Source organism: Corynebacterium sp. MSK032 (assembly GCF_030232065.1).
GTDB classification, from domain to species: Bacteria; Actinomycetota; Actinomycetes; order Mycobacteriales; family Mycobacteriaceae; genus Corynebacterium; species Corynebacterium jeikeium_D.
Genome location: NZ_JASPJR010000004.1, coordinates 1 through 57,671, shown reverse-complemented (window position 1 = coordinate 57,671; position 57,671 = coordinate 1). Strand labels below are relative to the sequence as shown.

General features: G+C 58.4%; 48 protein-coding genes and 1 tRNA gene (1 of these 49 running past the window's edge). 22 read left to right on the top strand and 27 right to left on the bottom strand.

Annotated features, from left to right (window positions below):
- The 4 genes in view from metH to QP995_RS03465 are tightly spaced (at most 49 nt apart) and all read right to left on the bottom strand, a layout consistent with a single transcriptional unit that may run on beyond the window.
- On the bottom strand, nt 1-381 hold the start of the coding sequence (gene metH, locus QP995_RS03480; protein ID WP_070607768.1) for a methionine synthase. 3,279 nt of this gene lie to the left of the window's left edge; the window shows 381 of its 3,660 coding nt (coding positions 1-381); the start codon lies at nt 379-381; its stop codon lies off the left edge, out of view.
- A 49-nt stretch (nt 382-430) separates the two neighbouring features.
- On the bottom strand, nt 431-838 hold the full coding sequence (locus QP995_RS03475) for a hypothetical protein (RefSeq protein ID WP_150961253.1): 408 nt from the start codon (nt 836-838) through the stop codon (nt 431-433).
- Between the two features lie 2 nt (nt 839-840).
- Complete coding sequence (mshC, locus tag QP995_RS03470; RefSeq protein ID WP_070604591.1) at nt 841-2,196, bottom strand: cysteine--1-D-myo-inosityl 2-amino-2-deoxy-alpha-D-glucopyranoside ligase; 1,356 nt, start codon at nt 2,194-2,196, stop codon at nt 841-843.
- A gap of 18 nt (nt 2,197-2,214) precedes the next feature.
- Complete coding sequence (locus QP995_RS03465) at nt 2,215-3,096, bottom strand: undecaprenyl-diphosphate phosphatase (RefSeq protein ID WP_150961268.1); 882 nt, start codon at nt 3,094-3,096, stop codon at nt 2,215-2,217.
- Nucleotides 3,097-3,228: 132 nt separating this feature from the next.
- Here QP995_RS03465 and QP995_RS03460 point away from each other — a divergent pair, with 132 nt between their 5' ends.
- From QP995_RS03460 to QP995_RS03450, 3 genes are all read left to right on the top strand, one after another.
- The gene (locus QP995_RS03460; RefSeq protein WP_016422785.1) at nt 3,229-4,164 is read left to right on the top strand and encodes an aldo/keto reductase; all 936 of its coding nucleotides are present in this window, start codon (nt 3,229-3,231) and stop codon (nt 4,162-4,164) included.
- A 108-nt stretch (nt 4,165-4,272) separates the two neighbouring features.
- On the top strand, nt 4,273-5,436 hold the full coding sequence (locus QP995_RS03455; protein ID WP_187403982.1) for a hypothetical protein: 1,164 nt from the start codon (nt 4,273-4,275) through the stop codon (nt 5,434-5,436).
- Nucleotides 5,437-6,537, top strand: a complete 1,101-nt coding sequence (locus QP995_RS03450; protein WP_150961251.1) for a quinone-dependent dihydroorotate dehydrogenase — start codon at nt 5,437-5,439, stop codon at nt 6,535-6,537.
- 138 nt (nt 6,538-6,675) lie between these two features.
- On the opposite strand, the gene QP995_RS03445 is transcribed toward QP995_RS03450, so the two are convergent.
- Complete coding sequence (locus QP995_RS03445) at nt 6,676-7,248, bottom strand: YbhB/YbcL family Raf kinase inhibitor-like protein (protein WP_049170574.1); 573 nt, start codon at nt 7,246-7,248, stop codon at nt 6,676-6,678.
- 226 nt (nt 7,249-7,474) lie between these two features.
- Between QP995_RS03445 and QP995_RS03440 the strand changes: the two genes are divergently transcribed.
- A tRNA-Leu gene (locus QP995_RS03440) sits at nt 7,475-7,560 on the top strand.
- A gap of 77 nt (nt 7,561-7,637) precedes the next feature.
- On the opposite strand, the gene cls is transcribed toward QP995_RS03440, so the two are convergent.
- Nucleotides 7,638-9,131 (bottom strand): cardiolipin synthase, encoded by a 1,494-nt coding sequence (cls, locus tag QP995_RS03435; RefSeq protein WP_070547124.1) that lies wholly within the window; start codon nt 9,129-9,131, stop codon nt 7,638-7,640.
- A gap of 186 nt (nt 9,132-9,317) precedes the next feature.
- Here cls and QP995_RS03430 point away from each other — a divergent pair, with 186 nt between their 5' ends.
- On the top strand, nt 9,318-9,650 hold the full coding sequence (locus QP995_RS03430) for an ArsR/SmtB family transcription factor (protein WP_150961404.1): 333 nt from the start codon (nt 9,318-9,320) through the stop codon (nt 9,648-9,650).
- A 60-nt stretch (nt 9,651-9,710) separates the two neighbouring features.
- Here the strand turns inward: QP995_RS03430 and meaB are convergent, their stop codons facing one another.
- The 3 genes from meaB to QP995_RS03415 all read right to left on the bottom strand — a co-directional run bounded on the left by meaB (nt 9,711) and on the right by QP995_RS03415 (nt 15,010).
- Nucleotides 9,711-10,823, bottom strand: a complete 1,113-nt coding sequence (gene meaB, locus QP995_RS03425; RefSeq protein WP_048734122.1) for a methylmalonyl Co-A mutase-associated GTPase MeaB — start codon at nt 10,821-10,823, stop codon at nt 9,711-9,713.
- Nucleotides 10,824-10,889: 66 nt separating this feature from the next.
- Nucleotides 10,890-13,109 (bottom strand): methylmalonyl-CoA mutase, encoded by a 2,220-nt coding sequence (scpA, locus tag QP995_RS03420; protein WP_005510731.1) that lies wholly within the window; start codon nt 13,107-13,109, stop codon nt 10,890-10,892.
- A gap of 8 nt (nt 13,110-13,117) precedes the next feature.
- A complete protein-coding gene (locus tag QP995_RS03415; protein ID WP_048734125.1) occupies nt 13,118-15,010 on the bottom strand; it encodes a methylmalonyl-CoA mutase family protein in 1,893 nt (630 codons plus the stop codon).
- Between the two features lie 386 nt (nt 15,011-15,396).
- Between QP995_RS03415 and QP995_RS03410 the strand changes: the two genes are divergently transcribed.
- Both QP995_RS03410 and QP995_RS03405 read left to right on the top strand, forming a co-directional pair.
- Nucleotides 15,397-16,068 (top strand): TVP38/TMEM64 family protein, encoded by a 672-nt coding sequence (locus QP995_RS03410; RefSeq protein ID WP_052317814.1) that lies wholly within the window; start codon nt 15,397-15,399, stop codon nt 16,066-16,068.
- Between the two features lie 127 nt (nt 16,069-16,195).
- Entirely contained in the window at nt 16,196-16,768 is a 573-nt protein-coding gene (locus tag QP995_RS03405; RefSeq protein WP_284852913.1) for a DNA-binding protein, read from the top strand.
- A 4-nt stretch (nt 16,769-16,772) separates the two neighbouring features.
- Here the strand turns inward: QP995_RS03405 and QP995_RS03400 are convergent, their stop codons facing one another.
- The 3 genes from QP995_RS03400 to QP995_RS03390 form a co-directional block, all read right to left on the bottom strand.
- Nucleotides 16,773-18,173, bottom strand: coding sequence for an SPFH domain-containing protein (locus QP995_RS03400; protein ID WP_048734130.1), 1,401 nt, complete (start codon nt 18,171-18,173; stop codon nt 16,773-16,775).
- Nucleotides 18,174-18,264: 91 nt separating this feature from the next.
- Nucleotides 18,265-18,702 (bottom strand): NfeD family protein, encoded by a 438-nt coding sequence (locus tag QP995_RS03395; RefSeq protein WP_042388696.1) that lies wholly within the window; start codon nt 18,700-18,702, stop codon nt 18,265-18,267.
- 60 nt (nt 18,703-18,762) lie between these two features.
- Entirely contained in the window at nt 18,763-19,617 is an 855-nt protein-coding gene (locus QP995_RS03390; protein ID WP_049170585.1) for a DUF3097 domain-containing protein, read from the bottom strand.
- 65 nt (nt 19,618-19,682) lie between these two features.
- Here QP995_RS03390 and QP995_RS03385 point away from each other — a divergent pair, with 65 nt between their 5' ends.
- Nucleotides 19,683-20,540, top strand: coding sequence for an Rv1486c family protein (locus tag QP995_RS03385; RefSeq protein ID WP_016422771.1), 858 nt, complete (start codon nt 19,683-19,685; stop codon nt 20,538-20,540).
- Nucleotides 20,541-20,580: 40 nt separating this feature from the next.
- Here the strand turns inward: QP995_RS03385 and QP995_RS03380 are convergent, their stop codons facing one another.
- The 6 genes from QP995_RS03380 to QP995_RS03355 all read right to left on the bottom strand — a co-directional run bounded on the left by QP995_RS03380 (nt 20,581) and on the right by QP995_RS03355 (nt 27,533).
- Entirely contained in the window at nt 20,581-21,639 is a 1,059-nt protein-coding gene (locus QP995_RS03380) for a ferrochelatase (RefSeq protein ID WP_150961402.1), read from the bottom strand.
- A gap of 119 nt (nt 21,640-21,758) precedes the next feature.
- Nucleotides 21,759-22,751 carry a VWA domain-containing protein gene (locus tag QP995_RS03375; protein WP_284852912.1) on the bottom strand — a complete coding sequence of 331 codons (993 nt, stop codon included), beginning with the start codon at nt 22,749-22,751 and terminating at the stop codon, nt 21,759-21,761.
- Between the two features lie 115 nt (nt 22,752-22,866).
- On the bottom strand, nt 22,867-23,715 hold the full coding sequence (locus QP995_RS03370; protein WP_150961398.1) for a DUF58 domain-containing protein: 849 nt from the start codon (nt 23,713-23,715) through the stop codon (nt 22,867-22,869).
- The gene (locus QP995_RS03365; protein WP_016422767.1) at nt 23,715-24,719 is read right to left on the bottom strand and encodes an AAA family ATPase; all 1,005 of its coding nucleotides are present in this window, start codon (nt 24,717-24,719) and stop codon (nt 23,715-23,717) included. The genes QP995_RS03370 and QP995_RS03365 overlap by 1 nt, the downstream gene beginning before the upstream one ends.
- A gap of 54 nt (nt 24,720-24,773) precedes the next feature.
- Nucleotides 24,774-26,393, bottom strand: a complete 1,620-nt coding sequence (locus QP995_RS03360; RefSeq protein ID WP_284852911.1) for a DIP1281 family NlpC/P60 protein — start codon at nt 26,391-26,393, stop codon at nt 24,774-24,776.
- Nucleotides 26,394-27,023: 630 nt separating this feature from the next.
- Entirely contained in the window at nt 27,024-27,533 is a 510-nt protein-coding gene (locus tag QP995_RS03355) for an Rv1476 family membrane protein (protein WP_284852910.1), read from the bottom strand.
- Between the two features lie 367 nt (nt 27,534-27,900).
- Here QP995_RS03355 and acnA point away from each other — a divergent pair, with 367 nt between their 5' ends.
- From acnA to QP995_RS03325, 6 genes are all read left to right on the top strand, one after another.
- Nucleotides 27,901-30,687: an aconitate hydratase AcnA gene (acnA, locus tag QP995_RS03350; protein ID WP_080971469.1), complete on the top strand. Its 2,787-nt coding sequence runs from the start codon at nt 27,901-27,903 to the stop codon at nt 30,685-30,687.
- A 222-nt stretch (nt 30,688-30,909) separates the two neighbouring features.
- On the top strand, nt 30,910-31,476 hold the full coding sequence (locus tag QP995_RS03345) for a TetR/AcrR family transcriptional regulator (RefSeq protein WP_016422763.1): 567 nt from the start codon (nt 30,910-30,912) through the stop codon (nt 31,474-31,476).
- Between the two features lie 142 nt (nt 31,477-31,618).
- Nucleotides 31,619-32,368, top strand: coding sequence for a glutamine amidotransferase-related protein (locus QP995_RS03340; RefSeq protein ID WP_070438429.1), 750 nt, complete (start codon nt 31,619-31,621; stop codon nt 32,366-32,368).
- A 47-nt stretch (nt 32,369-32,415) separates the two neighbouring features.
- Nucleotides 32,416-33,162, top strand: a complete 747-nt coding sequence (locus QP995_RS03335) for a glutamine amidotransferase (RefSeq protein ID WP_083229260.1) — start codon at nt 32,416-32,418, stop codon at nt 33,160-33,162.
- A 45-nt stretch (nt 33,163-33,207) separates the two neighbouring features.
- Complete coding sequence (locus QP995_RS03330; protein ID WP_284852909.1) at nt 33,208-35,484, top strand: sensor histidine kinase; 2,277 nt, start codon at nt 33,208-33,210, stop codon at nt 35,482-35,484.
- A complete protein-coding gene (locus QP995_RS03325) occupies nt 35,477-36,235 on the top strand; it encodes a response regulator transcription factor (RefSeq protein WP_224433497.1) in 759 nt (252 codons plus the stop codon). Before QP995_RS03330 ends, QP995_RS03325 begins: the two co-directional genes overlap by 8 nt.
- On the opposite strand, the gene QP995_RS03320 is transcribed toward QP995_RS03325, so the two are convergent.
- Nucleotides 36,232-37,863, bottom strand: coding sequence for an ABC-F family ATP-binding cassette domain-containing protein (locus QP995_RS03320; protein WP_038625400.1), 1,632 nt, complete (start codon nt 37,861-37,863; stop codon nt 36,232-36,234). The genes QP995_RS03325 and QP995_RS03320 overlap by 4 nt on opposite strands.
- Before the next feature lie 20 nt (nt 37,864-37,883).
- Here QP995_RS03320 and QP995_RS03315 point away from each other — a divergent pair, with 20 nt between their 5' ends.
- Nucleotides 37,884-39,092 (top strand): lycopene cyclase family protein, encoded by a 1,209-nt coding sequence (locus tag QP995_RS03315; protein ID WP_187403986.1) that lies wholly within the window; start codon nt 37,884-37,886, stop codon nt 39,090-39,092.
- Between the two features lie 98 nt (nt 39,093-39,190).
- The gene (locus tag QP995_RS03310; protein WP_049190722.1) at nt 39,191-40,654 is read left to right on the top strand and encodes an amino acid permease; all 1,464 of its coding nucleotides are present in this window, start codon (nt 39,191-39,193) and stop codon (nt 40,652-40,654) included.
- Nucleotides 40,655-41,059: 405 nt separating this feature from the next.
- Here QP995_RS03310 and QP995_RS03305 read toward each other — a convergent pair whose 3' ends face one another.
- From QP995_RS03305 to QP995_RS03275, 7 genes are all read right to left on the bottom strand, one after another.
- Nucleotides 41,060-41,524, bottom strand: a complete 465-nt coding sequence (locus tag QP995_RS03305) for a metal-sulfur cluster assembly factor (RefSeq protein ID WP_016422755.1) — start codon at nt 41,522-41,524, stop codon at nt 41,060-41,062.
- A complete protein-coding gene (sufU, locus tag QP995_RS03300) occupies nt 41,517-42,032 on the bottom strand; it encodes a Fe-S cluster assembly sulfur transfer protein SufU (protein WP_070567113.1) in 516 nt (171 codons plus the stop codon). The genes QP995_RS03305 and sufU overlap by 8 nt, the downstream gene beginning before the upstream one ends.
- 20 nt (nt 42,033-42,052) lie before the next feature.
- On the bottom strand, nt 42,053-43,306 hold the full coding sequence (locus QP995_RS03295) for a cysteine desulfurase (RefSeq protein WP_284852908.1): 1,254 nt from the start codon (nt 43,304-43,306) through the stop codon (nt 42,053-42,055).
- Nucleotides 43,299-44,060 carry a Fe-S cluster assembly ATPase SufC gene (gene sufC, locus QP995_RS03290; protein WP_049190726.1) on the bottom strand — a complete coding sequence of 254 codons (762 nt, stop codon included), beginning with the start codon at nt 44,058-44,060 and terminating at the stop codon, nt 43,299-43,301. Before sufC ends, QP995_RS03295 begins: the two co-directional genes overlap by 8 nt.
- 92 nt (nt 44,061-44,152) lie before the next feature.
- The gene (gene sufD, locus QP995_RS03285) at nt 44,153-45,343 is read right to left on the bottom strand and encodes a Fe-S cluster assembly protein SufD (RefSeq protein WP_016422751.1); all 1,191 of its coding nucleotides are present in this window, start codon (nt 45,341-45,343) and stop codon (nt 44,153-44,155) included.
- A 5-nt stretch (nt 45,344-45,348) separates the two neighbouring features.
- On the bottom strand, nt 45,349-46,815 hold the full coding sequence (gene sufB / locus QP995_RS03280) for a Fe-S cluster assembly protein SufB (protein ID WP_016422750.1): 1,467 nt from the start codon (nt 46,813-46,815) through the stop codon (nt 45,349-45,351).
- The gene (locus QP995_RS03275; protein WP_048734176.1) at nt 46,812-47,510 is read right to left on the bottom strand and encodes a helix-turn-helix transcriptional regulator; all 699 of its coding nucleotides are present in this window, start codon (nt 47,508-47,510) and stop codon (nt 46,812-46,814) included. The genes sufB and QP995_RS03275 overlap by 4 nt, the downstream gene beginning before the upstream one ends.
- Nucleotides 47,511-47,695: 185 nt before the next feature.
- Here QP995_RS03275 and mptB point away from each other — a divergent pair, with 185 nt between their 5' ends.
- The 4 genes from mptB to QP995_RS03255 all read left to right on the top strand — a co-directional run bounded on the left by mptB (nt 47,696) and on the right by QP995_RS03255 (nt 52,339).
- A complete protein-coding gene (gene mptB / locus QP995_RS03270) occupies nt 47,696-49,435 on the top strand; it encodes a polyprenol phosphomannose-dependent alpha 1,6 mannosyltransferase MptB (RefSeq protein ID WP_048734179.1) in 1,740 nt (579 codons plus the stop codon).
- Between the two features lie 25 nt (nt 49,436-49,460).
- Nucleotides 49,461-50,429 carry an ABC transporter ATP-binding protein gene (locus QP995_RS03265; RefSeq protein WP_070438414.1) on the top strand — a complete coding sequence of 323 codons (969 nt, stop codon included), beginning with the start codon at nt 49,461-49,463 and terminating at the stop codon, nt 50,427-50,429.
- On the top strand, nt 50,429-51,232 hold the full coding sequence (locus QP995_RS03260) for an ABC transporter permease (protein WP_070438410.1): 804 nt from the start codon (nt 50,429-50,431) through the stop codon (nt 51,230-51,232). Before QP995_RS03265 ends, QP995_RS03260 begins: the two co-directional genes overlap by 1 nt.
- 93 nt (nt 51,233-51,325) lie before the next feature.
- Nucleotides 51,326-52,339: a COX15/CtaA family protein gene (locus tag QP995_RS03255; RefSeq protein ID WP_284852907.1), complete on the top strand. Its 1,014-nt coding sequence runs from the start codon at nt 51,326-51,328 to the stop codon at nt 52,337-52,339.
- A 382-nt stretch (nt 52,340-52,721) separates the two neighbouring features.
- Here QP995_RS03255 and QP995_RS03250 read toward each other — a convergent pair whose 3' ends face one another.
- Nucleotides 52,722-53,636, bottom strand: a complete 915-nt coding sequence (locus QP995_RS03250; protein WP_284852935.1) for a heme o synthase — start codon at nt 53,634-53,636, stop codon at nt 52,722-52,724.
- Nucleotides 53,637-53,925: 289 nt separating this feature from the next.
- Here QP995_RS03250 and tkt point away from each other — a divergent pair, with 289 nt between their 5' ends.
- Nucleotides 53,926-56,025 (top strand): transketolase, encoded by a 2,100-nt coding sequence (gene tkt, locus QP995_RS03245; RefSeq protein WP_284852906.1) that lies wholly within the window; start codon nt 53,926-53,928, stop codon nt 56,023-56,025.
- Nucleotides 56,026-56,195: 170 nt separating this feature from the next.
- A complete protein-coding gene (gene tal, locus QP995_RS03240) occupies nt 56,196-57,311 on the top strand; it encodes a transaldolase (protein WP_070866375.1) in 1,116 nt (371 codons plus the stop codon).
- Nucleotides 57,312-57,671 lie beyond the last annotated feature (360 nt).

Here is a 57,671-nt window from a genome sequence, read left to right as displayed (position 1 = left end):
GCCCAGCGAACCGAGGACAAAGCGTCGCATACCCTCGCGCCCCGGCCCCATTTCGTCAGCGACCTTGCGGGCGATTGCGGTGCCCTTGTGCGCTAGCTCCTGGATACGGTCTTCAATGTCGTAATCCGCGAGGTTCGGGAAGTTGCAGCCGAAGGTATTGGTTTCCACCAGGTCGGCGCCGGCCTCGAAATAACGCCGGTGAATCGTCTCGATGATGTCGGGACGAGTGTCATTGAGAATCTCATTACAGCCCTCGTAGCCGAGGAAGTCCGCGTCAACGTCGAGGTCAAAAGACTGCAGCTGGGTACCCATGGCGCCATCGCCAATGAGTACACGGCTGTGCAGTGCGGTGAGGAACTCGGAAGAGTGGCGATCAGTCATGAATAGACACCTTAGTCTACTTTCATAACCGCGCCGTTAATCGGGCTGGTTATTCCATCTCAAAGTAGCTTTCCGCCTTCACCGCAGGCAGGTCCAAACCGACAGCCTTCGTTGCGGAATTGATAATCGCGAGAATCTCGTCGAGCTCCTCATCAAAAATCGAGCCACCGTGCTCATGCTCAATCGCAGCCACGCGCTGTAGGCAGTTCTCTACCGCCTGCGTTGCGGCTTCTTCTCGCTTATCGACGGCCAGTTCCGCCGCCTGATCAATACCAGCGGCGGCCTCACGGAGGGCTTCCCCGACCTGGTCGGCTACCGATTCGTCAAAAAGTGGCTCCCAGAACTCGCGTTCCTCGGGCTGCAGGTAGCTGCCGGTGGCAAACATGCGCAAATCGGCAACTAGCTTATCGATGTTCTCTTGCGTTACTTCGACAACAGACAGATCTGAGTTGCTCATGCTCAAATTTTAACGCCAAGCAGCGCGTCCAGCGCGGCGGCAACGAATTCTCCGGCACCCGCTGCGCCGGTTACTGTGCCAGCATCTGCCTTGTTGCTGGTATCCGAGGACCACTCCGCAGCCCAGGCATCGATAGCGGCCAGAGCAGCCGGCGTATCCAGGTCATTGGCCAGGCTTGCGCGCACATCGGCAACCAGTGCCGCTGCTGCGCTCACAGCCTTCTCATCGGTGGCAGTCTTTGTAGTTGCGCAAGCCGCACGCCAGGCCTCGTGACGTGCCTTGGCCGCCTCCAGCACCTCGTCCGACCAATCGCGATCAGAGCGGTAATGGCTGGCGAAGACGCCAATGCGAATAGCACTCGGGTCGACGCCGGCGGCCACCAGCTTGGAGACAAACACCAGGTTGCCCAGCGACTTGGACATCTTCACGCCATCGAGCGCAATCATGCCAGCGTGAACATAATGGCGCGCCATACGTGCACAGCCAGTAGCGGCTTCAGCGTGAGCCGCCGAGAACTCGTGGTGCGGGAACGCGAGATCCGAGCCACCGCCCTGAATGTCGAAGCTCTTACCCAGGCGGTTGGTGGCAATCGCCGAGCACTCAATGTGCCAACCCGGCCGGCCCGCACCGAAAGGAGCCTCCCAGCTTGGCTCCCCGGGGCGAGCGGCACGCCACACCAGCGCGTCCAGTGGGTCCTCCTTGCCCGGGCGATCCGGGTCGCCACCGCGCTCCGCAAAGAACTCCGCCATCTGCTCTGCCGAGTAATTGGACTCGTAACCAAAGTTCTCAGTGGCACTCTTGCGGAAGTACACATCCGGGTACTCGTCATCGGTGAGCTGGTAGGCCGAGCCATTCTCCAGCAGCTTCTCGACCATTTCCACGACCTCGCCCACGGACTCAATGGCGCCGATGTAGTCGCGCGGTGGAATCACCGACAGGTTTTCCATATCCGAGCGAAACAAATCAATCTGCGAGGTGCCCAGCTCGCGCCAGTCCACCCCATCGCGCTCCGCACGTTCGAACAACGGGTCATCGACATCGGTGATGTTCTGCACGTAATGCACCGAGTGTCCATTATCCAGCAGCTGACGGTAAATCAGATCAAAGGTGAGGTAGGTTGCTGCGTGCCCCAGGTGCGTGGCGTCATAGGGTGTGATGCCACACACGTACATGGTCGCCTCCGGTCCCGCTTCCACCTGGGAGACCTTCTGATCCGCGGTGTCGTAGAGGCGTAGGGGTACCGATGTTGAGCTTTCGTCGTCAAGCGAATGCGCCTTACCTGTATTGCTGGCGCGGTTGAACACATCGAAACGCGCATCGCCGAGACTGGGAACCTGTGGTTGGGGCCACGAATGCATTAAATACTCACTACCTCACTAAACAGCGTTGATCGTGCCGAAGCCGAGCAACACCATAACAATCAAACCGACCGGGATGCGGTACGCGGCGAACCAAGCGAAGGAGTGGTTCGACACGAACTTCAGCAGCCATGCAATAGACGCATAGCCGACGACGAAGGCAATCAGCGTACCGATGGCCAATTGCGCTCCACTAGCGGCCTGTCCCGCCGCAGGGTCAAACGCGTCTGGAAGCGAAAAAATTCCAGCAGCGAAAACAGCGGGGATAGCCAGCAGGAAGGAAAAGCGCGTTGCAACCTCTCGGTCCAAGTGCAAGAACAGGCCGGCAGACACCGTACCGCCCGAGCGCGACACACCCGGAATGAGCGCCAGGCACTGCGCGAAACCCATGACGATGGCATCTCGCATGGTCAGCTCTTCATAGTTGCGCTCACGACGGCCGAACTCCTCTGCGGCGATAAAGACAAAGGAGAAAAGCACCAACACAGCGGCTGTAATCCAGAGATTGCGCAGGTTATCGCGGATGAGGTCCTTCCCCAGCACACCGATGATGGCAATCGGCAGCGTACCGACAATCACCATCCAACCCATGCGGTAGTTGAAACCGCGGGCTTCCTTATTGAACAGACCGGCAAACCAGCCAGTGAGGATCTGCCAGATGTCCTTGGCGAAGAACACCAACACAGCCAATTCGGTGCCAAGCTGCACCACAGCGGTGAAGGATGCACCGGCGTCCTGGCCCCACAGCAGCTCGGAGACAATCCGAAGGTGCCCCGAGGAACTCACCGGGAGAAATTCCGTCAGACCTTGCACTACGGACAGGATGATTGTCTGCGCCCAGGTCATACCGGTGCCGGCGGTATCGGCAGCGGTATCTGCTGAGGCGCTTAGTGTCGTCATGATAGTCACGGGTGTATAGGCTACTCGTCCGGTTTGTGTTGTGGCTATAGCGAGGTTTCGGTGCGGCGATAGCGAGACCTCTCCCGCGGAACTTTTCCCGCGACCGCACACGGGTGTCCTAAAGTAAAAATCGTGCAACAACGAATTCTGGGCAACAGCGGTTTACGCGTCTCCGCCTTGGGGCTGGGTACGGCCACCTGGGGTGCGGGTACCAGGCAAGACGAAGCCGGACGCATCCTGACGGACTTCCTCGACGCCGGAGGCAACCTTGTCGACGCTTCCCCACTCCACGGCGGCGACACTGTTGCCGACATGCTGGGTGCAGTCATCGCAAAGCGCGGTGTCGCCGACGAATTGGTGCTCTCGGTCGCATCTGGCATACACCCCGAGCGGCCCGTCGGCAGGCGCGTGGACTGCTCGCGTAAGACACTGCAAAAGGACCTCGACGATACGCTCGCACGCCTCGGCGTCGAACACATTGATCTGTGGTCGCCCGGCTACTGGGATGGGCTGACCCCACCGGAAGAGGTCGCCGATACCCTGGAATGGGCTGTGCTCACGGGGAAAGTACGTTACGCCGGAGTGCGTGGATACAGCGGTTGGCAGGCGGCGGTGACGCATGCCGCCGCGGATCGAATCGCTCCGGTGTTCGCACAGCATGAGTACTCGCTGCTCCAGCGAAGCCCTGAGGCTGAACTACTGCCCGCCTGTGAGCATTTGGGGCTCGGCTTTATCGGTGGCGCCCCACTGGCCCAAGGCGTTTTGACCGCCAAATACCAGCACATCATTCCCGAGGACTCCCGCGCTGCTTCCGAACACGCCGACGCAGAGGTACAGGACTATCTCGACACGCGCGGCGTCACGGTTGCAGGCGCGCTGACCACCGCAGCCAAGGGGCTCGGCGTCAGTGCTGCCGTCGCAGCGATTTCCTGGGCACGCGATCGGCCGGGCGTCACCTCGATCCTCGTTGGCGCTCGAGACCGCGCTCAGCTACGCGAAAACCTCACCGCCGAACAACTCACGCTGCCACCGCAGATTTGCAACGCGCTTGACGACGTCACGCTGTAATCAGTAACCGCATTCTTATAAAGACTTATAAGGCACAACGAATGCGAGAGCCTCCCACGGCTGGAGGCGTCCACAAAGTAATCAGGCCGGGGTGGTAGTTTCTATAGCGTGAGTGAAAACAGTCGTCGACGTGTCATAACCTCCCTTCTAGCGGGGCTTTCCGCTAGCGCAGTGGTCCTGGCAGGGTGCTCCTCCGATGTGGAAGGAGACATCGATGCCGGAATGGGCAACGCCACGCCAGTGCCGGCCGCTTCACCCGCTGCTCCCGATACTGCTATCGGGAGGGCCAAGAAGATTGATGAGGGCGTTACCGATGCCGTGCTGGTCGGCGACCGAGTTGTCCTGAAGGCCGGGGACAAAATCTTTGCCGGTCCGCTGAATAACCCAATTGAGCGATCAATGAAGCTGGGCGCGAAGTGTGGTGAGCTCGCGCCGGGCGGCCCTAACGCTTTGCTGCCGTGTGAAGATGGCATCCACGTCATTACTGACCAGGCTACGGAAACGGCCGTTGTCGGCCGTGGCACCAACTACTCCGCCGCAGTTGGCCTGGAAGGCGGCCGCATCATCGGTGCCCATGCGGATAGCAATGTCGTCGATGTGTTCGGCGCTGATGGTGAGTTGGCCAGTGACTTCAAGGCTGCCAATAACGGGTCGCAGCTCGTTGAGATTCCCAAAGCGGACAATGACGCGGACGTCAAGCTGTTAGAGGTCAACCGTCCGGAGACTTCGGTGCATGAGCTCAAGCTCGATGAGTCCCGCGCTGGCTCTGCGCTGCGTGCGGGTATCGGCGTCGGCAAGGTAGCTTCCGGTGATCATGTCATTGCTGCCGCAGACACCAAGGGCAACCAGCTTCTTATTTACACTGCCACTGACGTCATTCGCCTCCACCAGGCAGCTCCGGCCCCGGAGGCTCCGTGGGCGGTAGCGGTCGATGAATCGCGCGGAATTGTCTGGGTGACTTCGACGAAGGTGAACAAGCTGACTGGCTACGACATCAGCTCGGGTACCCCAGTCAAGGTCGCGGACATCAACACGGTTGCAGATCCACAGTCGATTGTTGCCACCGAGGATGGCCAGATTGGCGTCTTCTCGGCTACCGGTGACGGGGCCCAGATTTTTGACTCCGCGGACGTCGATAAGGCAATTGCTGATTTCAAGCAGGATGCAGAGAAGATTCGTGAGGAGATGTCGGTTCGGGAACCAGCCGATAAACTACCGACCGGTGCAGGTGACACCAAGGGAGCAGACGACTCCGAGGGAGAGACTAAGTAGATGCCTTCGAAACTTCGCGCCAAGTCCTATCAACTCGCGCTAAAGGCAATGTTCCAGGTCCCACCGGAGCAGATTCACGAGGCCATCTCGAAGACCCTGAAGGGGCTGCAGAAGTCGGAGAGTCTACAGCGGGCGGTGAGCAAGTTACTCGTTGTTGACGATGCTGTGCTGCGTCAAACCGTGTTCGGCGTGGACTTCCCGCGTCCGCTGGGGCTCGCCGCGGGCTTCGACAAGGCTGCTATTGCTCCGGATTGCTGGGGGCCAATTGGTTTTGGCTACGCGGAACTGGGAACCGTGACTGCCAAGCCGCAGCCGGGCAACGATCGCCCGCGTCTGTTCCGTCTGAAGGAAGATCGCGCCATTTTGAACCGCATGGGTTTCAACAACCCCGGCGCCGCTGCTGTAGCGGAGAACTTGCGGGCGCGTCGCAGTGACGACGTGATTGGTATCAACATTGGTAAGACCAAGGTGACTCCGCTGGAAGAGGCCGTCGATGACTATCGAGAATCGGCTAGCCAGCTCGGCGGCTTGGCGGACTACGTTGTTGTCAACGTCTCCTCACCGAATACGCCGGGTCTGCGCGACCTTCAGGCAGTGGAGTCACTGCGCCCGATTCTGGCAGCGGTGACTGAGGAGACCGACTCGCCGGTGCTGGTCAAGATTGCTCCTGATCTCTCCGACGATGATGTCATCGCAGTTGCTGACTTGGCGGTTGACCTGGGGCTGGCGGGCATTGTGGCTACCAACACCACCATTTCTCGCGAGGGCCTGCGTACGCCCGCGGATGAGGTCGCGGAGATGGGGGCCGGTGGAGTCTCGGGTGCTCCTGTGGCAGCTCGGTCACTAGAGGCGCTGAAGCTGCTGCACGAGCGCGTCGGAGACAAACTAGTTCTCATCAGCGTCGGCGGCATAGAAACGGCTGAGCAAGCGTGGGAGCGGATTGCCAACGGCGCTTCCCTACTGCAGGGCTACACACCGTTGATTTATGGCGGTCCGGACTGGATTCGTGACATTCACCAAGGGTTGGCTCGCCAGATTCGAGCTCAGGGATTCTACTCCATTTCGGAGGCAGTCGGCTGTGGTCTGCCGTGGCGTGGTTAATTGCTGAAAGCCGTTGAGGCTTCCTAACCCAATAAACACGTGACCCCGGGGCCAGCGGCCATGAAGGCGCTGGCCCCGGGGTTTTCTGTATGAGTAGCGTGCCCGGTCGGTTGAGTTGCCCGTGTGGGCGTCGTATCCCTACTCCCCGACGTTCTCCCACCACGGCGTGATGATGGCACGCGCAATCGAGTGGAAGTACAGATTGAAGCCAAGCACGGTCGGCGTCGCATCTTCCGGAACTTCAAGCTTCTCCACGTCGACCGCGTGCACCGCATACATGTAACGGTGTGGGGCATGCTGCGCCGGTGGGTTAGCTCCGTAGTGACCACGCATGCCCGAGTCGCCGACAAGCTGGATAGCGCCTTCTGGCAGCTTAGAGCCGTCTTCGGAGCCAGCTCCCTGTGGCAGACCCTTTTCGGTCGCTGGAATGTTGAAGACAGCCCAGTGCCAGAAGCCCGAAGCGGTCGGAGCATCCGGATCGAAGCAGGTCACGGCAATGGACTTAGTGCCCTCCGGCAGATTTGCCCAATCCAGTTGTGGGGAAACATTCGACGGAGCGCGGAATTCATCCGCAATCTTCTCGCCGTCCTTGATATCTGGCGAGGACAGCTCGAAGGTTGGCAAATCCTTCAGCGGTGCGTACGGATCTGGTCCCGGGAAAACCGGAGCATTTGCAGTGTCGTTTGCGGTGTCGTTGGAATTCGTAGTCATAACTACCAGTGTGCCTACTTTATGAGCGCGCTGCAGGGACTTTACAAGACTCCCTATCTGCAGGGCCTGATTCTCAGTGCGAATCCAAGGCGGATGCGGGGCTAACACCGCTGATGTAATTACACCCAGGTTTGGCGCGCTAATGCCCCTCTGACCTGCCAATTTGTGTTTCATTATGTAGTCGGGATACAGTATCACAGGTCAGCACGGAAGTGCTTCCTACCCGGTCCGGGTGGCGGAATGGCAGACGCGCTAGCTTGAGGTGCTAGTGCCCTATTAACGGGCGTGGGGGTTCAAGTCCCCCTCCGGACACAAGATAAATCCCGAGAAACTGCAATTAGTGCAGCTCTCGGGATTTTTGCTTTGTCTGTCGGACCAATGGGACTGCCCTATTGCAGCGCCGAGGTCAAGCGGAAAACAGAGTCCAGGTAGCGCTGACGAAGGGGCCGGTCATTCCATTCCTCCTGGGTGAGCAGGAAAGATTTGTCGCGGTACTCGTCGGCAAGCATGATCAGTTTGTCCACGATGGAACCGGCGGCGGAAAGAAGCGTGATCTCGTAGTTGAGGCCGAACGAGCGCATATCCAGATTGGAGGAGCCGAACATGGCCATGCGGTCGTCGATAACCATGAACTTGGAGTGCAGGACCGCAGGCGCCGGATAGCGGTAGATCTTCACGCCAGCGGTTAGCAGTGCCTGGTAGTAGGACTGCTGCGCGTGGCCGACCATGAACTGATCGGACTCTTCGTTGACGTAGAGCTGGACGTCGATGCCTCCATATGCGGCAGAGGTCAGCGCCATGAGCATGGATTCGTCGGGGACGAAGTACGGGCTGACGGCGATAATCCGCTCGTGTGCCTGGTAGATCATGTTATTGAAGACGCGCAGGTTCGGCTCCGTGCTGAAGCCCGGACCCGACGGCAGCACCTGGACAACGTTGTAGTTGTCGTTGACTTCGGTGTTGTGGAGTGAATAGTCCCTGGTGGCGTCTGGGGTCTTGTATAGCTCGCTGGTCCAATCAACCGCGAAAATTGCGTCGAAGGCCAGCGCAATATCGCCCTCGAGCTCAATCCACGTGTCCACCCAGCGACGGCCGATCTTATGGTTCTTTTTCTTCTGATATTCGGGCTCAATCAAATTCTGCGAGCCCATGAATACAATGTCGCCGTCAACAACTACGAGCTTGCGGTGATTACGCAGATCCAGGCGGCGCCAGGTGAGCTTCAGCAAGCTCACGGGCAGCATCGGGTGCCAGGAGATTTTAGCCTGGTCCAGGCGCTTTTTCAGCTTGTAGTAGCCGGGGTACTTCCACGAACCAATTGGATCGACCAGTACCTTGACCTCTAGTCCCCTGTCGTGCGCGCGTTCAAGAGCCTGTATGAAAGGCTCCGTGCTGGAATCCAGTGCAAAGATGTAGGACTGCACGTGGATTGATTTCTGGGCCGCATCGATGGTCTCAATCATGCGGTCAATGGAGGCGTCGAATTCGGTGAAAAGTCCCTTTTCCGCGCTGGCAATTGCCGGCATTCCCGTGAGCTGGCGCGAGAGCTTGAATACGTTGACAACGTCATCTTCTATCTCGGCATCGTCCGGTACGTCGGGCAGATGCTCGGTACGTTCCGCAATGAGCTCCTGTGCCAGTGCCTGTACCTCATGCCGACGGCCCGTAATCTGCTGCGAGCCCAGGAAGAGGAACAGAGGTAGGCCGATAAATGGAATCAGCAGAATCAGCAGCAGCCACGCCGTCGAAGCCGATGGGCTTCGGTTTTCCGGCACCCATCCAATCGCGATGAACTTAATCGTGTAGTCGAGTGCGAAAAATAGTACTTGCCACCACGTTAAGTCCTCCACCAGCCACGGGAAGGTACCCATCAACCAATCCATGCAGATGATATTACTGAAGGAATTTTCAGTACCTTTGGTCGCGGCCCCTTAGGTGCACTCTCCCCTTTTCGTGACAGCCTATTGTGACATCTGAAATTGAATACTGGTATCAATACGTAGTAAGGTTCAACTCATTGAACATCGCAAGCGTTTGGTATGTCGACTTCGAAAGGACTACCCCTCCAAATGACTGAGAAGGCTCCTACGAGCACCGAGTTCGACGTTGCCACTAACGTACTGAAGTTGATGGCCGACAAGACGCGTCTCTCCATCCTGTCACTCCTTCGTGACGGGGAGATGACCGTCACCGCCATCGCTAGCGCGCTCGATCGCCCCGTCCCCGCGATTTCTCAACACCTGGCGAAGTTGCGCATGGCCAATATGGTGCAGACCCGCAAGGAGGGCACGTCTAGCTTCTACTCTCAGCCCGACGAGCACCTCACCAACCTGGTGATCAACGCTCTCCACTTCGCCGAACACACGCTCTACAGCGATCCGCCCCATCACCGCGGTCAGTAGGCGCACACGGATACGCCCGCTTTACTCGCTTTACGACGAAAACCCCGCGCCTTTCTGAACCTAGTTGGCGAGCCCGGCGTTCGATGCCCTTCCCTGGTCAAATGCCTCCATGATGCGCTGGGCGGCGAGCGTCGGTGTGAGCAGCCCCGAGCGGAGTTGTTTTTCCACCAGGGTGCTCTCTGTCTGCACAGCCTCGTTGGTGTTGAGCCGCTGCAAGAGCGTCTCGTGAACCATGGACCACATCCACTTAATCTGCTGGTTAGCGCGGTTTTCATCAAAGAGATGATTCTCGTGCATAGCCTCGACATGGTCTTCGATGGCTTGCCAGAACTTGTCGATGCCGTCGTCCTCCAATGCCGACATAGTCAGTACCGGTGGCGTCCAGACTTGGTCTGAGGAACGAACCATCTTCATGGCCGTCATCAGATCACGCGCAGCGCGCTTTGCCGGGCGCAAGTTCTTACCATCCGCCTTGTTGATAGAAATCACGTCGGCCATCTCCAGCACACCCTTCTTGATGCCCTGGAGCTGGTCACCAGCGCCGGCGAGTGCCAGAAACGCAAACGTATCCACCATCTGGGCCACCGCGACCTCGGACTGACCGACGCCGACAGTTTCGACGATGACAATGTCGTAGCCTGCGGCCTCGAGCACCACCATGGCCTCACGCGTTGCCTTGGCGACACCACCGAGTGTGCCCGCAGAGGGCGACGGACGAATGAAGGCTTCATCCGCGGCCGAGAGTCGGGACATACGGGTCTTGTCGCCCAGAATCGAACCACCGGACTTCGTCGACGACGGGTCGATGGCCAGCACTGCAACGCGGTGGCCCTCCTCGATCAGCTTCAGTCCGAGGGTTTCAATCGTGGTTGATTTACCGACGCCGGGGACGCCGGTAAGGCCGACACGCATGGCCTTGCCGGAAAATGGCAGCAACTTCACCAGTAGTTCCTGAGCCAGCACCTTATGCGCCGGAGCAGTCGACTCCAGCAGCGTGATTGCCCGGGCCAACTTAGTGCGGTTTCCAGCCCGCACGCCCTCAAAGAGGTCGTCGACATCGATCCGTCGTCGCGCACGGCGGACGACTTCGGGGGCTACAGCGGTCTTTCCCTCAACGACCGTGCCAGCGGTAGTGACGAGGGTGCCCAGGTTTTCTTCAAGATACTCGTTCATCGCTACTTCTCAATTCCGACAACGCGCTGAGCTGAACAGTCAGCCCAGCGCGGATGCGGTAGTTATTTAGGACTCTTCGTCAACGGCAAGGTCGAGGCCCAGCTCGTTAGAGAGCTTGGTCATCATGTCGATTGCCGAATCAGCGATGACAGTGCCCGGCGGGTAAATAGCCGCGGCGCCGGCATCGTAGAGTTCCTGGAAGTCGCCCGGTGGGATAACACCACCGACAACAATCATGATGTCCTCACGACCCAGTTTTGCCAGCTCATCGCGCAGGGCAGGAACGAGCGTCAGGTGTCCGGCGGCCAGCGAAGAAACACCGACGACGTGGACATCCGAGTCGACTGCCGACTTGGCGGCCTCCTCCGGAGTTTGGAACAGCGGTCCCACGTCAACGTCCATGCCGAGGTCCGCGTAGGCGGACGCGATGACCTTCTGGCCACGGTCGTGACCATCCTGGCCCATCTTGGCCAGGAAGATACGGGGACGGCGACCTTCCTGCTCTTCGAACTTATCGGCCATGGCGATGGCCTTGGAGACGTTGGACACGGCTCCCTCCTTGCCAACTTCGTCCTTGTAGACGCCGGAGAGAGTACGGATCTCGGCCTGATGGCGGCCAAAGACCTCTTCCATGGCGTCGGAGATTTCACCGATGGAGGCCATGGCGCGAGCACAGTCGACAGCGAGCTTCAAAAGGTTCTTGTCCAGGTCCCCCGGTTCACCCGGGTTACGGCAAGCGTCGGTCAGAGCGGCCAGTGCCTTCTGAACCTCTTCCTCGTCGCGCTCGGCGCGCAGGCGAGCCAGCTTGTCAATCTGCTCCTGGCGCACGCGGGAGTTCTCAACCTTGAGAACCTCGATGGCCTCGTCCTCTTCGACCTGGTACTTATTCACGCCGATGAGAGCCTGACGACCCGAGTCAATACGGGCCTGCGTACGAGCTGCAGCCTCTTCAATACGCAGCTTCGGAATGCCCTCGATGGTGGCCTGTGCCATACCGCCGGCCTCTTCGACCTCGTCGATGTGCTGGCGTGCACGCTTGACCAGCTCATTAGTCAGCCACTCGATGTAGTAGGAACCAGCCCACGGATCAACCGGACGCGTGGTGTTGGACTCCTGCTGAAGCAGCAGCTGAGTGTTACGAGCAATACGGGCTGAGAAGTCAGTCGGCAGTGCCAGAGCCTCGTCCAGTGCGTTGGTGTGCAGCGACTGGGTGTGGCCCTGTGTTGCGGCCATAGCCTCAACAGCAGTACGCGCGACGTTGTTGTAGACATCCTGAGCGGTCAGCGACCAACCAGAGGTCTGCGAGTGAGTACGCAGGGACTGGGACTTCGGGTTCTTCGGGCCAAACTTGCCAACCAGCTCGGACCAGAGGATGCGGCCTGCACGCAGCTTGGCGATCTCGGTGAAGGTGTTCATCGAGATGCCCCAGAAGAAGGACAGACGCGGAGCGAACTTATCAACTTCCAGGCCAGCGTCAATACCGGCCCGCAGGTACTCGATGCCGTCGGCAAGCGTGTAAGCGAGCTCAAGGTCGGCCGTCGCGCCCGCTTCCTGAATGTGGTAGCCGGAAATCGAAATCGAGTTGAACTTCGGCATCTTTGCCGAGGTGTACTCGAAGATCGAGGAGATGATTCGCATCGAAGGCTTCGGCGGGTAGATGTACGTGTTACGAACCATGAACTCCTTGAGAATGTCGTTCTGGATCGTACCGCGCAGCTGCTCGGTCGAAACGCCCTGCTCTTCAGCGGTGACAATGTAGAAGGCCAGAATCGGCAGCACAGCGCCGTTCATGGTCATAGACACCGAGACGCCGCCCAGGTCAATGCCCTGGAAGAGCTCACGCATGTCGTAAATCGAGTCAATTGCCACGCCGGCCATACCGACGTCGCCGGACACACGCGGGTTGTCCGAGTCGTAGCCACGGTGGGTAGCCAGGTCGAAAGCGACCGAAAGGCCCTTCTGGCCGGCCGCGAGGTTGCGGCGGTAGAAGGCATTGGACTCAGCTGCGGTGGAGAAGCCAGCGTACTGGCGAATAGTCCACGGTTGGTTGGTGTACATGGTCGGGTACGGCCCGCGCATGAATGGGGCGATACCCGGGAAAGAATCTACCGGGTGGCCCTCGGCAGCAGCGGCGTCGCGGTCAGCGCGATCGTAGACGCGCTTGACATCGATGCCCTCTGGAATGGTCCACACTTCACCAGCTTCCGCGGCAGCTGCCTTGTTGGTGGCAGCGGCTGCGTCGTCGGTGTTGCGGGAGATGTCAGCGAAATTTGGGATGGTGGTCATTACTTCCTTCACGCTCCCAGTTCGTTCAGCAGTCGGGACAGCTCCGCGACAGCATCGATGGTCATGTTCAGGTATCCGTCGGGGCGAGCGTCCTCAGCGGCATTGGCGAAGCTCTTCTCGGAGCCGGCCACCAAGACCTCCTTAGCGCCGGCGGCGCGGGCGGCCTTGACAGCGTCCTGGCCCGAGGCCTCGTACTCGCTGTCGGCTGCGCACAGCACGACAATCGGAGAGGCCTTCACTGCCTCTTCGAAACCTGCCTCGCCCGGCACAACCTGGCCGGGGTTGGCGACGGCGATACCGCCGGAAGCCAGCAGGTTGGAGGTAAAACCAGTGCGGATGTTGTGCTTGGCCAGCGGACCCAGCGGCAGCATGGCAATCAGCGGACGGTTGCCCTTTTCAGCCAGGAAGTCATCGGAGCGGTTGCGCAGCGCCTCGAAGTCGCTGGCCCAACGGCGAATCGGGTCGCCCTCCGGGCGGGCCTCAGGAGCCAGTGGGGCCTCAGCCAGGTTCGGGAACTCGTTGATGGCGGTGACCTTGGTGCGGCGGTGTGCGATGTCGGCGCGGCGCTTTTCCCAGGTAGCGTCCAGGGCGGCGCGAATATCGGCCTCCGCGGAGGCGAAACCGCCGCCGGCCTCAGTGCCGGTAAAGATCTCCCATGCCTTGTCGGCCATTTCTTCGGTCAGGTCTTCGACGAAGTAGGAGCCACCTGCTGGGTCGGCGACGTAACCAAGGTGAGACTCTTCCAGCAGCAACAGATTGGTGTTGCGAGCGATGCGAGCCTTGAAAGTCTTGGAGACGTTCGGCATGCCGCCGACAACTGCGTAATCAAACGGCAGAACCTCAACTGAGGAGGCACCGCCGACACCTGCGGCGAAGGAGGCGACAGTCACACGCAGCATGTTGACCCACGGATCGCGCTGGCTGAACATGACCGGGGCTGTCACGGCGTGCATCGGAGCGCGGCCAGCTTCAGGGGCGCCGATAACCTCAGCAACGCGGGCCCAGAGAACGCGAGCGGCGCGGAACTTCGCAATGGTGTCGAACTGGTCGTCGGTAGCGGCAAAGCGGAAAGCGATCTGGCCGAGGGCTTCTTCAGCGCTCAAGCCCGCGTCGGTCAGCGCACGCAAGTAGGCGACACCAACGGCGAGACTGTAGCCAATCTCCTGGATGTTGTTTGCACCCAGGTTGGAGAAAACAACGCCGTCGACAAGCAGGGCACGGACGTCGCCCGGCTGCTTAGCCGCCTTGACGGCCAGCTGCGTGGCCTCGTCGAGAGAAATATCGTCAATACCGGCAAAAGCGGAGGTCAGCGGAGCCGCGGAAAGCTCGACTGCGACGGCGTCCGGATTAGTCGGGTTTGCCTGCTCGATGTAGGACGTCAGTGCTTCCGCAACCTGCGCAGTCTTCTTACCGGCATGCACGGCAATCGGAGCAAGGTCGACGTAGACGTTGTTGAGCAGAGCCGGCACATCAGCGGCTTCGAGGGAGCCGGTGAAGTCCAGGCGGATGTCCGTGGTGCCGTTTTCCAGTGCAGTCAGCAGAGTCTCGTTGACGGCCTTTGGGTCAAGTGCATCCTCACCTGGGTACTGGCGACCGAAGGTTTCCCGAACGCCCCAACCGTTGGTGTTGTCCGAAGTGACCTTTGCGCCACGGACGAATGGGAACTGGCCCGGAGCTGGGCTTTCCGCGAGCTCGTCCGCGCGGGTGTAGAGCGGGCGAACATCGACACCGTCATAGGTGGTCTGAATCAGTCGTTTCCAAATATCGAGCGGTACATCTGCAACGTCTTGCTTGTGCACCCGCGCGAATACCTTGGCCACGCCCTGATACCAGGAATTCTGCAATTCCTCGAAGTTTGGTGGCAGCGTGGAAGGTGATTCGGGGGTCGTTCGGTCAGTCACGACAGACCTTCTCCCTTACATGTTCTAAGCAACGCCTCTATCAATCCATAACCGAGGAAATTCGGCTGCGACAATTTCCGAATTCTCCGCGACGGAAAGGGATTTAAAGGCGTTGGCTTCCTCCAATAGTCAATAAGAGCCACTAGTCAGACGCTAAGACTCACCCGAGTGTCCATGCACTGAACTTTTCAGCTATTTGTGCAATACCCTTACGTTCGGTTTTGTGCTGACGGGCACGTCAAGTGCTCGAGCCAAGGCATAGTGACCTTGATTCCCATCCTAGTGAAATAATGGGCAAACGCCTTTAGCCGCTGACTAGCCCTCCTCGCAGAGCCTCCAACGCGCAGGTCACACGCTTCCCCGCAATCCCCGGTAACCTCAAATGGGTGAACGTATCCGATGTGCGAATTACCCCTACACTCAAAAAGGTTCTGCTGGTGCTAGCCGTAGGTGTGGGGGTCGTCGTCACGCTGTACGTCGATGTTCCCACCGTCGCTACCATCCGGCAGTGGTCCATCGATGCCGGTGACTGGTTCCCGCTCCTCTACTTTCTCGCATACGTTGCACTGACTCAGTTCCCAATCCCCCGCACCGTATTCACTTTGGCTTCCGGAATTCTCTTCGGGCCAGTGCTCGGTTTCCTGCTGGCAATTACTGCGACGACGGTTTCTGCCCTTCTCTCCCTCTGTATTGTGCGGTTTTTGGGACGCGATTGGTTTCGCACGCACCTGACCAACCGCCGTCTTCTCAGTCTCGACCATCGGTTGGAGCAACGCGGCTGGCTCACAGTGCTCAGCTTGCGCATGATTGCTGGCGTGCCATTTTCGTTTCTCAACTACGCCTGTGGACTGTCGTCGATACGCATCGTGCCGTATATCATCGCCACTGCCCTAGGTTCGGCGCCGAACACACTCGCCGTCGTTCTGCTTGGCGACGCGCTGTTGGTCGGCTTCGACGTGCGCTTTGCGGTGGCCACGGGAATTCTGCTCGTGCTTGGCTTGCTGGGACTTCTTGCGGACGCCAAGTTCCCTGTCGTAACCGGTTCTTCGAAACGTTAAAACACCGCTTGGCGCTCTTGAGCTAGACGTGAGTTTTCGGCGAGTTGGTGTGGGGCGCCCGTGAGTGTGCGGAGGGAAGGAAAGTGTCTTAGCCCAACTGTCAAGGGGTGGGGCTAGACTAGAGCGTATGTATTCAGTCTTTGCCAGGTATCGCGGTCGATCTACTCGCAGGGCAGATCACGTTCAGGCCTCTGCGCAGGCACTTTCCGGCCTGGAAGGCGTAGGAACTGTTGAGGTTGCAGGTATCGAAGCGCTTCGCGCAGCTCCTGAAAATGCTGTGGGAGTCACCACGCTTGTGCTGGCGCTATTGGCCGCAGGTGACTGGGCGATAGGTATCGGTGTTTGTCCTCAGGACGACATTGAGCAAGCGCATCTGGCATCGAGCTCAGTCATCGGTAAGGGAGGCAGGGCCGGCACGGTAAAAACCCGCATTCGGACTAACAATCCGCGTGGTAAGGATTACTCGGAGGATATTGGTGCAGCATTCACATTGCTGCACCACGTTATCTCTCGCAGGTCCCCCGAAGGCCGCGAGGCAACTGGTTTGGTTCGCGCTGGTTATTCACAGGTAGAGGCCGCGGAAGAATTGGGAGTTTCAAAGCAGGCCGTCAATCAGCGCCTCGCAGCAGCTGGCTGGCAGGCGGAGCTGGCCGGATGGAACCTGGCCGTCCACCTGCTTCAGCGAGCTGATGAGTTATAAAAGCTTACTGCCCATTTTCTGGGGCGTAAGGGTCACGTGACCATCCTGAAAAATCTGGACGCTCGGCGGAGTGTGTACCGCCGCCTGCATTGGTATTGCCGGTGCCAGGAGCCGAGGGCAGGTCACGTTTGCCGGAAGGAACTGACGGCGCAGCCGGTGTGGCCGGCGCAGCGGGCGCAGCCGGTGTCGCAGGTTCAACCGCTGCCGGGCCGTTCTGGCCACCCAACTGTTCAGGCTGAGCGGGCTGAGCCGAATCAGCGCGGCGATTCTTCTTCCTCTCAGGGGTATTACCAGCTGCTGCAGCTACCGGATCATCAACCGGGCGGTTAGCGACCTCGTTCGCCGCGGCAACTGCACGAGCCAACTCCGGATTAGTCGACATGTCGAACCAGTTCTCGTCGCGGCCCTGCTCAGCCTCTTCCTTGGTCTCTCGGCTCACGGCCGGAGGCTCATAGCGGAAGACACCGTCGGCATCCTTCTTGCCGAAAGCCCTAGCGAAGCTCTCGAGACTGTCGCCAAACTGCGACGGAATCATCCAAACAGTATTGCCGTCCTTATTTGCCAGCTCAGGCAGCTTCTCCAGGTACTGCCAGGCAAGAATCTCAGGTGTCAACTGTGAAGCCTTAACAGCTGCGTTGACCTTCTGGATAGCGCGAGCATTACCCTGTGCCTCAAGGTAGGTAGCGGCGCGAGTACCCTCAGCGCGCAGAATGGTTGCCTGACGCTCAGCTTCAGCAGCCAGAATTGCTGCGTGCTTGTTACCTTCGGCGGCGAGAATCTGTGCCTGCTTACGGCCCTCAGCAGTTTTAATGTCGGCTTCGCGGGTACCTTCCGCAGTCAGAATCATGGCGCGCTTCTCGCGATCGGCCTTCATCTGCTTTTCCATCGACTGCTGAATCGACGGTGGCGGCTCAATGGCCTTCAGCTCCACACGAGCGATACGAAGACCCCACTTGGCAGTGGCCTCGTCCAGCTCGCCGCGCAGACGGCGGTTGATGTAGTCACGGGAAGTCAGTGTCTCTTCCAGTGTCAGGCCACCCACGACGTCGCGAAGCGTTGCGGTGGTGATCTGTTCGACGCCGAAGATGTAGTCGTCGATACCGTAAATTGCCCGATCCGGTTCGTTGACCTGGAAGGTCACGACGGTATCGATAGCCACAGTCAGGTTGTCTTCGGTGATCACTGCCTGTGGCGGGAAGGTAACCATACGCTCACGGGTATCAACCTTCTCGCGCACTCGGTCAATGATCGGGATGATGAAGTTCAGGCCGCTGTTCAGTGTCTGCGTGTATCGTCCCAGTCGCTCTACGATTGCCGCTTCACCCTGAGGAACCAGGACAATCGCTTTGAGAACCAAGGTAACAACCACGAGAATGAAAACGACGAGGATGATAAAGCCTTCCATGAGATTCCCCCGTAGCTAGAAACTGTGTGGTCAGTTATTTAATGGTCAGTAACTAAGAGTGCTCCGAGCGCCCTTTAAGTGAGTTGACTGCTCAGAGCAGCTTGTCCACTACTGCGGTATTGCCCGAAATCTCTACAATCGTGACTCTTTCCTTCGCATCGAAGGTCTGCGCAGTCAGAAGACTGCGCGCGCTCCACAACTCGCCGTTGACCTTAATCAGACCCGCTGACGAAGAAACTGGCTCGATGACCTCAGCATGACGGCCCGCTAGCAGTTCCGGACGCGACTCCAGTTCGGCGGACTTGTCCGGTTTTGCCATCTTTTTGCGCAACACAGGGCGAACTGTCAGCACAAGTGCGGCGGACACAACGGCGAAGATAACCACTGATAGCCAAAGCGGCGCTCCAAGCTGGCTCGCACCGGACGCTGCCAGTGCACCACCTCCGAGCATTAACAGTGCTAAATCTCCGACTGCGAGTTCACCGAGAACCAGTAGGAGGCTTGCTCCGAGCCAAAGGAGAGGAATCACGCCCTCACCCTACCTACTTTGCAGAACAAATGTGGGGCGAGTGGAGCCAGTATTCCGGGGTCAGTACTGCATATGTGGCTCAGTTACGAAGTCGACCAGGCGCTCAACTGCGCCAATCAAATCTGACTCCAGATCACGGTAGGTGTGTACACCTGCGTAGACACGTCGCCAGCCCTCCTTGGGGTCGTCTCCCCAGCCCAAGCGACGGCAGATTCCTGTCTTCCAGTCCTCCCCGTAGGGAACTTCCGGCCATGCCTCGATGCCTACCGACGAGGGTTTGACCGCTTGCCAGACATCGATAAACGGGTGGCCTGTGACCATCACGTGCGGGCCGAGCTGCTGAGTCATGCGGCTTTCCTTACTGCCCTCCACCAAGTGGTCTGCCAGGACTCCGACGCGGCGCTTCGGACCCGGACCAAATTCGGCCAAGCGTTCTGGAAGGTTGTCCAAGCCCTCCAGATACTCCACGACTACGCCCTCAACACGCAGATCGTGGCCCCACACCTTCTCGACGATTGCCGCGTCATGAATACCCTCGACCCAGATACGGCTGGGGAGAGCAACCTTGGCCTTGACGTTGTGGACCTTGCGCGAGCCCGATGCCGACAGATCCTGCGAGGGCTTTTTGGGTTGTGCTTTCGGACGCACCAGAGTCACAGGTTTGCCGTCGATGAGAAAACCGCGCTCGTGCATGGGAAACAGCCGAGACTTGCCGTGGCGGCCCTCCAGCCGGACGCACCAGCCGTCGAAAGTTTTCTCCAACCCGATAATTGCACCGACGAATCCGTCATAGGACGCCTCGACGACAACACCATTTTCTGCTGTCACCTCGCGTGCCGGCTGTGGGATACGACGGCGGTGGCCACGTGCGCCAGCGAACACGTCCTGATTGCGGTACGGGTCTTGAAAGCTCATGGGTACTGAGATTAACAGCATCGGTTACGGGACCAACGACACGCTGCACTAGGATGAGCTGCACTATGCAGCGCAGTGTTCTCGACCAGGTCTGGAGTCCAACTCAGCACATCGCCCTTTGGCTGGGCGCGTGGTTGTCGGGTTTGGAAAACTACGATCATCTCCTCGACGCGCTAGACTCGCTCGGCGGACCCACGTCAGTTCCGGGGACGTTCGTGCTTGCCGACGCCACGGTTCCGAATGTCATCGATTGCGACGCTGATCTCGATCGAAGCGACATGCTCCGCCTTCTTCGAGCGGTTACTGAAGCGGGAGATTGGCACAGTGACCACCGTCCCCTCGTCCGCCTCATTCTCTCCGGGCCCGGTGATGCACCTGCACTGCCTGCGGGAACCGACGCCGCTGAAGCTGCACGCGCAGCAGGCTCGGCCATTGTGATTGCGGATGCGGAGCCGGGCTGGAACCATGTGCTCATACCAGTGACAACGCCGGTGCCAGGCCTACCGCAGTGGCATTGGTACACACTGGAAGGCCACATTCCCGAGCCGGCCTATCTCTCCCCTGGCGAGGCGGATTTACAGCTGGCAGATGCGGCGCGGGTTGCGGCTGCCACGATTGCGGCGATGCCGCGTTCACCGCTGACGTCGTCAAGCAGTGGTGCCCCGAAAGTGGATCCCCGGCTGATGGTCGGCATGCTCGATGACCACCTGGACATGGCCTTTGTGCCGGATGATGTGCCGCGCCGTGCACTGGGAGTGCTCGCCAGAGCTGATCGGGTGTCGTCGATTCTGGCGGTGGCACAGGGCAGCGAGTCCGGGCACGGCAGCGCCGCGTTTGACGCGCAGCTCATCCCGCTGTGGCGAAAGATCCGGCAGGCGCGGATGAGCGCGGTGGAATACGCGATTCAGGAGTGGACCCGCTAGAGATTTGCCCTGCCCCGAGGCCCGATTGAAACCAAAGGAATCAGTGTGGGCGGCGCTTTGCCGGGGTACAACAGGATGCGGCGCAGGGAGCGCCGTTGCAGGCCGAGCCGAGTAGCGGTTCACTTCCCAGATGGCGGGGCTTGACATCTGCGATGCGCTCTTCGATGAGCTCCACGAGCATGTCAGTGAAAGTAGCCGTCGGACCAGGCGTTGCGACCCGCTCGATGACGATGTCGTGATGAGCCATTTCATCCTGAAGCTCAGCATCCAAATCCCAGGCGACCTCAACATGATCCGAGATGAAGCCAATCGGGCACACTATTGCGGATCGGAGGCCGTTGGCGACCTTCGCTTCAACGTGGTCGACGATGTCAGGCTCCAACCACGGCACGTGCTCCGGGCCAGAGCGGGACTGCCAGACGACGTCAAAGTCGGTGATACCCACTGCGTCGGCGACGAGCCGTGCTGCTTCGTTGACCTGGCGGGAGTAAAGATTTCCGCCGAGCTCTACCGGCCCGGATGCCTTGTCCGCCGAGACCGGAATAGAGTGAGCGGTGAAAATAAGCCGGGCGTCCTCACGGCGGTCATCCGGTAGCTTGGCAAACGCCTCACGCACTGCGTCTGCATAGGCTTTTATAAAGAGCGGATGATCGTAGAAGCTCCGGATTTTCTCCATGTCAAAAGCACGGTCGCCCAGAGATTCGCGCATCCGAGCAATGTCTTCGTGATACTGGCGGCAGCCGGAGTAGCCGCCCCAGGCGCTAGTGGCGAAAACGAGCGCTCGCTTAACACCGTCATCAGCCATCTTTGCCGCGGTGTCTTCAGCCATCGGATGCCAATTGCGATTGCCGAAATAAACAGGCAAGTCATAGCCACGGCGAGTGAGCTCAGCCTTAAGGTTGGAGACAATTTCGCGGTTTAAATCGTTGAGCGGGGACTTACCGCCAAAGTGCGCGTAGTGAGCACCGACTTCGTCCAACCTCTCCGGCGGAATTCCGCGGCCGCGGGTGACATTCTCCAGGAAGGGACGCACATCGGCCATCTTTTCGGGACCGCCGAAAGACAACAGCATAATAGCGTCAAAATTATCAGAAGACATAGCTAATCATGTTAGTAGCGCAGTCTGAGGACTCCATAAGACGACTGCTCAATGCCCCCGGCGTCTCCTGCCAATCGGGTTCCATACAAATCGCTTTACGACGGCACCCTAACCCAGCCCTACTGCGGAATTCGACGATTGGTCACAAGCAGTGAGCCCACGGTCACTAGCAGCATCGCGAAGGCTGCGATCAGATAGGGCCTCGGATTCTCGGCCCGCTTGAGTTCGTAACCGATGTCATCTTCCAGTGAGCCATAGGCATCGCGGAGCTGCTCGAGGGAACCAGCGCTGAAGAACTCACCTTTTGTTCGACGGGCGATTTCTCGCAGCGAATCGTCGTCGTTAGGCACTGGAATTAATTCGCCCTGAACCGTGATTGCGCCTTGCGCGGTACCGAACGAAATCGTGTTGACTGGCACCCCGGCCTTGGCGGCTTCGGCGGCGGCGGTATATGCGCCGCGGGGATCGTCGAGTTCTTGTGGGACGGTCTGTTTGCCGTCGGAAAGCAGCACGATTGTAGCTGGTGGGGCGCCTTCTCCCCCGCCCTGAACCGAGTCGCTGAACTGATTGATGGCATCCAGCGCGGCAGCGATGGCATCACCGGTCGCAGTCGCCTGATCTAACTCAGCAGCCTGGAGCGCTCGATTCACGGTGTCATGGTTGGTAGTCGGGCTGACAGCAGTGCGAGCGCGACCAGAGAACGTTACCAGGCCGATATTTAGGTCGTCGGGAAGGTTCTCCACGAACTCTTGGCCGGCTTCTTTAGCTGCAGTGATGCGGTCTGGCGCAACATCTGTGGCCGACATGGACAGCGAAACGTCGACCACCAGCATAACCGTCGCTCGGTTGCGGGCGACTTTGGTCTCCGAAATCGGACCAGCCAATGAAATGATGACCAGAACTAGCGACAACAGCGCACTGATAGCCACGACATGGCGCAGGCGTGCCGACGACTCATTCCCCAGTGACCCAACGATGGTGAAGTTGCCAAAGGCAATGGCACGTTGCTTTCGCTGCTTAGTGCTGATCCAATAGGCCACGGCTGCCACGAGAGGCAGAGCGAGTGCGAGCAGCCACCCTGGGTGCGCAAAAGTTGAGTTTAGGAACGTCATCGCGGTATCAGTTTCCTCACATCCAGTCGCCTAAACAGTCGCGTATAAACCAGTGGCTATAGCCGGTTAGTCGGTGGCCCAAAAAAGATAGCACTAACAAGCGGTTACTCAGACGCTAATGTTGGCCAATTTGTCGAGCAAAATCCAGTACCCAATCGGAATCCGTACGCAAGGTAATAACGCGAGCACGGCATTTGCGCAGTTCATTGATTACACGCTCGTGGTGGGCACGAGCCTGAGCTGTATACTCGGCGCGGGTCTTGTCGTTGATGTTGAGTTCAATGGTCTCGCCGGTTGCGGAATCCGCCATGACCACCGGGCCTTCGCCGGGCAGGGCTTCATCGGCTGGATCTACCAGGCGAATCGCCATAATCTCTGTCGAGGCCGAGGCAACGCGCAGCGGGCGCGCCCAATCGAGTGATCCAAGGAAATCCGAGATGACAACCAACAGCCCAGCGCGCGGAGCCTGAGTCATTACTGTGTCAATATCCGCTGCGAGGTTATGCTCAGCAGTCGCGTCAGCCAACTGCTTGAGCAGCATCAAGCTGTGGGCACGGCCCTGGCCCGCGGGCACTGGAGTGCCACCGGCGATTAATCCAGTTCGGGACCCCGGGGCGTCGTTAAGCATCGTTACTGCGCCGGCAGCGGCGGTGAGCAGATGTCGTTTGGTGGTATCGGCCAAGCCGGTGGACAGACGTGCGGCGGGTTCGGCTACAATCCAGCACTCCAGCTCGCGCTCGGCCTCGGAGGTGCGAACGTGCGGCACTCCAGTGCGGGCTGTCACTGCCCAGTTCATCTGGCGAACATCATCGCCGATAACATATTCGCGGGAGCCAACCGGCTCAGAGCCATCTCCAGTAGCGGTGGAGAGAAAGCTGCCGCGCAAAAGTCCGTTGAGCTTACGCGTAACAGTTAGCTCTAAGTACGCCAGGACGCGTGCAAGATCGTCTTCACGAGCTGACATTAGGAGGCAGTGCCCTCATCGGAGCCAGTGCTCGCGCCTTGGGGAAGGCGCACGTGAGACAACACGATGTCAATAATCCGTTCGGGAGTAACGCCATCGGCCAGGCCCTCATAGGAAAGGACCAAGCGATGACGCAGCACGTCGGGAAGCACGGAGACCACATCGTCCGGCACGACATAGTCGCGACCGGAAAACAGCGCGTGGGCGCGGGCAGCCGCGACAGCACCAAGAGTTGCACGCGGTGATGCGCCATAGGAAAGCCAGCGGTCGACATCCTTCAACTCCGCCCGCATCGGATTGCGGGTGAGTTCGATGACGGCCACGATGTAGTCAATCAGTGTGTGGTGGACAAAGACTTCGCGGGTAGCGCGCTGCAGTTCCCGAACACTCTCTGGGGTGAGAATCTGCTGCGCGACTGGAGGGGTGGCTCCCATGCGGTAGACAATCTCCCGCTCTTCCGCCGGAGTGGGGTAACCCACGAGGACCTTAAATAGGAAACGGTCCCGCTGGGCCTCCGGCAGTGGGTAGACACCCTGGTTTTCGATTGGGTTTTGCGTGGCCAGAACCAAAAACGGCTCCGGTACTGGCGTGGACTCCCCTGCGATGGACACCTGGTGCTCTGCCATGACTTCCAGCAGTGCCGACTGCACCTTCGCCGGTGCGCGGTTGATTTCATCAGCGAGCACGATATTTGACATGACCGGGCCGGGCTCGACAATGAACTCCGAGGTGTCCTGGCGGAAAATCCGGGTGCCGACAATATCTGATGGCACCAAATCCGGAGTGAACTGGATGCGGGAGTAGGACCCACCCATCACTGTGGCAAAAGTAGACACTGCCAGAGTTTTCGCAACACCCGGAACACCTTCGAGCAGGACATGACCTCCTGCGAGCATCGCGATGAAGAGCTGCTTAATCAGGTGCTCCTGGCCAACCACAACCTTCCCCAGCTCCGCGTATGCGCGCTCGAGGTCCGTGTGGTCAGTGGGCGTTGGGTAGGTCACAGAGAAACCCTTCTTTAGGTCGGTCGCCCGACCTGTAGAACACGTCGTTAGAAACTAGACGAGGCGGACAACGTTCGGTGTCATTCCGTTATAACGGACTGGCGAAATCTTAACCACAGAACCGGACTGCGGTGCCTCAATCATCTTGCCATCGCCCAGGTAGATAGCGACGTGGCCATGACCATTCGGGCCCCAGAACAGCAGGTCACCACGCTTCATCTGAGATGCCGGGTAGTGCTTTCCGCGCTGGTACTGGTAGCCGGTGTAGTGAGGCAGGTCAATGCCGACAGCGGCGTAGGCGTACAGAGTCAGGCCCGAGCAGTCGAAACCAATCTTGTTGTAGTCGCCGTGGGAGTCAGCTACTCCGCCGTCACGGATGCCCTTGGTCGGGCCGTTGGCGTTGCCGCCGCCCCATGCGTATGGGACACCGAGCTGCCCCATCGCGCGTGCGATGACAGTCTCGACCTTCTGGCTGGAAGAACCCGAGGTGCTCTGACCGGTCTCTGGATTCGTCGGCGCCACAGTCTGCGCCGGGGTGCCGCTTGACGACGAGCTGTCGGTGCTAGAAGATTCCGAGGTCTCGGTGGACTCAGAGGAGTCCGAAGATTCGGTCGTCTCAGAGGAACTGGTGGAGCCGGTGGAGCTGCTAGAGCCAGTGGAGCCGGTGGAGCTGTCAGAGCCAGTGGAGGCCGTAGAACCAGTCGAGTCGGTAGAGCTAGTGGAATCAGTCGAGCCCGTAGAACCAGTGGTGCTAGAGCTTTCATCTGTGGACTCAGAAGAGGAATCCTCATCAGTCTGGTTCGACTGCGCCTCGGCGCGAGTCTTAGCTGCGGCTTCCTCAGCGGCCTTCTTGGCAGCGGCGTCTTCCGCTTCCTTGCGGGCCTGCTCGTTCTCATAATTCTGGCGCTGGGAGTTCAGCTCGTTGACCGCGTTTCGGGCTGCATCCAAAGATGCCTTTGCGGCATCGCGATCGACCTGAGCCTGCTGGTAATCAGCTTGCTCCTTTTGAAGCTCCTCGTTTGCCTCGGAGTACGCGTTCTGAGCATCGGTGTTTCGCTGGTTTGCGGTGGCTTCCGCCTGCTGAGCTTCGTCACTCTTCTTGCGAAGCGTGGACTCCTGGTTAGCAGCCTCGGTTCGATTCTTATCCAGAGAGTCAACGGTCTGCTCTTGACGATCCGCTTCGCGACGCAAAGCGGACAGACGGTTAATAGCCTCGGATGCATCTCGCGCACCCTCGAGAATCGAGCCACTGGAACGTCCCTGGCGCATGATGGTGCGTGCTAGCTCGTCGAACTGCTTCTGGGCACTAGCGAGCTCAGCGCGGGAACGGTCGAGTTGGGTTCGCGCCTCGTCGACCGCCTCGCGCGCACGGTTAGCGGCATCTCGAGCGTTCTCAAGGTCCACCATGGCCTTGTTGACATCCTCGCGGAGAGTGCCCATGCGTAGCTCGAGGTCAGATACCCGGCGCTCGCTGGAAGTTACCTCGGCGACCAGGGACTGCAAGTACGACTCGGCGTTAGAGGCCGCCTCACGCGCTTGACGGATCTGGGCGTCGCTCGGATTCAGTGGTTGTGCAGCTGCGACCTGAGTGTTCGTCGCCAGAAGACCCGCCGTGATAATACCGGCAATTGGACGAGTCCAATATGATGCACGGACTTTGCGATTACTCGGCACCGCGTTACTCCTACATTTCTCCTATGGGTGCGTTCACGCCTCAGAATCGACACCAGCGACTTCCCCATCGTTGGATATCTTCCCGTTGTTGCCTCCAGGTCTTGAGTGGAACTTCGAAAAACGTCGAACCGAAACCAGAACCAAAAGCAACAGCGGCGCTCCCGCGAGTTTTCATTGGTCAATACTGGACCCTTGAGTCCACTATTGGCATCACGAAGCACTTTACGGGTCAAAAAGCTCTAAAAAAACATAAGTAACAAAATTACCAACTGTCCCCCACTTTGTAACCGTTTCGTTATATGCCGTGGCCTGCGGTTATGATGAACCCCAGTTTTCTGTGTGAATTATGTCACTATGTGATGACTTATCGGCGTGCCGGACTGCCGCGGACCTTTACCTGGGGTACCGGGCATAAGAAAAGGTCAAGCGCTCATGCTTGACCTTGGCGAAAATCGTTGACACGGTTACGGCGACTGCAACAGTGTTATCCAATTGAGATAGTGACTGAGTTCTCCACTGCTACCAGTTTTTGGGGCATTTACCCTGTCCCTTGCCGTGGGGTGGAAAACCGGGGACGGTGAATGTATTCAGTGGGGCCGTTAACTCCAGCGTCCGTCGTAAAGCGAACTCTTAGGCGGTTGGGCGTGTGTGTAGCCAGTAGAACGTCAGCCCGACGAAGAGTGCGACGATAACGACGCCTGCGATGAGGCTGTAAAGAGTCCACGGAACGACGTAGTTAGTGAGCTCGTGCAAATAGGCATCGAGACCCGCCGGATAGTCTCGCGGAGTCTCCATCATTGCGTGGTCGGCGCGTTCAATGGCTGCGCGGGGGAAATCGGCAGATGCGGTGGCCACATTGCCCGGTGTGCGCACGACAGTGGTGCCGCCGACTTGGTCCGCTACTTGGCGGGCAAAGGAAAAGATGTCGGTGTTCTTTTGTTCGGCGACGGGGTAAATCTTCTCGCTATCTAGGTAGATGATATTGAAATTGGGCACCCCCCGATTTGCTGCATCGTCGACAATTGGCTGGACTGCTTCTCGGAGCTGTGGGTTATTTGTCACGATGTTGTCGGTGCGTAGCTGAGCGACCGCCTTTTCGACGGTTTCTTTCGCTGCCTGTGAATCTGCTGGCGTATGCATTAACTGCCTTCCGTATCGTGCTCCTGTTTTGCGTGAGAATGGTTTCCACGCGCCCCAATTTGGCGGAGATGCTGCTTCGTTTGTCCTATCTATAATGGCCTGCTCTGGATGTGAACGGGGGTAGCGTGACTCGGCGCGCCGCGAGCAATCTACATACAGAACGTTCGTACTGTTATTGTTAATGCAAGGACGGTAACGCTTCCTTAAAAACGTGTGTGTGGGCTCGTGTGCCCCGCGTCGTGATTATTGCTTTAATTGGTTGATAAGGGGCGGCGTGATCGCACCTATGCCTTGTGGAGAGCCGAAATTCGAGTGCCGGACTCTTCAGTTAAGGCGACAATTCACCCGAATAGAAATGGAGCTGACTGTGGCTGAAAGCAAGAACTCTTTCAACGCCCTGCGCAAGCTTGAGGTCGGAGACAAGTCTTATGACTACTTCGCTCTTGACGCCGTGCCGGGTATGGAGAAGCTGCCTTACTCGTTGAAGGTTCTCGGTGAGAACCTGCTGCGCAACGAAGATGGCGCCAACATCACTGAGGAGCACATCAAGGCTGTCGCCAACTGGGTTCCTTCGGCTGATCCGTCGATCGAGATTCAGTTCACCCCTGCTCGCGTTATTATGCAGGACTTCACCGGCGTCGCCTGTGTTGTTGACCTGGCTACCATGCGTGAGGCTGTTAAGACTCTCGGCGGCGACCCGGATCAGGTTAACCCGCTGAACCCGGCAGAGATGGTCATCGACCACTCGGTCATCATCGAGGCCTTCGGTAGCGAAGACGCTCTGGCTAAGAACGTCGAAATTGAGTACCAGCGCAATGATGAGCGCTACAAGTTCCTCCGTTGGGGTACTGGCGCATTCTCCAACTTCCGCGTTGTTCCTCCGGGAACCGGTATTGTCCACCAGGTCAACATCGAGTACCTGGCTCGCGTCGTCTTCGAGAACAACGGCCTGGCATACCCGGACACCTGTGTTGGTACTGACTCTCACACGACCATGCAGAACGGCCTGGGCATCCTGGGCTGGGGTGTCGGTGGTATTGAGGCTGAGGCCGCAATGCTTGGCCAGCCAATCTCCATGCTCATTCCGCGCGTCGTTGGCTTCAAGCTGACTGGCGACATTCAGCCGGGTGTTACCGCAACCGACGTTGTGCTCACCGTCACCGATATGCTGCGCCAGCACGGCGTCGTCGGCAAGTTCGTAGAGTTCTACGGCGCTGGCGTCTCCAAGCTGCCGCTGGCCAACCGTGCGACCATCGGTAACATGTCGCCAGAGTTCGGTTCCACCGCCGCAATCTTCCCGATCGACGATGAGACCGTCAAGTACCTGGCCCTGACTGGCCGTGACAAGGAGACCCTGGAGCGCGTCGAGGCTTACGCCAAGGCTCAGGGCATGTGGTTGGACGAGAACACTCCGGAGGCTGAGTACTCCGAGTACCTCGAGCTGGACCTGTCCACCGTCGTTCCGTCCATCGCTGGCCCGAAGCGCCCGCAGGACCGCATCGAGTTGGCTTCCGCCAAGGAGCAGTTCCGCAAGGACCTGCACAACTACTCCGACGGCGAGATTAAGGGCGCTGTCAAGGCTTCCGCACCGACCTCCGAGCTGGCCGCAGACTACAACGAGTCCCGCGAGGGCCACGGCGAGTCCGCCGCTAACGGCGCTGAAGGTCGCCCGAGCTCCCCGATTACCGTCACTTCCCCGAAGGGCGGCGAGTACACGCTCGACCACGGTATGGTCGCTATCGCTTCCATCACCTCTTGTACCAACACCTCCAACCCGTCGGTCATGATTGGTGCTGGTCTGTTGGCACGCAAGGCAGTCGAGAAGGGTCTGCAGGCTAAGCCGTGGGTCAAGACCATTTGTGCTCCGGGCTCCCAGGTTGTTAACGGCTACTTCAAGCGTGCTGACCTGTGGAAGGACCTCGAGGCTCTGGGCTTCTACCTGTCCGGCTTCGGTTGTGCAACCTGTATCGGTAACTCCGGTCCGCTGCCGGCTGAGATTTCCTCCGCCATCAACGAGGCCGACCTGGCTGCTACCGCGGTTCTGTCCGGTAACCGTAACTTCGAAGGCCGCATCTCCCCTGACGTGAAGATGAACTACCTGGCCTCCCCGATCCTGGTTATCGCCTACTCGATCGCCGGTACCATGGACTTCGACTTTGAAACCGACGCCCTGGGTCAGGACGCAGAGGGCAACGATGTCTTCCTGCGCGACATTTGGCCGTCCACCGAAGAGATCGAAGCAACCATCGAGGCCTCCATCTCTTCCGAGCTGTACGACGAGGACTACAAGGATGTCTTCGCTGGTGACGAGCGCTGGCAGAACCTGCCGACCCCGGAGGGCAAGACCTTCGCTTGGGACGACAAGTCCTCCTACATCCGCAAGGCACCGTACTTCGACGAGATGGAAATGGAGCCGGCACCGGTTTCCGACATCAAGGGCGCTCGCGTCCTTGCTGCCCTGGGTGACTCGGTGACCACCGACCACATCTCCCCGGCTTCCTCCATTAAGCCGGGCACCCCGGCTGCTCAGTACCTCGACTCCATGGGCGTTGAGCGCAAGGACTACAACTCCCTGGGTTCCCGTCGTGGTAACCACGAGGTCATGGTGCGCGGCACCTTCGCTAACATCCGCCTGCAGAACCAGCTGCTTGACGGTGTTACCGGTGGCTACACCCGCGACTTCACCCAGGAGGGTGGCCCGCAGGCCTTCATCTACGACGCTGCCATGAACTACAAGGAGGCTGGCACTCCGCTGGTCGTCGTTGGTGGTAAGGAATACGGCACCGGTTCCTCCCGTGACTGGGCAGCTAAGGGCACCCTGCTGCTGGGCGTCAAGGCTGTTATCGCTGAGTCCTTCGAGCGTATCCACCGCTCGAACCTCATCGGCATGGGCGTTGTTCCGCTGCAGTTCCCGGAGGGTGAGTCCTGGAAGTCCCTGGGCATCGATGGCACTGAGACCTTCGACATCGCTGGTCTGGAGGAGCTGAACAACGGCTCCATCCCGAAGACCGTCAAGGTTACGGTTACCAAGGAAAACGGCGAGTCCTTCGACTTCGACGCTGTGGTCCGCATCGATACCCCTGGTGAGGCTGACTACTACCGCCACGGCGGTATTCTGCAGTACGTCCTGCGCAACATGATCAAGGGCAACTAGTTTCCCTTTGACTCGTGCGCGCTAGGGCTTGTTACAAGCAGCGCTTCTAGAGGCCGGTAGGTAGCGCTAGCCCGCGGATTCATACCCCACGGGCTAGCGCCCTGCCGGCCTCGGGTTTCTCTACCCCAACCAAAATGAGGCTTGGGAAGTATAGGAATGGCGCTGCCACGTCATGCAGTGAAACATGTCCCTGGGCGTCGCCGGCAAGAAAAGAGTTTCCTTATGCCAAAAGTGAGTAACCAGGATTTAGCTCAACGGCGGCACGAAATTCTCGACGGCGCTCGGCAGTGCTTTGCAGAATTCGGCTACGACGGCGCAACGGTCTCTCGTCTGGAGTCCGCTACCGGTAAGTCTCGCGGTGCTATTTTCCATCACTTCGGATCCAAAGAAGGTCTGTTCTTAGCATTGGCCGAAGAAGATGCCGCAAATATGGCGGAAGTCGCGGAGGCTTCCGGCTTAGTGGAAGTAATGCGTGACATCGTGGCGAACCCAGACAAGCATGGCTGGCTGGGAACTCGCCTTGAGATTGCCCGTCGCCTTCGCAGCGATCCGGAGTTTAAGGGCCAATGGTTGGGTCATCAGGATCAATTGGATGACGCTGTTGCCCACCGATTGACCCAGACATCCTCATCCGGCTCCCTACGGTCGGATTATTCGGTTCGCACGATGCAGCTTTTTCTCGAGCTGATGCTCGATGGCATCATCGTTCGTCTGGCATCTGGTCGCACTGTCGACGAATTGGATTCCGTGCTTGATTTAGTTGAAGACAGCTTACGGCGCAAGGACTAGCCACTCAGGCTAGGCCTGATAGCGTGCCGTGCAACCCGCTCCCCTAATACGGGAGCGGGTTCTGGCTTTCTTCCGTACATTTATCCCGTTTGACCGGTGACAATGCATAGATTTCACCCAATATGGACTAAGCTGTCTATTTATGAGTGTGGGTAAGTTTTTGTTGGTGGCGCTCCGCCCCGCAGATGGTGCGGGGCAAGCCGAGTACCAGGACTTTCTGGATTCCACCGGGCTTGAGCCCAGCCAGTTGGATCTGTTTACCATCGACGCTGTCGGCGCTAAGTTGCCCGACCTGACCTCCTATGACGGCGTATTCGTCGGAGGCAGCCCATTTAACATCACCGACCTTGAGCATTCGGGGCTGCAGAAGTATTCGCACGATGTGCTTTACGACGTACTTAGGAGTCCTGTCCCCGCACTGCTTATCTGCTACGGCGCTAGCTACACGGCCTTTACTTCGGGCGGTTTGGTTAACCTGCGTCACGGCGAAGTAGCGGGTTCTACCCGGGTAGAGCTCACCGAAGCCGCCACTCAGGATCCAATAGCTTCGGTGTTGCCTCCGGTTTTTTATGCGTTGACTGGCCACAAGGAATCCGTTGCGGAACTTCCAAATCACGCGACTTTGCTTGCCACAGGCCCAACCTGTCCGGTGCAGATGTACTCGATCGGATCGAATAACTGGGTTACCCAATTTCATCCGGAGATGAATGCCAACGGACTGCTCCGCAGAATGTCTTTCTACACCGACGTCGGTTACTTTGACCCGGAGGAAGTCGATGCGATTCGACTAAAGGTATCTGATGTGGACCTCCAGGCCGTCTCGTCAATCATCCCCCGATTTATGCACGTATGTACGCATGCAGCCAATCCGAGCCTGCTAGTGGTGCAGTAGTCTCCGTCCCCCTCTAGCTCCCTTTTTCACGAAATTTGTTCCCGCAAATGTCTACCTCCGCCAAGCCCTTCCTCTTGCTTTCCACACGCGGCGAAGATGCCGCAGCTCACGCTGAACATCTCTCATTTGCCAGGAGGTGTGCATTGGCGCCGGCAAAGTTGCATCAAATTCGCCTGGAACAGTCTCGTCCGGGGAATCTGAATCTAGATAACTACTCGGGCGTAATCGTTGGCGGAGGTCCCTTTAACGCCTCTGATGACGATAAGAGCTATCTACAGAAGGAAGTCGAAACCTGGTTCGAGGATTTGTTGGCAGAAGTGCTCGAACGAGACTTCCCCTTCTTCGGAGCTTGTTATGGCGTCGGCCTGCTCGGTACTGCTGGCCATGGCCGTGTCTCCCGCAAGCACGGGGAGCAGGCAGCTGTAATCGAAGTAGCTGCAACTCCAGATGGCGAATCAGATCCAATTCTTGATGGTTTACCGGCCCACTTTCACGCCATCGTCGGCCACAAGGAGGCCATCGAAGAACTGCCTGGCGACGCTACGTTGTTGGCAACTGGAAAGGACTGCCCCGTACAGATGTTTCGGTTGGGCCGCAATGCATATGCGACGCAGTTTCACCCGGAATTAGATGCCAACACGTTTGCCCAGCGTCTCCAGATTTACGCAAATGAGGGCTACTATTTACCAGGAACAGATCTTGAAGCGGTGTCGGCCGCGCGACAGTTGGATGTTGCTCGAAGTGGGCGTATTCTTCAGAATTTCGCTCGGCTTCATACCGCATGTAGAGACTAATTAGTTTTATCTAGTGGCAATAAGCAAAAGGAATGTGATTGTCGCATGGAGAGGTGGAATCCCGATTCGGCACTTGCCGGACAGTCACCATCAATTGAAATGTCTGTGCTGCGATCCGGCGCGATTATTATTGCCGTCACCGGCTTTTTGTGGCAGGTTGAATCGGCTGTTCGTTCTGTCCCCTTTGAAAACTTTCTGAGCCACTGGTTCCCTTTTGCATCACTGCTCATATTCATTCTCAGCGATATGTTGCTGATTTGGGCTGTGATTAATAATACGCGGCGAGGCCTTATTACCGCACTGCGTGTGCCGATGTACATCATGTTGGTTTTCCTGATGTTGGTTTCAACCTATTGGGATCTCCCTCATAACGTCGTTGGAAATGCGCTCTGGTATAGCCCATTTTCAGGTTTAGCCCTCGCTGCATTTGCTCTGACAGTGCCACTCCACATCAGTTTGTCCGTGATGGTATTTGTTCCCGGACTTATTGCGGTCATTAATTCGTGGTTGCTGGGACACACTTTTTGGCTCGACATGTTGTCGGATGTCGGATTCAATCTCATCAACACTTTTCCATTTGTGATTATTGCGGGCTCTGCACAACCCGTCGCAAGACTTATTGACTTCACCTACGAGAACTCTCGAAAGGTGAATGAGAGAGCGGAGCGCATGCGTGTCCGCGGCGAGGCGATGAGCAGCTTCAACGCCTATGTCCATGACTATGTATTGGCCGCATTGTCTGCAATTGGTAAGGGCTCTAAGATTGACTTCTCGCTAGACGAGCAGACCGGGCTGTTTTTCTCGCCTCGGCAAACAGTAAGCGGTAGAACTTTTGCGGAGTCCGTACGAGCGCAATTGATGTCGGTGAGCCCCGACATTGGGGTAACGCTAGATACCAGCGAAGAAGGCGGTCCAGTTCGGCTGCCAGGAGAAGTTGCTAACACGTTCCTATTAGCCGCAACCGAGGTGGCAAATAATGCCAAGCGTCACGCAGGTGCCGCAGCGGAAAAGAAATGCCACATTCGTGTTGCCTCGGGAGAGGTGTCTATTGGTTTTCGTGACGATGGCACCGGGTTCGACCCCGAGGGAATTGACCCGCATCGTGCAGGTATCCGGTTGAGCGTTAAAGGGCGAATGGAGGCCCTTCGCGGTGGAGATGCTCTCGTTAATTCAAAGCCTGGGAAAGGTACTCAGGTTATTCTCAAATGGCACGGTAATACCTCTCCTGTGGAAGAGGAAGATGTAGTCGATTCCTCCGCTCACACGACATCGCTGTATGACCTCATGGGAATGTCAATTGTTTTTTCCTGGCAGTTCTACGGCGCGATCGTCGGCGTGTTGTTCATGGTTCTAGTCAGTAATGGACAATTATTTACCGCGGCCGGGCAAATCAGTCTGGCATTAGCGATCGGCCTTCTCGGGCTGATTATGTATGGCCGCCATTCACAATTGCCGTTAGCCCGTGCAATTGTAACTGGTGTCGCGATCGTTGTATTAGCTGTCGTGGGGCTCTACCAGCCCATTCCAAATAATTTGGAATGGTCGTATTTCTGGCACTTTAGCTTAATTTCTTTTGCATCTGCATTGCTCGCCATCCGCGGCCGCCCCTGGGTTGCGCTGAATTCAGTGCTCGGTGGCGCGATCATGGTGGAACTTCTCAAGTTCTTCCCCTTTGCCCCCTCGGATACGACCCACATCAGTATCTCTGGAGTTGACCTGTTAGTTCGCTCCGTGATGTTGGTCGCGGGAATTTTGACGTCCATCATGGTCCGCTTTTTTATGCGCACCGTTCCGCAGTCTATTCAGGATTATAATCGTGCGCTGTACGCTGCCGGGGCCGCCAAAGAGTACGAAATTAGCAGCCAGAGTAACTACGAATGGCTGCAGCGCCGGGTCGGCCCCATTTTTAGCGCCGCTGCAGTTTTGGAAGAACCGACCCCGCGACTGCAGTTGCGTGCGCGGCTTACAGAGCAGCTTCTCCGAGACGTCCTACGTTCGCCGCATCTAAATGTTGGGTCCCTTCACCAAGCTGTTTGGGACGCCCGCGCAAGAGGTGTTCATGTCCGGCTCCTCGATGACCGCAATCACACGCAGGCCGTTTCCGATAGCACCGATGTGCGCCGTATTCCGCTTGTCGACGACGATTCCGCGGTGGCCAAGTTGATGCCGAACTTCCTCGAAGCAATCGATAACGCCGAAGAAGGATCGGTAACAATTCGCCTATTGCCCCCGGGCAGACGTGCATTTGCATCTATTTCTGATGACAATGGAGTGCAAAGGTTTGATGAAGCCGGTGAGAGGATAGTGATGTCACGTGACTAGGGAGAATATTGCGGGAATGAGCAATGCTTCCATCGACGTCTCGGCTGCAATTGACTCCGACAACATCGGAGATTACAGCGTGCAGTCGGATCGTTTGCTTCGCGTTGCTGCGATTGATGATCATGCCTTGACTCTGCAGGGGCTCGAAACCCTGCTTTCTGCAGAGCCAGACTTTGAGCTCGTCGGCTGTTATCAAACTGTGCCGGAGCTACTGGCCGATGTGGGCACCGATGACCGCCTGGATGTGGTCGTGCTGGATCTACGGCTGGCGGATAATTCAGATCCAGCGCAGAACGTTCTGTCGCTGGAATTGGTTACCGATCACGTGCTCATCCTCTCGTCAGCTGAAAGCCCATACCTTGTCCGAAAGGCAGTGCGTACCGGAGTAATGGGGGTTGTGCAGAAATCGGAAACCCCGGAGACAATCGTGTCTGCAGTACGGCTGGCGGCACTTGGCAAGGGCGCGCTGACTACAGAATGGGCATCGGTAGTTGACTCTGATCCCCTGCTCGACTCTGTCGATTTGTCAGAACGCCAGCGTGAGGTACTGGAGCTTTACGCCTCCGGTGAGTCGACGAAGCGAGTCGCGTCGATGACAGGGCTGACACCGAACACCGTGTTGGACTACTTGGGTCGTATTCGAGCCAAGTATGCGGCAGCTGGCCGGGCCGAGAACAGCCTTAACAAGTCGGAGATGTATAGGCTCGCGCAGCAGGACGGTTACCTGCCAGGGCCAATGGATCCGTCTTAAGCCAGCTCGACGATTTCCATGTAGTCGTCGCTCCAGAGGTCTTCGGTGCCGTCGGGAAGCACGATGACGCGCTCGGGCTCTAGCGCCTTGACCGCACCTGGATCGTGGGTAACCAGAACGACGGCCCCGGTGTAAGTGCGAAGTGCATCGAGAACCTGTTCGCGGGACTGCGGGTCGAGGTTGTTAGTGGGCTCGTCGAGAAGCAGGACGTTTGCGCGGGAGCTAACCAGCGTCGCCAGCGCCAGACGCGTCTTCTCACCACCGGAGAGGGTTCCCGCTGGCTGCTGCAGCTTGTCGCCGGAGAACATAAAGGCACCGAGCAGGCTCCGCAGCTCCGGCTCGTTGACGTCAGGGCAGGCGTAGACGGTGTTTTCCCAGACAGTCTTGTCCGGATCAATCGTGTCGTGCTCCTGGGCGAAGTAGCCGATGCGCAGGCCGTGGCCGGAGACAATGCCGCCTTCGCCATCGGTGCGCTCCACACCGGCGAGTAGCTTCAGCAGCGTCGTCTTACCAGCACCATTGAAGCCGAGGACAACCACGCGGGAACCCTTGTCAATCGCAAGATCAACACCGGCGAAGACCTCCAACGAGCCATACATCTTGGTCAGTCCCGTGGCGTTGAGCGGAGTCTTGCCACAGGGGGCCGGCTCTGGGAAGGAAATGTGGGCGACTTTATCCTCGACGCGGACCTCGTCGAGACTGTCCATCATGCGCTCAGCACGAGCCACCATCTGCTTGGCCGCACGGGCCTTCGTCGCCTTCGCGCCTAGCTTCTCGGCCTGCTTGCGCAGTGCGCTGGCTTTCTTCTCCGCGTTAGCGAACTCACGGCGACGTCGAGCCTCATCGGTCGCGCGTGCCGACAGGTAGTTCTTCCAGCCCATGTTGTACACATCAGCTTCGGCGCGCACCGCATCGAGGAACCAGACTTTGTTACACACGGCCTCGAGCAGCTCGACATCGTGCGAAATCATAATCAAGCCGCCCTCATGCTTACTGAGGAATTCGCGCAGCCAGGTAATCGAATCCGCATCGAGGTGGTTCGTCGGTTCGTCGAGAAGCAGCGTCGTGGCGGACTTGCCCGAGCCTTCGGTAGCGGCGAAGAGAATCTGCGCAAGCTCGACGCGGCGGCGCTGACCACCCGAAAGCGTCTTCAGCGGCTGGTCGAGTACGCGCTCCGGCAACCCCAGCGCGTCGCAAATGCGGGCTGCCTCGGCGTTCGCCTCGTAGCCGCCGAGGTCGTGGTAGCGCTCCTCGAGACGCGAAAACTTCCGAATCGCCGCATCGCGTTTCGTGTCGGTGGTCGCGGTCTCCATGATCTCCTGTTGGCGATCCATGCTGCGGCGGATTTGGTCAAGACCTCGCGCCGACAGCACACGGTCGCGGGCGGAGATGTCGATGTTGCCCTCGCGCGAGTCCTGTGGCAGGTAACCAATCGAGCCAGAGCGCACTACTGAACCGCCGTAGGGTTCAGTTTCACCGGAGAGAATACGCATAGTCGTCGTTTTGCCAGCACCATTTCGCCCGACGAGTCCAATCCGGTCTCCCGGCTGGACGCGCAGCTGCTCACCCGGCGCAGTGAGCAGGGTACGGGCGCCGACTCGGACTTCAAGGTCATGGGTCACAATCACGAACGAGTAGCCTACCAGTTATGACTTCATTTCCCGTGACCGCCTCCGTCGTCGGCCTCGGGCCCGCCGGAAGAATCGCCGCCCACCGTGCATCCGCTCGCGGCTGGGATGTCACCGCTTATGACCCAGCCGGTGGCACACTGCCCTCGACGATTGGTCTCTGGTGCGACCAACTCCCCGACTGGTTGCCCAGCGACTTCCTCGCCGCCACCTTTCAACCCAGCGTCATTCTTGCCGACGGCACCGAACGTCAGCTCGCCCGCAACTACGGCGTTGTTAACAAGGACTGCCTGCAAGAACTTGGCGGTTTCCACATCGAACGCCGCGCACTCACCGATTCCGAAACCACGGGTACTGACATCACAATTGTCACCACCGGGCGCACGCACGCCGCAGTCGGGCGAGGTGGGCAGGTACGGCAGCTCGCCATCGGGCACATCTTTTCGCTTGACGACGTCCCCAGCGCCCACCGCCGCGCAGTCCTCATGGACTTCACTCCGGCCGAACCGGTTGCCCCAGCGACAGAGCCGGCTAGTTTCTCCTATCGCATTTTCTTGGATGACAGGACCTTCCTCATTGAAGAGACTATCCTCGCTACTCCGACTCCTATGGTTGACGGGTATCGTGGCGAAGCCGGTGCGCCAGTCGGCAGCGGCGGTGAGGCCGATGACTCCGTACTTCTAGCGCTGTTGCGTAGACGCCAAAGTGTACGGTTGAAGTCCCTGGGGCTTTCGGAAGATCTGGCCATCGACGAAGAAGTGGTGTCCTTTCCCCTACTGGCAAACCTTCCCTCTCGCCGCGGTGACTTCTGGCACAGTGGACCATCCATGGGCACCCTCTTCGGCTTTGCTGGTGGTTGGATGCATCCTGCCACTGGTTACTCGGTGGGTTCGGTTATCGAATATGTCGACCGCTTCTTGGCCGATATGGAAAAGAAGGGAAGCCGGACGCTGGGGACGTCGTTAAGCATGCGATTGCAGCGATGGCTACGCGAACGTGGGCTCGCGGCGTTGCTGGGGTTCGATGCACGACAGACGGGTGCGTTTTTTCGGGCGTTCTTTTCGTTGCCGGAAAAGGACGTGTTTGCCTATTTGATAGGGACATCCCCACTGACGACGCTTCGCGCTATGGCGAAAGTGGCCGTGCCTTTGCTGAAAATGAGTCCGCGTACGTGCGGAAAGCTCATCGCAGGGTTTGTGTGGGGACCTGGGAGATGGAGATCTCGTTGACCGGGAGCATATACATCAGCCGATTTGTGGGGTGATACCAACAATTAAAGCGGTGTGGTTTTTGCATTCACCGGAGTACAAACGCTTATGATAAATGAATGACTTCGACGCAATCTGAGGAGACTTCCTCACAAAACCATAAGCTTCAGCGCAGGCTGAGAGCTCGCCACCTGAACATGATTGCCATTGGTGGTGCCATTGGTACGGGCCTGTTTGTTGCCTCCGGTGCGACCATTTCGCAGGCCGGTCCAGGCGGTGCGCTTATCGCTTACGCTCTTATCGGCATCATGGTGTGGCTGGTTATGCAGTCTCTCGGCGAGATGGCCGCTTACCTGCCGGTGCCCGGTTCCTTCCAGGAGTACGGTCGCCGATACGTCTCAGAATCCTTCGGCTTTGCCATGGGCTGGAACTACTGGTTTAACTGGGCGATTACTGTGGCCGCAGAGCTCGTCGCTGCTGCGCTGGTGATGCGCTATTGGTTCCCGGATGTGCCTTCAATCATCTGGTCCGCGCTCTTCCTCGCGATTCTATTCGGGCTGAATGCCCTGTCCGCACGTGCATTCGGCGAGGGTGAGTTTTGGTTTGCGACCATCAAGGTCATTACCGTCATCGTCTTCCTCGTTCTTGGTGTCGGCATGATTTTCGGCATCTTGGGTGGGTCCTCTCCCGGCTTCGAAAACTGGACCACGGGCGACGCCCCATTCGTCAATGGCGGAATGGGACTGTTGGCTGTCTTCGTCGTAGCCGGATACTCCTTCCAGGGCACCGAGATGGTTGGTGTAGCAGCAGGTGAGGCTGAAGATCCTGAGCGTACGATTCCCCGCGCGATTCGCACTATCTTCTGGCGTATCCTGCTGTTCTACATCGGTGCCATCGCGGTTATTGGTTTCCTTATTGCGTACACGGACCCGAATCTTCTGAACGCCGCCGAGGACAACATTTCCATTTCACCGTTCACCCTGGTCTTTGAACGCGCAGGTATCGCGATTGCCGCTGGCCTGATGAACGCCGTTATTCTGACTTCGGTGTTGTCCGCGGGTAACTCCGGTATGTATGTGTCCACTCGTATGCTGTTTTCCCTGGCCCGTCAGGGACACGCTCCGCGTTACTTTGGCAAGCTTTCTGGGCATGGCGTTCCGCTGCGCGCTCTGATTGCCACCGCTGTCATCGGTATGGCTGGCTTCATTACCTCATTGGTAGGCGATGGTGTGGCGTACACCTTCTTGCTGACGCTGTCTGCGCTCGCGGGCTTTATCACCTGGTTTGGTATCTCTTTCAGCCACTACCGCTTCCGCAAGTGTCTGAAGGCCCAGAATATCCCGTTGGATTCGCTTCCCTACAAGGCGAACTTTTTCCCCGCCGGTGCTGTGCTGGCACTGATTATGTGCTTCTTTGTGGTGGCCGGACAGGCACTTGATCCGATTCGCACTGGCGAGAATATCTTCGCTATCCTCACTCCGTACCTGGGTATCCCGGTCTTCGTCCTGCTGTGGTTTATCCATAAGAAGGTCACGGGCTCCAAGCTCGTTGACCCGGCCACCGCAGACATGACTCGCGAATAGCTGCGAAGAGCTGTAAATAGATGCGAGTAGCTATGCATCTCGCATCTAACTCTCACAACTTGGATTAGCAGTCGAAGACAATAGCGACCCCGCTTGGCACTTTTCAGTGCCAGGTGGGGTCGTTTTTAACTCCGAGTCGGACAGCTTGAAAAAATTGCGGGGATGCTCGTGTGAATACGGGCTGCAGATGTGAAACTGTGCAAGTTTATGACGCTTTCAGGCCATTTTTTGAGCCATTTTTGACATAAATGCAGTCAGTAACTCGCATCGCCCTACCGATCCCGGCCATAAACGCAGTCAGCAACTCAAAAAACAAACGAAAAAGTGCCTAGCTGAACGAGCCAGGAGCTCGTCGCCAAGCACTTTTAACGTAGCGGTTCTCTAATCACCGCTGTCACTGATCATCTAGACCGAGAAGCCGAGAGCGCGCATCTGCTCGCGGCCGTCCTCAGTAATCATGTGTGGGCCCCATGCCGGGGACCAGACCCAGTTGAGGCGGAAGTCGCGGATACCCTCGACCTTCATAACCTCGGAGGCAGTCTGGTCGGTGAGCATATCGGTCAGCGGGCAGGCCGGGGACGTGAGTGTCATGAAGATAGCGGCAATGTCGCCTTCTTCAATCCAGATGTCATATACCAGGCCCAGGTCCACGACGTTGACTCCGAGTTCCGGGTCAACAACCTCGTACATTGCCTCTTCAACCTGGATAGCCAGCTTGTTATCGGCTTCGGTCTGCTCCGGTGCCGGCGGGACGGTGATGGACTCGTACGCATCCCCCTCATCAATGGGAGCACCAGTAGTCATGGTGTCCTCGTCGACAGCATCAGGCTGTGCGGGCGAGGTGGCGTCATTAGCGATTGGTTCAGTCATGGCGATGGCCTTCCTCGTCATCGGTAACGGTTACAGTCGCGGTACCAACGCCGTTGCCTTCAGCGGCGTTGGCCAGAGCCTCAGCGGTCGCGGCCTGGAAAGCCTTCCAACCGAGAAGAGCGCACTTCACGCGGGCGGGGTACTTAGAAACACCAGCGAAGGCAATCCCATCGCCGATAAGGTCCTCATCGCCCTCAATCTTGCCTCGGGAGGTGACCATCTTCTCGAACTCGGCAAGCTTGGCCATGGCCTCGTCGACAGTCTTGCCGACAATCTCCTCAGCCATAACTGAGGTAGAGGCTTGCGAGATAGAACAGCCCACGGCGTCATAGGAGACGTCATTGACGACAGTGAGGTCGTCGTTCAGAGTGACGCGAAGTGTGAGTTCATCGCCACACGACGGGTTGACGTGATGCACTTCCGTATTGAAAGGCTCCCGCAAACCCGCATGCTGCGGATGCTTGTAGTGATCCAGGATAACTTCCTGGTACATCTGCTCGAGCTTCATGTCCTTCTCCTTTCTTAAAGTTACGGGGTGACACCGAAGAACTTCTGTGCATGGCGCACTGCGTCGGCAAGCGCCTGAACGTCCTCTTCCGTGTTGTAGATGTAGAAGGATGCCCGGGCGGTCGACTGGGCGTTGAGGATTTGGTGAATTGGCCACGCGCAATGGTGACCGACGCGGATGCACACGCCCTGGTCGTCTAAAACCTGGCCAAGATCGTGCGGGTGAATGCCCTCGACCTTGAAGGAGACTGCAGAGCCACGCTGTTCTGGAGTAGTCGGCCCGATGATGGTCACGCCGTCAATTTCCTGCAGCTTCTCCAGTGCGAGCGCGGTCAGGTGGTGCTCATGAGCAGCCACCTTATCCATACCGATGGAATCCAGGTACTTCACCGCAGCCCCCAGACCGACGACCTGGGAAGTCATCATGGTACCCGCCTCGAAGCGCTGCGGAGGCGCCGCGAAGGTGGTCTTCTCCATGGTGACGACCTCAATCATCGAACCACCAGTGAGGAACGGCGGCAGTGCCTCGAGCAGTTCCCGGCGACCGTAGAGCGCGCCGACCCCGTTGGGGCCGAGCATCTTGTGGCCGGAGAACGCCAGGAAGTCCACATCGAGATCTTTGACGTCGACAGGCATATGCGGCACCGACTGGCAGGCATCGAGGACTACCAGCGCACCGACCTCGCGTGCACGGCGCACCATCTCCTTCACATCGGTGACTGCACCGGTGACGTTTGACTGGTGGGTAAAGGCCACTGCCTTGGTCTTCTCGCTGAGCTCCAGCGAGTCCACGTCAATGCGGCCGTCCTCAGTCACGCCATACCAACGAAGTGTCGCACCGGTGCGGCGAGCCAGCTCCTGCCACGGCACCAAGTTCGCGTGATGCTCCAGCTCGGTGACGACAATCTCGTCACCTTCGCCGACCTGGTACTGACCTGCGCGGTCGTCGCCAAGCACGAATGCCACTGTGTTCAACGCTTCGGTGGCGTTCTTGGTGAAGACTAGCTCGTCATAGTCGGCGCCGATGAAGCCAGCGATGGCTTCGCGGGCATCTTCGTAGGCGTCCGTGGCCTCCTCAGCGATCTCGTAAGCGCCGCGGTGCACCGGTGCATTGTGGTGGGTTAGGAACTCCACCTCAGCATCGATGACTTGCTTGGGGCGCTGCGAGGTCGCTCCGGAGTCCAGGTAGACCAGCCGCTTTCCGTCACGGACAGTGCGCGACAGAATCGGAAAGTCCTCGCGGAGTGATGGGGTGAGTAGTTCGGCGTTAGGCATTGATGTACTTCTCGTAGCCGTGCTCTTCCAGCTCGTCTGCAAGCTCCGGGCCACCGGAGGTGATGAAGCGACCATCGTGGAAGACGTGGACGAAGTCCGGCTTCACGTAGTTCAGGATGCGCTGGTAGTGAGTAATGATCAGAATGCCGCCGTCGTTTTCGTCCTGGTAGCGGTTAATGCCGTCAGAGACAACGCGCAGAGCGTCGACGTCCAGGCCGGAGTCGGTCTCGTCCAGGATGGCGAACTTCGGCTTCAGCAGGTCGAGCTGCAGAATCTCGTGACGCTTCTTCTCGCCACCGGAGAAGCCCTCGTTGACGGAGCGCTCGGAGAACGACGAATCGATCTCCAGGTCAGCCATTGCCTCACGGACCTCCTTGACCCAGTGACGCAGCTTTGGTGCCTCGCCACGGACAGCGGTCGCTGCAGAGCGCAGGAAGTTGGACATGGACACGCCGGTGACCTCGACCGGGTACTGCATTGCCAGGAAGAGGCCAGCGCGAGCACGCTCGTCGACGCTCATCTCCAGCACGTTTTCGCCGTCGAGGAGAATCTCGCCCTCGGTGACTTCGTAACGCGGGTGACCTGCGATGGTGTAGCTCAGGGTGGACTTACCAGAGCCGTTCGGCCCCATCACAGCGTGGGTTTCGCCGGATTTAATCGTCAGGTTGACGCCCTTCAAAATCTCCTTGGGCTCGGCGGACTCGTCGGTCGGCAGCACCTGCGCGTGGAGGTTACGGATTTCCAAAGTGCTCATAGTGAAATCTTTTCCTTTAATCGGTGTAAGTGGCCTGTCCCCCGGCACTTCCGGGGTGACAGGACGGAAAGGGTGAGAAAGAAGATAAGCGGTTAGAAGCCAGCGGTGTTGAGCTCTTCGTCAACGAGCTTTTCAAGCTTCTCGCGAACGGACTCGACCGGAATCAGGTTGATGACCTCGCTGAAGAAGCCGCGAACCACCAGACGGCGAGCGGCCAGCTCCGGAATACCACGCGAGAGCAGGTAGAAGAGCTGTTCCTCGTCGAAGCGGCCGACGGTGGCAGCGTGACCAGCACCGGCAATCTCACCGGTTTCAATCTCCAGGTTCGGAACTGCGTCGGCACGCGCGCCTTCGGTGAGCAGCAGGTTGCGGTTGAGCTCGTAGGTGTCGGTGCCAGTAGCTTCTGCACGAATGAGCACGTCTCCCACCCACGCGGTGCGGGCCTCACGATGAGCGACATTCGGCTCGCCCTGCAGCGCGCCCTTGTACATCACGTTGGAGCGGCAGTTCGGCACAGCGTGGTCGACCAGCATGCGGTTTTCAAAGTACTGACCGGCATCGGCGAAGTACACGCCCAGCAGATCGACGTCGCCGCCGGGTGCCGTGAAAGCAACGCGCGGAACGATACGGACAACCTCGCCGCCAAACGTTGCGACAGTGTGGCGCAGCGTAGCATCCCGGCCGACACGAACGTGGTGCGCCGAACCATGAACGGCATCTTCGTTCCAGTTCACCATGGTCACGACGCCCAGCTTGGCGCCGTCGCCGATTACGAACTCGATGTTGTCCGCGAACGTGCCACTGCCTCGGTAGTTAATGACGCAGACGGCCTCGGCATGGGACTGCACGTCAATGACAATGTGGCCGTAGGACACCTTGTCCTCGCCCGGACCATCGATGTCGATGACGACAGGCTCCTTGGACACCGAGTTCTTCGCGAAGGTCACGATGTGCGCATCGTCGAAGTTGGAGTACGCCTGTGCTGCCACGCGGTCCGTTGGGGCGCCGGCGCGACCAAGGCGCTCGTCGTCACGCTTGACGACGTCCACAGCGACGCCATCCTGACCAGCAGTCTCGACCGAAATTGAGGCTGCAACCGGCTCTGCTGCGGTGCCGTTGTGGAGACCGCGGAGCTTACGCAGCGGCGTGAACTTCCACTCTTCATCCTTGCCATGCGGCACGGCGAAGTCCTCCACGTTGAAGGATGAGAAAACGTCGCCCTTGTTCGCCAGCACGCGACGGCTATGAGCAGCCTGGTTTTCGTTGTTAATCGTCGTAGTCATTGGTATTAACCGACCGAACCTTCCATCTGCAGTTCAATGAGGCGGTTGAGCTCGAGGGCGTATTCCATCGGGAGCTCCTTGGCGATGGGCTCGACAAAGCCGCGCACGACCATGGCCATTGCATCTTCTTCTTCGATGCCGCGACTCATCAGGTAGAAAAGCTGATCGTCAGAGACCTTGGAAACCGTTGCCTCGTGGCCGAGGGTGACGTCGTCCTCGCGGACATCCACGTATGGGTACGTGTCCGAACGTGAAATCGTGTCCACCAGGAGTGCGTCACACTCGACGTTGGAGTGCGAGTGCTTGGCACCCTTGTTGACCTGCACCAGACCGCGGTAGGCAGCGCGGCCACCGTTGCGGGCCACGGACTTGGACACGATGTTGGAGCTCGTGTGCGGAGCCATGTGCACCATCTTGGCGCCGGTGTCCTGGAACTGGCCCTCGCCAGCCATAGCCACGGACAGCACCTCGCCCTTGGCATGCGGACCGGTCATCCACACTGCCGGGTACTTCATGGTGACCTTGGAACCGATGTTGCCGTCAATCCACTCCATGGTTGCGCCCTCTTCGCACTTGGTGCGCTTGGTAACCAGGTTGTAGACGTTGTTCGACCAGTTCTGGATCGTGGTGTAGCGGCAGCGGCCACCCTTCTTCACGATGATCTCCACAACAGCCGAGTGCAGCGAGTCGGACTTGTAAATCGGAGCGGTACAGCCCTCGACGTAGTGCACGTAGGCATCTTCGTCGACAATAATGAGCGTGCGCTCGAACTGTCCCATGTTTTCCGTGTTGATACGGAAGTATGCCTGCAGCGGGATGTCCACGTGGACGCCCTTCGGCACGTAAATGAAGGAGCCGCCGGACCAGACTGCGGTGTTAAGAGCGGAGAACTTGTTGTCACCGGACGGAATGACGGTGCCGAAGTACTCCTTAAACAGCTCCGGGTGCTCCTTGAGAGCGGTGTCGGTGTCCAGGAAGATAACGCCCTGGGCCTCCAGATCCTCGCGAATCTGGTGGTAGACAACCTCAGACTCGTACTGAGCGGCGACACCTGCGACCAGGCGCTGCTTCTCAGCCTCCGGAATGCCGAGCTTGTCGTAGGTGTTCTTAATATCCTCCGGCAGGTCTTCCCAGGTCTGGGCCTGCTTCTCGGTGGAGCGAACGAAGTACTTAATGTTGTCGAAGTCGATGCCCGACAGATCCGCGCCCCAGGTGGGCAGCGGCTTGCGGTCGAAGATTTCCAAAGCCTTCAAGCGACGTTCAAGCATCCACTCCGGCTCGTTCTTCTTAGCCGAAATATCGCGAACGACCGCTTCAGACAGGCCACGCTTCGCGGAAGCGCCAGCGGTATCCGGGTCGTGCCAACCGAACTGGTAGGCACCAATGGACTCGATAATCTCTTCGTCAGTCTGCGGAGTGGCAGCCTTCGTGGATTCAGCCACGTCGGTGGAGTTCTCATGGGCGAGGGTCATTCTCCGCTCCTTTCTTGTGGCGATTCAGTAAGTGTCTTTGTTACGGGAGTGAGTGGGATATTCGTAGTGCAGATACCGTTTCCATCAGCGATAGTCGCCAACGGTTGGGTGTGCTGACCTAATAATTTACTAACGGCTTCATGCTCCGCCGCGCAGAGCTCCGGAAACTCGGAGGCTACGTGGCTAATTGGGCAATGGTGCTGGCAAATTTGCACGCCGCCAGTGTTCTGGTTGATAGTTGCCGCGTACCCGGCCCGTCGGAAAGCATCGACGACGGCCTCTACGACCTCTTCCTTCTCTGCGTCCTGCCCCACTGGGGTGACGCCGAGCAGAATGTCATCAATGCGCTGACGGGCAAACTGGGCAACTGCCTGCTCACCACCGGCCTTGCGCAGTGCGGTCAGAGCTGCACTGGCAAGATCGTCGTAAGCGTGCCCGAATCTAGCGCGGCCCCGATCTGTCAGGCGATAGGACTTTGCTGGCCTGCCTCGGCCCCGGGGGCCGGTGCTGGGTGCCGGAGCGGTTTCGGCAAGACCTTCGTCCACCAGAATGTCAATATGACGGCGGACGCCTGCAGCGGATAGTCCCAGGGTGTCTGCGATAAAAGTCGCGGACGCCGGGTTGTGTTCCAGAAGCAATTGGAGAATGCGCTTGCGCGTATCACCATCATTGACTGTCGGCTTCCGATCTGCCATGACTGGTGAGTCACCTCCTGCGATTGGACTGCTGGATAATAATGGGTGTCTAGGTGGCTCAGCGAGGCAAGTATCCCACTTGCGCCGCTGGTGTATTAGACAACATAATTGTGTCGTAATTGGGCCACAATGTCCAACGCATTTAAATATCAATGCAACGTCGCTGATTAGAACGCCCTTTCGGCGTGTCGAATCGTCTACTATGTGACTTTGTGAAAACTAACCGACCTACCCCGCGCCGCTCGTCCGCCTTCGACGACGCTCTCGGGGTGCGTGACGCCATTCCGAAAATTGGTCTGGCCGGTTCTAGGTCGGCAACCCTCCACCAGGGCTCAGAACAGCCGCTCCAACACCGCATCAATTACCGCGAACTCAGACGCTTCACCTGGCTGCGTTGGCTGGGTGCTCTCGGTGCGATCTTTATTATGGTCGCTGGGATTGGCGCAGGCGCGACACCGGTGGTTGGAAATGAGTTTTGGGGTACACCACTTGGGCTAATCCTCGGTCGAATGTTGGTGGCAACGACAATCGTCACCTTCGTGGGCATTGGCATGTTAGTCACAGCCTGGTTGGGTGTCGGCGCTTTCGTTCTGGCCGGTGCGCGGACTCGCGTCACCGCAGTGACTACTCCGATGCTCATACGCACCTACGCGGCATGGGTATTGCCCTTGATGTTTACCGCTCCCCTGTTTACGCAGGATATCTATTCCTATTTGGCGCAGGCTGCAATTGTGGAGCGGGGTATGGATCCCTACCTCGCAGGACCTGTTGACCTATTGGGAGCCAACGACCCACTTGCCCGATCGGTGCCATTGATTTGGTCGCACTCGCCGAGCCCATACGGTCCCACGGCCCTCGCAGTGGCATGGGGTATCGCCAAGATAACCAGCGACGGGGTCATCGCTTCCGTCTTTCTGCATCGACTTGTCGCCATTGTTTCGCTTCTCGTGGTGTCCTGGGCGCTGGTGCAGCTTGGTCGCCGCTGCGGCGTTAGCTCTCAGTTCACCCTCTGGCTGGGCACGCTCAATCCGTTGGTATTGCTGCACCTGGTGGGCGGTATCCACAATGAGGCCCTGCTGCTGGCTCTCCTGCTCGTTGGTCTCGAACTGTGTCTGCGAGCTATCCACGGCCCTGCGCAATCGATGGTGCCCGATGAGCTGCCAGAACCCGGACCGATCGGACACGAGAACCAAAGCCGAGGTAGATCGTGGGCGCTGTATGCAGGCGGTATCGTGCTCATCAGCCTTGCCGGAATGGTCAAAGTCACCGGTTTCGTGGCGCTCGGCTTTGCCGGCATGTGGCTGGCCCGAAAGTTTGGCAGCACTTGGAAGGCCGTTGCTCTTTCCGCGGTAGTGACGGGCGCAATAACCGTCGTCACGGCAGTCGTTGTTTCCTTAGGAACTGGTCTGGGCTTTGGTTGGATCACCGCGCAGGGTGGCGCCGCAACGGTGCGCAGTTGGATGTCGTTGACTACCCTGCTCGGGATCATCGCTGGTTTCTTCGGCAGGCTTCTGGGGCTCGGCGATATCAGCGACAGTGCTTTGCTGTTTACCCGCGGCATTGGCGTAGTGCTGGTGGCTGCCTGGCTCCTGCGCATGCTGTTAGCGACGTTCCGTGGGCGCATTCACCCGCTCGGCGGCTACGGCCTCGCGATGTTCGCTCTAGTAATCCTCTTCCCCGTCGTGCACCCCTGGTACCTGCTATGGGCCATCGTGCCCCTGTCTGCTTGGGCCAACCGGGTACAATTTCGCATTGCCGTGGTTCTGTACTCGGCAATTTTCAGTTTTGTAGTACTACCACGCGGCCTGGGGTTGCCTCCGGGCACCGTCGCTCAGATTTACCTACTGGCGTTGGTATTCTTCGTCGCAGTCATGTTCGTCATCTTGGCGTACTCGACGCGATCTAAGGTATTTCGCCTTCATTAAAACTGTGAGATTAGACTGACTAACCGTGAATAACGCTGCCAATTCTCCTGCTCTGCGCCTTGAGAACGTAACGAAGAAATTCGATGACGTTGAGGCTGTATCAGACCTTTCGCTTTCCCTGGATCGAGGTAGGGTTCTTGCGCTCCTCGGCCCCAACGGCGCTGGTAAGACCACAACCGTTGAAATGTGTGAGGGCTTCATCAAGCCGGATGAAGGGCGAATTCGCATTCTCGATCTCGACCCGGTCACTCAAACCACAGCACTGCGCAGCCGCATTGGCATCATGCTCCAGGGCGGAGGTGCCTACCCCGGTGTTCGCGTTGGCGAAATGCTGAACCTCGTTGCCAGTTACTCCGCAAACCCGCTGGACACTGATTGGCTCCTTGAAATCGTTGGCCTAGAACGCCATCGTAAGACGAACTACCGCAGGCTCTCTGGCGGTCAGCAGCAGCGACTGTCGCTCGCATGTGCCCTGGTCGGACGTCCGGAGCTTGTGTTCCTCGACGAGCCGACAGCAGGCCTCGATGCTCAGTCCCGTCTAGCCGTCTGGGATCTCATCTCGTCGCTGCGCCGTGATGGGGTCACTGTGGTCCTGACAACGCACCTCATGGACGAGGCCGAATCGCTTGCCGACGACGTTGCGATTATCGACCGGGGCCATTTAGTTGTGGCCGGTACCACCGAGGAGATCACTAGCGCAGGCGCATCGGCTCTCCAGGGAACGTCGTCAAGCACTGCTATGAAGATCAGCGTTCGAGGCAGCCTTGACTTCGAAGAGGTCAACCGCAACTTCAGCGAGTCCGGTCTTCCACAGCGTCTGCAGCGTTCTGGCGGTGGAGAGTTTTCCCTGATTGGTGAGGCTTCACCGCGCGCCTTGACTGTCTTGGCGCAGAGTTGCGAGCAGCAAGAGGTGCTGATCACCTCGATGAATAGGGCGACGCAATCGCTTGAAGATGTCTTCTTGCAGATCACTGGAACGGAGATGAGGAGCTAATGACTACCGCACCGAGGTCTGATGCCTCCCGCTTTGCGAAGGGCATTTTCGCCCCAGCGCCACAGCGTTCGGACATGGCGAAGTTGGTCATGTCGCAGGCGTGGTTGGAGACGAAGCTCTTCTGGCGACATGGTGAGCAAATGCTCCTCACCATCATTATCCCGTTGGCGATGCTCATCGGCCTGGTGATGGTGCCGGTGTTGGAGCTCGATGATCCGCTCGAGCGTATCTTCCCCATGGTGCTGGCGATTTCCGTCATGTCTGCAGGGTTTACCGGGCAGGCAATTGCCGTGGGCTTTGACCGCCGTTACGGAGCCCTGAAGCGCATCGGCGCCTCAGGCGTGCCACCCTGGGGCATTATCGCAGGCAAGATTGTGTCGGTCTGCACCACCGTCACGTTGCAGTACGTACTGTTTAGTCTCGTGGGGCTCGCCCTTGGCGCAGAGCTGTCGATTGGCGGCTGGCTGCTGGCTTATGTGGGGATGCTTCTGGGAACGTTCGTCTTTACCTCATTGGGCTTGCTCATGGGAGGTACGTTGGGAGCCGAGCTAATCCTAGGTCTGGCCAACTTGATCTGGTTCATCCTCATTGGTGCTACTACGTATGTGGCCGTTGCGCCATCGTTAGATGACATCAGCTCTGTACTGCTACACCTCTTGCCGTCCGTCGCGCTTACCGACGTGATCTCCGCGGCATTGGCCATGTCCGTCCATTGGTCAGCTGTCGGGGTGCTACTCGTGTGGGGCGTCCTTGGCGCTGCATTCGCGGCCCGCTGGTTCCGTTTTGATATGCCGAATGACTAGGAATCTGTCGGGGAATCTGCATAGAAAAGCGCAGCCCAACGCAGGGGTTTCGCTTATTACCATTTTCCGCCAGCATGGGTAGAATTTCTTAATGTGAATACTGCAGATCGAAGTTTGCCCCTATCGTTTTTGCCGCTGACACCAATCGGGCGCCAGAAGCTCTATGCCCTGCTGGTTTTGATTGCACAGGCGGCAATTGCGGTAACCGGTTCTATCGTCCGTGTTACTGGTTCAGGTCTCGGTTGTGCTTCGTGGCCTGAATGTCACCCAGGCAGCTTCGTTCCTGTCGCGGGGGAAGCAGAAATGCTCCATCAGATTATTGAGTTTGGCAACCGGCTGCTCACCTTTGTGCTGGTTGCTCTGACACTTCTGCTCTTCCTTTCGGTTATGCGTGTCGGTCGCCGTCAGGAAATCAAGTTGCTGGCCTTCCTCAACGGTCTCGGCGTTATCGTCCAGGCTGTTATCGGCGGTATCTCCGTTTGGGTTGACCTGAAGTGGTACGCCGTAGCGCTGCACTTCCTGCCTTCGATGATTCTGGTCTGGCTCGCTGGCATGCTTTTCGTCAAGATTTCTGAGCCTGACGACGGCACTGCTACCCGCATGTACCCGCGCTATCTGCGCTATCTGGCTGCCGCCTCCGGCTTGGCCCTGACGATGACGCTGATTACCGGAACTATGGTCACCGGTGCCGGACCACACGCTGGAGATGCTTCGGTGCTCCCGGAGGATCGCCTCCAGCTACCGATTGTTGACCTGGCGCATATCCACGCTGGTTTTATGTACCTCTACCTTGGCCTGGTTATCGGCCTCATTTTCGGTCTGCTGGCCTCGGAAGCCTTTGCACCTGTGCGTAAGGTTGCCATCGCACTCGTTGTGTTCATTTTGGCTCAGGGCGTAGTTGGAATGATTCAGTATTGGTCCGGTGTACCGGAGGCATTGGTGCCGATTCACGTTGCCGGATCTGGTATCTGCACCGCTTTGACTGCAGTACTTTTCCAGCACGGTTACCGCACTGTCGGTGGGAGCGCAGAAGTCACTGGCTCGCTTGAAGGCGATGCGGCTGCCGCCACTGTTGCTTCGGAGAAGAACGTCGAGGTTACCGCGTAGCTAGCTGCCGGTCAGCGGCTGTATTAACCACTGTGGTTACCGGCTGTTGATTCCTGCTTGAACCGCCTAAACACGCGCTTTGGTTGTGCGTGTTTAGGCGGTTCTGCTGTCTGCTCGGCTCCGTGTGCTCGGATGTGCGTTTCCCAGTGGCTAGCGGGCTGCGCGGGCGGTGCGGGCTGCGCGGGCGGTGCAAGGGGGCGGTCTGCCCACCTATCGATCCGAGTTACTGACTATGTTTATGACAGAAATCGCGCGAAAAATGGCCTGAAAGTGTCATAAACTCGCACAGTTTCACATTTGCAGCCCGTGCCCATCTCCACACACAAAAAGAGACCCTTCCCGCAACCGGAAAGGGCCTCTTCAAAGGAGCTCAGCAACTGCCCTAGAACATGCTCGAAACTGTCTGCAATCCGAGTACGGCATCGAGAGAAAGCGCCACACAGACGATAGACAAGTAGTTGTTCGACATGAAGAACAGCTTCATCGGCTTGATCTTGCCACCGGTCTTAACGTGGCGGTGCAGGTCAATGGCGCCCCACAGGAACCAGGCACCAGCGCCAACGGCGCCAATCAGATAAATCCAACCCGCGTACGGAACCAACAGCAGAGTGGTAATCACGGTCGCGGCGGTGTAGTAAATAATGCGCTTGGAAACGACGATTGCCGGCTTGACCACTGGCATCATCGGCACGCCAGCGGCCTTGTAGTCCTCCTTGTAGCGCAGGCCCAATGCCCAGGTGTGCGGCGGAGTCCAGAAGAAGATAAGCAGGAACAGGATGAATGCCTGCCACCAGTGAGCGAGCCCCGTAATCTCCGGGTTGTTGTCAGTGATTACGGCCCAGCCGACCATCACCGGCATACAACCCGCAGCGCCACCCCAAATTACGTTCTGATCAGTACGGCGCTTCAGCCACAACGTGTAGACGAAGATGTAGAAGGCAATCGTAATCAGAATGAAAACGGCGGCCAGCAGCGAGTTACACAGCAACCACAGCCATAGGAACGACGCAATCATCAAGACAGTGCCGAAAATCGCTGCCGCTCGACGGCTAACCTGGTTGCGCGCGAGCGGGCGACGGCGAGTACGGCGCATCTTCTGGTCAATGTCGTAATCCATGACCATGTTGAAGGTGTGCGCAGCTGCGGCACCCAACCAACCACCGAACAAGGTGAGAAGAATCAGTCCAACGTGAACATGACCGCGATCAGCCTGAAGCATTGCGGGAATGGCCGCGACGAGCAGGAGCTCGATAATTCTTGGCTTAGTCAGTGCAATATACGCCTTGACTGTTTCCAACAAAGCAATGTCCCTTTCACGCGCCATAAACAAACCCCCCGTTTACAGATAGTCGGATGTAACGGTCGGAAAGTTCCCGACGAGTTTTTCCGCAAAATTAAATGAGGGGCAGGCAATCAGTTTACCGGTAATCATAACGGTTCCAATAATGACCGTCGTAAAGCATGTGCGGCGCGCCCTCTGAGACTTATCTCTCAGCTATTCGGCCCGGTTTGAACCCGGAGCGCGCAATCCTAGTTAGTATGGAAGAGAATTTTACTAATCCATTTGGATACTAGGAGTCATTCACGTGACACTGTCGACTGAGCATGAAGCACGGGTTGTGCGCAACTACCCCTCGGACTGGTCTGACTTGGATACGAAGGCCGTAGATACGGCCCGTGTGCTGGCTGCAGACGCCGTTGAAAAGGCAGGTTCGGGGCACCCCGGCACTGCGATGAGCCTCGCACCGCTGGCTTACTCTCTTTACCAGCGCGTTATGCGCCATGACCCGAAGGATACGAAGTGGATTGGCCGTGACCGTTTCATTCTCTCCTGTGGTCACACCTCTCTGACGCAGTACGTCCAGCTCTACCTCGGCGGTTTTGGCCTGGAGCTCGATGACCTGAAGGCGCTGCGTACGTGGGACGCTCTCACCCCGGGTCACCCGGAGTACGGCCACACTGACGGCGTGGAAATCACCACTGGCCCGCTGGGTCAGGGGCTGGCGTCGGCTGTCGGTTTTGCCATGGCTTCGCGACGGGAACGTGGGCTGTTCGACCCGGAAGCTGCTCCGGGTGAGTCTCCGTTCGATCACTACGTGTACGTCATCGCTTCTGATGGTGACGTTCAGGAGGGTGTCACTGCCGAGGCCGGCTCGCTGGCCGGCACTCAGCAGCTGGGCAACCTGATTGTCTTCTGGGATGACAACGGCATCTCCATCGAGGACGACACCACCATTGCTTTCACCGAGAATGTCGCGGACCGCTACCGTGCTTATGGCTGGCAGGTCATTGAGGTTGACGGCGGCGAGGACGTCGCGGCACTCGAGGCTGCTGTCGAGGAGGCCAAGAAGGATACGGAGCGTCCGACCTTCATTCGCGTTCGTACTGTGATCGCTTACCCGGCTCCGACGAAGATGAACACCGGCGCATCGCACGGTGCTGCTCTTGGTGGCGAGGAGATTGTCGGCATCAAGGAAGCTCTCGGCTTCGATACCGACAAGAGCTTTAACGTCGCTGACGAGGTCATTGAGCACACCCGCAAGCTGGTTGAGCGTGGTGCTGAGGCTCACGCACAGTGGCAGGTCAAGTTCGACGAGTGGGCTGCGGCTAACCCGGAGCGCAAGGCTCTGCTGGACCGTCTGACCGCTGGCGAGCTGCCGGAGGGCTTCGACGCTGAGCTGCCGACTTGGGAGCCGGACGAGAAGGGCGTTGCTACCCGCAAGGCCTCTGAGGCCGCGCTGCAGGCACTGGGCAAGACCCTGCCGGAGCTGTGGGGTGGCTCGGCTGACCTGGCTGGCTCCAACAACACCGTCCTGAAGGGTGAGCCGTCCTTCGGCCCGAAGTCCATCACCACCGGTACCTGGACCACCGACCCGTACGGCCGCAATCTGCACTTCGGTATCCGTGAGCACGCCATGGGCTCGATCCTCAACGGCATTCTGCTCCACGGTGGCACCCGTCCGTACGGCGGCACCTTCCTTATCTTCTCGGACTACATGCGTCCGGCTGTCCGCCTAGCATCGCTGATGGGCATCTCCCCTATTTACGTCTGGACTCACGACTCCATTGGTCTGGGCGAAGACGGTCCGACGCACCAGCCTGTTGAACAGCTGGCTTCGCTGCGCGCTATCCCGGGTGTGTCCACTGTCCGCCCGGCTGACGCTAACGAGACCGCTCAGGCTTGGGCCGCTGTTCTTCAGGGCGAGGCAGGCCCGAAGGCTCTGGCCCTGACCCGCCAGAACGTTCCGGTCTTGGAAGGTACCAAGGAGAAGGCCGCTGAGGGCGTCCGTCGTGGTGCGTACGTGCTTGTCGACGGCGCCAAGGAGACCCCGGACGTCATCCTGATGGCTACCGGTTCGGAAGTTCACCTCGCTGTCGAAGCTGCTGACAAGCTGGCTGAGGAAGGCGTCAGCGCCCGCGTTGTCTCCGTTCCGTGTCTTGACTGGTTCGAGCAGCAGGACGATGCCTACCGCGAGCAGGTTCTGCCGAAGTCCGTCCGCGCTCGTGTCTCGGTTGAGGCCGGTATTGCAATGCCGTGGTACCGCCACCTGGGTGATGCTGGTCGCGCTGTCTCCCTGGAGCACTTCGGTGCATCGGCTCCGTACAAGGAGCTGTTCGAGAAGTTCGGCATCACAGCAGAGGCTGTTGTCGATGCCGCCAAGGGGTCCATCGAGGCTGCTAAGTAAGTGTGTTAAAACCTGGAGCTATCGGCCGTTGTCGGGACGGGATTTGTGAAAACCGTACCGCGCTCCGGTAGCGCCAGTATTGTTTGTGACGCACAGTAGTTTAAGGACATACAACTTTTAGCGAAGTCTTTAGGCAACGAAGCGGTATTGACAGAAAGGCGTTAAACACTATGGGAAACACCACGATGGAAGCGCTCGCCAAGGTAGGGACTTCGGCGTGGCTCGACGATCTTTCGCGCCAGCGCCTCACCTCGGGCGATTTGAAAAATCTTATTGAAGAGCTTCGGGTTGTCGGTGTCACTACTAACCCGGCAATCTTCTCTTCGGCGATGACCGCCGGTGAGGATTACGACTCTCAGCTGGCGCAGCTCACTGCAGAGGGTGCGAACCCGGCAGATGCTGTGTTCGCGATGGCAATCGACGACGTCCGCGATGCCTGTGACCTTTTCGCTGGTGTATCCGAAGAAACCGACGGTGTCGATGGCCGTGTTTCCATCGAGGTCGATCCTCGCTACGCCGACAACTACGAGGCCACGATTGCGCAGGCCCGTAAGCTCTGGGAGCGCGTCGGCAAGCAGAATGCGATGATTAAGATTCCGGCGACCGATGCTTCCCTGCCGGCTGTCACCCAGGCTCTGTCCGAGGGAATCTCGGTAAACGTCACCCTGATTTTCTCGGTGGAGCGCTACCTGCAGGTCATTGATGCGTTCATCGAGGGCATTGAGCGTGCGAAGGACAACGGCGTAGACCTGGCTTCGGTTCACTCTGTTGCGTCGCTGTTTGTTTCCCGCGTTGACACCGAAATCGATGCTCGCCTGGACAAGATCGGCTCCGAGGAGGCCCTGGCTCTGCGCGGCAAGGCTGGTCTGGCCAATGCCCGTGCAGCTTACGCCAAGTTCGAGGAGACTTTCTCGGCGCAGAATATTCGCTGGGCACAGCTGGAAAACGCCGGTGCTAAGCCGCAGCGCCTGCTGTGGGCTTCGACCGGTGTGAAGAACCCGGCTTACCCGGACACCCTCTACGTCACTGAGCTGGCTGCACCGCAGACTGTGAATACCATGCCGGAGAAGACGCTGCGTGCTGCCGCGGGCTTCGAGGGCGAGGTTCGCGACGCCGTCAGCGGCCAGGGGGAAGCAGCCAATGCCGTTATGACTCAGCTCAGCGAGATTGGCATCGACCTCGATGACGTCTTCGCTGTTCTGGAGCGCGAGGGCGTGGAGAAGTTCGTGGACTCCTGGCAGTCCCTGCTCGAGTCGATTGCACAGCGCATGGAGCAGCTGAAGTAGGTCTGCTGATTATCTAGGTGCCTGTCGGTAGTGGCTGCGTTTCTGGCTGGCGCCAGCAGGTCGCTTGGCGATCCGAGTTACTGACTGCGTTTATGTCAAAAATGGCCTGAAAAATAGCCTGAAGGTGTCATAAACTTGCACAGTTTCACATCTGCAGCCCGTAACTTTTGGGGTTGTCAGTTTCGGTTCGCCTGTTGTGCTACTTAACCCGCATTTTCAACGTTGGACATGAAAAAGCTCCCCGCGCAGGGGAGCTTTTTTGATGGAGCTAGGACGCGACGAAGGGTTAAGTGACAAAAAGTGTGTCCGCTCGGTGTGTCGCCGGGTGGGCCCTTTTTATCTCATGGGCCCTTTCCGGAT

What these genes read in the sequence shown, in the direction of transcription:
- QP995_RS03475 (WP_150961253.1), bottom strand. Translation starts at nt 838, where the DNA reads ATGAGCAACTCAGATCTGTCTGTTGTCGAAGTAACGCAAGAGAACATC.
- mshC (WP_070604591.1), bottom strand. Translation starts at nt 2,196, where the DNA reads ATGCATTCGTGGCCCCAACCACAGGTTCCCAGTCTCGGCGATGCGCGT.
- QP995_RS03465 (WP_150961268.1), bottom strand. Translation starts at nt 3,096, where the DNA reads ATGACGACACTAAGCGCCTCAGCAGATACCGCTGCCGATACCGCCGGC.
- QP995_RS03450 (WP_150961251.1), top strand. Translation starts at nt 5,437, where the DNA reads ATGCCTTCGAAACTTCGCGCCAAGTCCTATCAACTCGCGCTAAAGGCA.
- QP995_RS03445 (WP_049170574.1), bottom strand. Translation starts at nt 7,248, where the DNA reads ATGACTACGAATTCCAACGACACCGCAAACGACACTGCAAATGCTCCG.
- cls (WP_070547124.1), bottom strand. Translation starts at nt 9,131, where the DNA reads ATGGATTGGTTGATGGGTACCTTCCCGTGGCTGGTGGAGGACTTAACG.
- QP995_RS03430 (WP_150961404.1), top strand. Translation starts at nt 9,318, where the DNA reads ATGACTGAGAAGGCTCCTACGAGCACCGAGTTCGACGTTGCCACTAAC.
- meaB (WP_048734122.1), bottom strand. Translation starts at nt 10,823, where the DNA reads ATGAACGAGTATCTTGAAGAAAACCTGGGCACCCTCGTCACTACCGCT.
- scpA (WP_005510731.1), bottom strand. Translation starts at nt 13,109, where the DNA reads ATGACCACCATCCCAAATTTCGCTGACATCTCCCGCAACACCGACGAC.
- QP995_RS03405 (WP_284852913.1), top strand. Translation starts at nt 16,196, where the DNA reads ATGTATTCAGTCTTTGCCAGGTATCGCGGTCGATCTACTCGCAGGGCA.
- QP995_RS03400 (WP_048734130.1), bottom strand. Translation starts at nt 18,173, where the DNA reads ATGGAAGGCTTTATCATCCTCGTCGTTTTCATTCTCGTGGTTGTTACC.
- QP995_RS03390 (WP_049170585.1), bottom strand. Translation starts at nt 19,617, where the DNA reads ATGAGCTTTCAAGACCCGTACCGCAATCAGGACGTGTTCGCTGGCGCA.
- QP995_RS03385 (WP_016422771.1), top strand. Translation starts at nt 19,683, where the DNA reads ATGCAGCGCAGTGTTCTCGACCAGGTCTGGAGTCCAACTCAGCACATC.
- QP995_RS03380 (WP_150961402.1), bottom strand. Translation starts at nt 21,639, where the DNA reads ATGTCTTCTGATAATTTTGACGCTATTATGCTGTTGTCTTTCGGCGGT.
- QP995_RS03375 (WP_284852912.1), bottom strand. Translation starts at nt 22,751, where the DNA reads ATGACGTTCCTAAACTCAACTTTTGCGCACCCAGGGTGGCTGCTCGCA.
- QP995_RS03370 (WP_150961398.1), bottom strand. Translation starts at nt 23,715, where the DNA reads ATGTCAGCTCGTGAAGACGATCTTGCACGCGTCCTGGCGTACTTAGAG.
- QP995_RS03355 (WP_284852910.1), bottom strand. Translation starts at nt 27,533, where the DNA reads ATGCATACGCCAGCAGATTCACAGGCAGCGAAAGAAACCGTCGAAAAG.
- QP995_RS03345 (WP_016422763.1), top strand. Translation starts at nt 30,910, where the DNA reads ATGCCAAAAGTGAGTAACCAGGATTTAGCTCAACGGCGGCACGAAATT.
- QP995_RS03340 (WP_070438429.1), top strand. Translation starts at nt 31,619, where the DNA reads ATGAGTGTGGGTAAGTTTTTGTTGGTGGCGCTCCGCCCCGCAGATGGT.
- QP995_RS03335 (WP_083229260.1), top strand. Translation starts at nt 32,416, where the DNA reads ATGTCTACCTCCGCCAAGCCCTTCCTCTTGCTTTCCACACGCGGCGAA.
- QP995_RS03330 (WP_284852909.1), top strand. Translation starts at nt 33,208, where the DNA reads ATGGAGAGGTGGAATCCCGATTCGGCACTTGCCGGACAGTCACCATCA.
- QP995_RS03315 (WP_187403986.1), top strand. Translation starts at nt 37,884, where the DNA reads ATGACTTCATTTCCCGTGACCGCCTCCGTCGTCGGCCTCGGGCCCGCC.
- QP995_RS03310 (WP_049190722.1), top strand. Translation starts at nt 39,191, where the DNA reads ATGACTTCGACGCAATCTGAGGAGACTTCCTCACAAAACCATAAGCTT.
- QP995_RS03305 (WP_016422755.1), bottom strand. Translation starts at nt 41,524, where the DNA reads ATGACTGAACCAATCGCTAATGACGCCACCTCGCCCGCACAGCCTGAT.
- sufU (WP_070567113.1), bottom strand. Translation starts at nt 42,032, where the DNA reads ATGAAGCTCGAGCAGATGTACCAGGAAGTTATCCTGGATCACTACAAG.
- QP995_RS03295 (WP_284852908.1), bottom strand. Translation starts at nt 43,306, where the DNA reads ATGCCTAACGCCGAACTACTCACCCCATCACTCCGCGAGGACTTTCCG.
- sufC (WP_049190726.1), bottom strand. Translation starts at nt 44,060, where the DNA reads ATGAGCACTTTGGAAATCCGTAACCTCCACGCGCAGGTGCTGCCGACC.
- sufD (WP_016422751.1), bottom strand. Translation starts at nt 45,343, where the DNA reads ATGACTACGACGATTAACAACGAAAACCAGGCTGCTCATAGCCGTCGC.
- sufB (WP_016422750.1), bottom strand. Translation starts at nt 46,815, where the DNA reads ATGACCCTCGCCCATGAGAACTCCACCGACGTGGCTGAATCCACGAAG.
- QP995_RS03275 (WP_048734176.1), bottom strand. Translation starts at nt 47,510, where the DNA reads ATGGCAGATCGGAAGCCGACAGTCAATGATGGTGATACGCGCAAGCGC.
- QP995_RS03260 (WP_070438410.1), top strand. Translation starts at nt 50,429, where the DNA reads ATGACTACCGCACCGAGGTCTGATGCCTCCCGCTTTGCGAAGGGCATT.
- tal (WP_070866375.1), top strand. Translation starts at nt 56,196, where the DNA reads ATGGGAAACACCACGATGGAAGCGCTCGCCAAGGTAGGGACTTCGGCG.